This window comes from Pedobacter terrae (genome assembly GCF_036946585.1).
Lineage (GTDB): Bacteria > Bacteroidota > Bacteroidia > Sphingobacteriales > Sphingobacteriaceae > Pedobacter > Pedobacter terrae_C.
Genome location: NZ_JAQIIV010000005.1, coordinates 1 through 57,671 on the forward strand (window position 1 = coordinate 1; position 57,671 = coordinate 57,671).

Sequence of the window (57,671 nt, forward strand, 5' to 3'; positions counted from 1 at the left end):
CAATAAAAGGAATGCGGGTTAAGCCACCATAAGTTAAACTCCAGTTTGGAAGCGGTATTTTGGGGAAAGCATTCATTTTTGTTTTACTTGCATCTTTGCCCGAATAAGCTGCCATAAAAGCCGAAATAATAACATCCTGGCTCTCTTTACTATATCCATCTGCATAGCCTCCACTAATGCCAGTTGAATTGGGGTTTTCAGCACCCAGTCTTCTGGAGATAATCATCCTATTGGCCATAAACTGATTAAATAGTCCTGAGATAATTGTAGCGTTGCTTTCTTTAAATGCTGTACCCAAAGCAATGTATGATACACTGTAATCGCCGGTGGTAATTGCACTGAGATTCTCAAATGAGGCTACACTTGCCACATACCTGAAATTGGTACTGAAATTTCTGGTTTGTGCTTTGTTGGCTTTCAAAGTAATCCTTAAATCTTTAAAAGGTTCAACCAAACGGTAAACTGAAAATCTTCGCGCAGGGTATTCACATATAACTGGTTTTGTAAAGTATCAGTCGTTAACCAGCCATTGCCAAGTGCCATTTCCCGGATATCGCGCTGACTCCCAAAAACGAAACCCAGACCTGGTGCGCCAGTAGCCCTATCAAGGCCAAAAAACTGAGTGGTTGGCATATAACCTGGCAGAAAAATACCTTTTGTTTGCACAAAACTGGCATTAACGTTTTTCAAACTGGTTAAAATATTGATGAAGAAGTTCTTCGCTTTGTTGCCATCTTCACTACCGGCGCTCCTGATAAAGCCAAATTTGTTGTAGAGCGTAGTTAAATTTAATGTTGGGTTCACCTGAACAGTTCTGCTGTTCTGTACAGTGTTACCTAAATTTATATTCGGATCACGTAAGGTAGATAGCGGCTCCGTCTGCCAGTTAAAGTTGGTACCATAACGGGTTTTTACGGTCACCCAGTTTAGCCCTGGTATTTTATCAATAGGTAAATTATAGGTCACATTTAAATTGTGGTTATAATCTGTTGTACGCCCTAATCGTTTAAGGTTCTGCCAAACGGTATCACGTTTGATGCCGTCAATCCTGCCATCCGGTTCATCAATAATCGAATAATTTGTGGCATTAAAATCCAACTGTAACGAACGCGTAAGGTTCCATGCAATACCATAAATCCGGCTCATGGTAAAGTTTTTGTTAAAGGTGGTGCCGTAACCACTCTGGTAAAGCCCAATGGTATTATTCGGATCGTTGTTCCGCAAGGTATTTTCTGAATATAAACGGTCCACATCAATCCTGAAATTAATGGCACTTGGGAAAATGCTAAAGTTAAAATCCTTTAACAAAGCCAGCATGTTCGATTTTATAATCTTTTCAAAAGGCGCTATCGTTTTGGCTTCTCTGGCATAACTGTACTGTAGCGATGCCCTATAAGTATTCTGAATGCTGTTTTGATTAATAAAATCGCGATGATTATATTGGGTGTAAGCATAACTTGCAGCAAAATTTTCGATATCCAAAGTTGGGCAGGCTTACTGGTATTGGTACGTTCTTTTCTAACGTTGGTAAAGTTGATACCCCGTCTAATCGTATAATCCTGTGCGAAATTTAAAATAGAATCTTTTTGTTCTTTGGTAGATTGCGATAAAGCATTTTTGAGTTCAATATCTGGTGTCCTAGGATTGTATTGTGGCGTAGAAACCTGTTTAGAGTAATTCACAAACATAGGGATTTTTACACCCGATTTCTGCGGCAGGAATTTACCCAGTTCCACCGCCGAAGACACATCAAGCAATACATTGTCTGCACGGTTCCGCTCACTTACTTTAGAATCAATAGATCCAAAACCAATGGTCGATTTACTTCCGGAAATATTTACATCTGCAAAATCGGCCAATTTTAAATTCAGTCTTCCAGTGGCTGCCCAACCGCCTCTTTCATCGAATTCAGTTAACCTTAATTCATTAAACCAAACCAGTGCATTTTTATCTAGCCCGTCATCATTTTGTTCGTCGTTGGCGGCACGGAGCGGATTTTTAACACCCACCATATACACCCTAACCTTGCTCATGTCAGGCTGCCCTTTAACTACAATTGTTCTATTTCCGTCAGTATAGGTAAATGGAACATTGGTAGGCCATGGTTGTCCGTTAGCTTGTTTAGCAACGTTGCGCGCTAATTTTGCATTCTGGAAAAGCGTTAGGTTAATATCCATTCTATTGGCTTCAGGCCAAATGGCATCCGCATCTCTTGTACCTGGATTAGTAACCTTTAAAGGAATTACATACTCATAATAGTTATCTTGATTATCGGTACCAATTCGCAAGAATGCTGCAACATCGTTATCATTTAAAATTTGGTTATTAACCGCTTCAGCATGAATAAACATTTCTAAATGTTTATAAGATCTGAAATCGCTGTATGCTGTTTTAAATGCTGCTCTGCCGTAACCATCTCTTAACGATTTTACGGTAACCGATAAGGATTGCTCATTTAAACGCGTATCGCCACGATAGTTGCTATAATCGCGCTCGCGAAGAATACCTGGTGGTGTTACATATGGAATTGGTGACCGTTTTCCGTTTTCTTCGATGTTTACCGTCGAAACCTCAATGGTAGAATTATCAGGAGTAAGTGCGGGTAAAGAGGGATCTACTATCACTTGCGAAGCCTGGTTCGACGCATTAAACTCCCTCCATTCCCCACGGATCAATTGTAATTTCGCGAAACGCATTACGGCAGTATCTGCAAAATTGGTCATAAACATCCTGAAGAAACGAATAGATTTAAAATCCTGAATACCACCTACGCGATCTTGATACTGGCTGATCGGAATTCTGAATTGATACCACGAAACGGCTTGCGTATTTCCATTGGCCAACCTCACCTGCGAGGTTACTTTATCGGTAATGAAGTTCTGTCCTACATTTAAATCACCCGGGCGCATTGAAACTTTATACTGAAAATACTCGTCACTTTGCGTCATGTTATTATCGCGGTTGATGTCTTCACCATCGGGCAAAGAAGTGGAAGCCGAGTTTTCAAGTCCCAATTCTTCTTGTGATTGTTGCGAAGTTTTAGAGTTTCCTTCTGTTCCGTTATATTTTTCGTAGCGTTTAAGAATACCCGCATTAATCTGATCTAGTGCCGGCCCCCTGAAATAAGTGTAGTTATCTGATGATGGATCTGCGTCAAGTGCGGCAGAGGCTGTTGCATTCAGTTGCGATTTGATCTGAGTAATTGCCGCAGCGAACTTTACTTTTTCATCAGCATCTGATAATCCGTCCAAACCTACATCCTGGGCTCTACGCGAATTGGGATCGTTATCGAAAGCTTGTACAACTGGTTGGAGTTTTGGCACACGCCCCCAAACTGTTTCATCATATTTGCTCGGATCGTTTGTGGCAGGCAAACCATTTTCTAGTGATTTTCTTCCATCTTTAAGAATATCTTCCGAAATATTCCCCAGGTTGAAATATACATCACCACCGGCCGAGTTTGGTTTATAAATAAATGGATCCATTAGCCAAAACTCAATAAAGCCAACATTTAAGGCTTCAAAATCATTGGTCTCGATCTTACGCTGGAAGCCGCCCCAGTTGTTTCTGGGCTGCAGTAAACTTCCATCTGGCCTAAAATCAGTCGTCCGGAAATTATAAGGCCCCCTAACGGTAGGGTAATAAGCCACATCCAAAGTAGTAATGTTTAAAGCCTGCCCGGTTGCGGTTTCCTTGAATGGAAAAACCTCCTGCTCAATCACCTCTCTTACGTAATGATTAGACAGCTCTGTCCGGTTGCCCCGGATATTGGCAGGCGTAGTAGAAGCTGCCGAATTATAAAAAGTTGGATCAATGTTGTAAAAAGCAATCCTGGCCCGGTTATAACCATAAGATAGATCGTTGGATCTATTGAATTCAGGGAAAAGCTGTGGTGTACCAGATAGCTGCCAGGCAATAGCACTCTTTAAGTCGATTACCGATCGTGAAGCTTCGAAATCATCTAAATAACTTACCCCGTTTTTACTGCCTGCAAAATTCAGTGCTCTAGGGTGTCCGGGAATGAGTTGTGCAAATTCACCATAAAAGGTTACACTTGATGGTGCTTTGGTTGAAATGAACGGAAGCTTATCAACTAATTTTGTTAAAAACCGTGATGGTGAACTATAATTAATATCGGCACCCCAAATGGTATTCGAAATGGGCTCTTCTCCAATGTTTACCTTTTGGGTTAAAGGTTTCTCGGTCAGGTTCATGATTGTACCACCGAGGTTTAGTTTATTGTTCACTCGATAATCTAAACGGGTTCCGAAAAGTGACCTTTGCTGCAAACCAAAGGTTTCACTGTTTTCTGTAGTAATCCTGATCGGCTGGCCGGATACCAAAAGTGCCTGGTTGATGATGCTCACACGGCCACCCTGGTAATCAACGGTAAAATCAACGCCCTCGGTAAGCGGCATAGTTCCTGCAAAAACCTTTACAGATCCTTCCGGAACGTTGATGGCATTCAGGCTGAATTCAGAAGAAATATCAGATTGGTAATTTACCTTAATGGTATACCTGTTTTGGTTTTGAAAGAGCTGCCTGGCGATGGTTTGTGTTGAATCGTATAACGCGGTGAAAGTATACTTATTGATCAACGCCTGTTCGCTAGGCAAAAACTTTGCAGCCAGATCTTTACCAAAGGGTTCAATCACGGGAAAAATAATTCTTCCATTGGCCGGATCAATGGTGATATAACCTGAATTGGTATTGGTAACCAATGAGGTTTGCCCATTGCTGCCTACACCGAACATACTGGCCTGATTGGCATTGCTTGCTGTAGAATATGATCCAAAAGCATTGTTTGCTGCCACAAAATCGAAAACTCCATCAGGTCTCCGTTCATTCTGCTGATTGAGGCGATCAAATTCAGTTAGGGCAATCCACTGCTTGTTAGCGGTATTCTGACCTTCGGTCATCACCGGATTATCTACCCCTGTTTCATTATCAATACGGTAAATATCCAGTTTAAAATTTTGACTGCTGATCTGGTACCCACCGATAGAGTAAATATTTTTCATCATCAGATCCCAGGTTGGCAACTGGATCTTGGTGGTTTCGTTCTTTAATAATTTTGCATAAAGCATTTTAGGATTAGCCGCATCAAAAGGCACATCGGTAGAAAACTCACCTACCTGATATTCCACCCCATTGTAGGTATAGCGATAGGCCACAGCTAACACTTCATCGGCATTTAGCGGGTTATTTAACGATAAATAACCTAACTGTGGCTGAAAGGTGAATTCGCGATCTGTTAACTTTCTGGCATAAACCAATTTAGCAAAGTTATCGGTATTGCTGCTGTTGGCCAGCGTTGTTTGGAAGAAAGAAAGGACTGCATTAGAATTTGTTTGTCTTATCGCACCACCCTGATAAGCGTTTAATTGCGAGATCAGGTTGTTAGATTGTTGTGGGAAACCAGTAGCGGTAGTTCCTGCAGGTAACCCCGAAGTTCCCCCTGTAACTAAGATATTGTTAAAGGGAACATTTTCGCCCAAATCCATCAAAGCCAATACATCTCTGGAATCGTTTGTATTTCCTGCTTTATTGGTAATCCAAACTTCAATTTTAGTAATCTGGATGGGAGAGGTAATAATGGGTGCGTTAGCCAGGTTTCTATTATAGTTATTTCTAAAATATTGCGATAGGAAATAATGTTTATTGGCCTCATAGTTGTCAATACTTACTGTAGTGGTATTTTGCTGTGCACCATTGGTAATTTTAATCTCTCTCGATTGTGATTTTTGTTGTGTATAAACACTTGTCACATTTAAACGCCCGAATTTAAGTTGCGTTTTTATACCGAAAAGAGCCTGTGTTCCAGTAATTAATGAGGTATTTAAAGGTAAATTTACATTACCCGCTTCTATTTTTTGGATAATATCATCTACACCACCAGTATAATCCAACTTGATCTGATTTTCGAAATCAAACTGTGCTTCGGTATTGTAATTACTTTTAATTTTTAGCTTGGTACCGATATTTCCAACCAGATCCATCTGAATTCTCTGGTTAAAATCGAAATTGGTTTGTACCCTTTGCCTTTCGTTAAAAAGTGGATTTTCATTTTTATTTATCCTTCCTAAAAAAGTAAGTTCGGCCTCTCCTCGTGGCTGGATATCAATCGTCGTACCCCCGAAAAGTTTTTCAAAAGCTTTGCTATTCACCTGGATTTTAGGAATAACACCTGTGCTTCTATAATCGCTCACTTCAGCATTGGAAATGCTACGCCAATTACTTCTTTTTATCTCGCTGTTTACCAGGCGCTGGTACTCATCGATAGTTAAATATTGGGTATTGAGTACAAATTTTTCTCCTATCAGTTCCTTAATTATATAACGTCTATTTTTAGCATCGTATTCTACAACACGTCTTAAATTACTGGGAGATGGATAAAATGGATTAACCGCCGGACTAAGACCTAGTTGTTCTTTTTCACGTAAGCTAAAATTATTTTTAGGCTTAACAGTGTCCGCTTTGCTTGAAACAACTTGAGAATAAGTAGTTTGAGAAGCAATTAAAAAGAGAGAAATGAGAAAAAGAAATGTAAAAATTCTCTTCAAAGGCGTTAATTCTATAAAGTTTTCAAAGCTTGTTTAATTAGTTGCTCAACCGAAAGGCTTCCTTCTGTTACTTTTAATATCTGGTCTATAGCCTTTTCGGCGGTTTGTTTGGCAAATCCGAGCATTACCAATGCTGATAACGCTTCATCTTTAACCGTATTGTGTTGAGGCATAGAAATTAATGAATCTGCCCCCTCTTTTTTTAATTTATCCTGTAGCTCTAAAACCAGGCGTTGTGCGGTTTTTGCTCCTAAACCTTTAATTCGCTGTATTAGTGGCAAATCTGCCTTAACAATTGCAGTCTGAATCTCAATTGGAGTGATGGAGGATAAAATCATCCTTCCTGTATTCGGACCAATACCTGATACCGAAATTAAATGTAAAAATAAACGGCGTTCGCCCTCATCAGCGAAGCCGTATAATGTGTGTGCATCTTCTTTTACATGCAACCAGGTATATAATTTACACCTTTCAGCATCGCCCAAAGCGCTGTAAGTATTTAACGAGATATTTATATGATAGCCTATACCTCCGGCTTCAACCACAACATAAGCCGGGTTTTTAAAAGTCAATCTACCATCAATATAGGCGTACATGTAATATTACTTTTTAGTTGTTTTCCCAAATATACCTTTTCGTTTCGATGTTGCAATTTCTTCTTTTCCTTGCACATCTACAACAGCTATAGTAACCATATTAACGATTTCACGTACAGAACTGCCTAATTGAACAATATGAACAGGTTTATTCAGTCCTAAAAGGATTGGGCCAACTGCCTCAGCACCGCCAAGCTCTTGTAACAATTTGTATGCAATGTTTCCTGACTCCAGATTTGGGAACACCAAAGTGTTGGCCGGAGCATCTGCCAAAGTGCTAAAAGGAAAATTATCTTGCAACAATTCGTTATTGATGGCAAAGTTCCCCTGCATCTCTCCATCCACTACGATTTCAGGATGGTTTTGGTGAAGAAGCCTTACAGTCTCCCGAACTTTGTTCGGAGTTACCCCATCATTAGAACCAAAATTTGAATAAGATAACAAGGCAATACGTGGTTTGATGTTGAACTGTTTAACCGATTTATCGATAAGCAATGTAATATCTACCAACTCCTCTGCCGTTGGATCCACGTTCACAGTCGTATCACCAAAAAAAACAGGGCCTTTTTTGGTCATCATCATGTACATACCCGCAACGCGTTTAACGCCTGGTTCTACACCTATTACCTGAAGGGCTGGCTTGATAGTGGCACCATAATTTTTTGTTAAACCTGAAATCATCGCATCGGCCTCACCAAATTCAACCATCGAAGCACCATAATAGTTACGGTCTCTCAATAGCTTTGTCGCATCGCGCATAGAAGAAACACCTTTACGCTGGCGTTTTTTGAAAAGTGCTTCAGCATATTGTTTGGTTTTTTCAGGATTCTGCATCTGATCGATAATCTCTACTCCCCCAAGTTCTAAAGCATGCTCATCAATAATGGCCTGTATTTTCTCCTGATTACCCAATAGGATAGGAATGGCAATATTTTCATCTTTGACAATCTGTGCAGCTTTTAAAATTTTATAATTATCAGCCTCTGCAAATACCACCCGTTTAGGGTCCATTTTAGCTTTGGTTGTTACCGCTCTCATAATGGCGTCATCCAAACCTAAACGTTTCCTTAGTTCTTCATTATAGGCATCCCAATCGGTAATATTTTTTCTGGCTACACCGCTTTCAATTGCAGCTTTTGCCACAGCCGTTGATACTTCGGTAATCAATCTAAAGTCAACAGGTTTTGGAATAATGTAATCGCGTCCGAATTTTAAGTTACGTGCATTGTAGGCCAGGTTAACTGCCTCGGGAACTGATTTTTTCGCCAATTCAGCAATTGCCTTAACCGCAGCAATTTTCATGGCCTCATTAATGCTGGTTGCGCGAACATCAAGCGCCCCGCGGAAAATATAAGGGAAACCCAAAACGTTGTTCACCTGGTTCGGATAATCAGACCGGCCGGTAGCCATGATCAGATCTTTACGGGTTTTGATGGCCAGTTCATACGCAATTTCGGGATTTGGATTTGCCATTGCGAAAACAATCGGGTTTTTGGCCATTCCCATCAACATGTCCGGAGAAATAACGTTTGCTGCCGAAAGTCCGATAAAAACATCGGCCCCTTTCATGGCCTCTCCAATATTAGCGATATCTTTCCTGGTGGTAGCGAAGCTCATGCGGATATCATCCAAGTCGGTACGGTGAATGTCGATTAACCCGTTGATATCGAACATGACCAGGTTTTCCTTTTTAACCCCTAAGCTCAGGTACATTTTAGAGCAGGAAACTGCAGCAGCACCCGCGCCACTTACCACAACTTTGATTTTATCTATTTTCTTTTTCTGGATTTCGCAGGCATTCAGTAATGCCGCACCAGAAATAATCGCTGTTCCATGCTGATCATCGTGCATTACCGGGATATTCATCTCCTGTTTTAAACGCCGCTCGATCTCGAAACACTCCGGCGCTTTGATATCCTCCAGATTGATCCCTCCGAAGGTCGGCTCCAAAGCTTTAACGATTTTTACAAAATCATCTACATTTTCGGTGTCCAGCTCCAGATCGAACACATCGATATCAGAAAATATTTTAAATAAAAGGCCTTTGCCCTCCATTACCGGCTTACCTGCTTCAGGGCCGATATTGCCCAGCCCTAAAACGGCTGTTCCATTACTGATTACTGCAACTAAATTACCTTTAGCGGTATATTTATAAACATCTTCTGTATTGTTTGCGATCTTTAAACAAGGTTCTGCAACTCCTGGAGAGTATGCCAGGGTTAAATCCCTTTGTGATGTTGTTGGCTTAGTAGGTACTACTTGTATCTTTCCCGGACGGCCTTGCGAATGGTAATCCAACGCATCTTGCTTTCTATTCGTATTACTCATTAAGTAACTTATTAGTGACGGCGCAAAGGTACAATTCTTTTTATGAGGCTTAAAATAAAAAGCCGTCCAAAAAAGTTAAATGAGATGGAGTTAACAGATATCAACTTAATTAGTTATTAACGGATTAGGGTGCCACATTAGTAGATTGTCATTTCGATACTTGGCCCTACCGTTTGGTCAGGTCTTTTTTGTATAGTTTAGGCATTTGCTAACCAACTTCAATAAAGCACAAATTTAAACCAATGACGCTATCAATCCCAAGAGCTGGTGGAAATCAAAAAACAGTTGCAGTTAGGACATTAAATCGAGAGGGAAATCTTTGAATAAGTTTCAAAGATCCCTTTACTACATTTGAGATGAAATCATTTAGCTGATGCAGCAGGTTGAATATTTCAAATTACCCCTTGCTAATTTTCAGGATCATGCCAACTTGCAAACCTGCTTTTGATAAACGATTGTCCCTTCTGATACTTTGAACAGTTGCCCCATCAAATTTCTCTGCAATTTCTGATAAGGTATCGCCCATTTTCACTTTGTAGCTTAAAAATGAGGATGGTGCTTTTAATGGTGTACGGTTTTTGGCATAGATCTTTAATCTTTGTCCAGGCACCAGGATTTTGCTTTTTAAACCGTTCCAAACCCTTAAATCTTGTACTTCTACACCATATTTATCAGCAACGGTTGTTAAATTTTGACCGGAGGTAACTTTATGATAAACTACAGCTGATGTAGCTATACCTTTATCCTTTTGTTTTCTTAATTCCCGAATATCATCTGTGCTGGCAGCCACCACTTTCATGTCGACATCTATCTCATGGTTGTTCAGCACATCGTAAATACCTGCGTAATCAATATCTCTTAACTTAGGCATTACTATACGTTTCGGCTCTTCATCCGTGCCGTTAACAATTTTTTTCTTGTACGAGGGATTCAAAGCCATCATAGCCGACTCTTCTATATTAAGCGCTTTGGCCAGCATAGCTAAAGATACAAAACGGGTAGTTTGCACCGTGTCGGTCTTGAGGAACAGGTTCGAAGCCTGTGCCGTGATCTGGTGTTTGTGAGAATAGTTCATTACATAAACCGCAGCAATAAATGCCGGAACATAATTTCTGGTCTCCTTTGGTAAAAACTGTCTGATTACCCAAAAATCCCTCGATCCCGCTTTATCAATGGCACGGTTTACATTTCCCTTTCCGCAATTATACGCGGCAATGGCCAATAGCCAATCGCCAAGTTCTTCAAAAGCATCCCTAAAATAGGCTGCTGCAGCATAACTGGCCTGTATGGGATCTTTTCGTTCATCAACAAAGTTATCCATCTTTAAACCGTAAGCCTTGCCTGTTCCGAACATAAACTGCCAGATACCTGTAGCGCCTACTCTCGAAATAGCATGCGGATTCATCTGCGATTCTACAATAGTGAGATATTTTATTTCCTGAGGGATGTTATAATCCTTTAAGGCCTTATCAAAAATCGGGAAGTAATAGCTCGATAAGCCCATCATTTTACCGAACATATCTTTGCGCTTAGCGTAAATATCAATATACTGCTGAACGTATTCATTGTAAGGTAGGGGTACTGTTTTAGCAATAGAATCTAGTCTGAGTTTGTAGATAAAGTTTTGCCCCATGCTCAATGGGTTTTCAGAAACAACAGGTACGGCTACGGTATCAGTATTGATAAAGATATTATTACGAATCTTTGGCAGGCTATCCAGTTTGAGCGTTTGCTGCGCAGAAGAGGAAGAAACACATCCTAAACAAGCACAGATTGAAGCAAAAAGTAATTTTTTAATCATGGGCTATTGGTTCAATTTTTCATTAACCGTGCTTTGTATTCCTACAAAACTTTATACAGATCCCCTCATCTATCCACAAAAGGAATTAAGGGAAAACCGCGAACCTTCCAGACTATGTCCGGAAAACAGTTAATAAAATGTCATTGCCATACTTAATTATAATGCTTTTTGCATTAAAATTGTGCGTAATTTCAATGACGATAAAACGATGATAAAAATGCCTGAGAAAAAGCCAGAAGCTTATCTTCCTCAAAATGTTTGGCTGTAAATTGTATACTTAACGGCAAACCCGCCTCATTATTGCCTATTGGCAAAGCGATTGCCGGATTTCCGCTTAAAGATGGTAGTACAGTAAAAATATCGGCCATGTACATCACCAATGCGTCCTGGAGATGATCACCTATTTTAAAAGCTGCAGTTGGTGCCACAGGAGAAAGAACCAAGTCATAATCCTGGAATAAAAGATCCATTTTTTCTCTGATCAACCGACGCACCTGCTGTGCTTTTTGATAATAAGCGTCATAATAGCCTGCACTTAGAACAAAGGTTCCTAAAAGGATACGGCGTTTAACTTCTTCGCCAAAACCTTCGGCGCGGGATAATTTATAAAGTTCATTTAGGGATTTTGCGTCCATATTGCGGTGTCCGTAATGAACGCCATCATAACGCGAAAGATTTGAAGAGGCTTCGGCCGTTGTTAAGATATAATAAGCCGGAACCAGATAATCTAACAGATCAAAAGAAACATACTCCACAGTATGCCCTTCAGCTTTCAACTGCTCAATTGATTGTAAAATGGCAGATTTGATTTCGGAATCAAGGGCTTCGCTTTCAATGGTTTCTTCTAATACCGCTATCTTGTGTTTTTTTTGTTCATTTAACTGAACGGGATAATCAGGTACCGCAAGAGGAGAAACTGTTGAATCGTAATCGTCTACACCAGCTAAAACCTTTAAAAGCAAAGCTGCATCTTCTACTGAAGAGGTAATAGGACCAACCTGATCAAAAGACGAAGCATAAGCAATCACACCATACCTTGAAATACGACCATAAGTTGGCTTCAGACCAATCTGACCGCAAAATGCGGCTGGTTGTCTTACTGATCCACCGGTATCGGTACCGAGTGCAGATAAACACATATCAGCCTGCACAGCTACAGCTGAGCCGCCTGAAGAGCCACCTGGAACAAGCGCTGGATTTGCAGCATTTTTAACAGGCCCGAAATATGAGGTTTCGTTGGAACCGCCCATAGCAAATTCATCACAGTTTAAACGGCCGATAATAACGGCGTCTTCCTGTAACAAACGTTGCACAACTGTAGAAGAATATGGAGATACGAAGCCTTCGAGCATTTTTGATGATGCCGTAACAACATGGCCTTCATAACAGATATTATCTTTAATACCAATTACCATTCCTGCAAGTTTACCTGCAGTTCCATTTTCTATTTTTTGCTGTACCGCCTTCGCTTGAACTTCTGCCGATAAAAAAAACACCTCATTAAATGCATTGAGGTGTTCATTATTTTCAATTTGCTTAAAATAATAAGCCAATAAATCGGGTAAAGTTAATTGCTTTTGCGAAATGAGCGTTTGAATCTCCTTAAGAGAGCTGTATTTCTTCAAAACTAAAAATTATTGCAATTAAACAGTTTTATCACGGTTAGATGGATCTACCTGATCACCATCAACACCATCTTTACCATCTTTAAATTCTTTAACACCTTTACCTAAACCCCTCATCAGTTCAGGAATTTTTTTACCACCAAATAATAACAATACCACTACCGCAATAATGATAATTTCTGGTGTTCCAAGCATTGCTGCTATTGTTGTATTTAACATAACTTTTTGTTTAAACTTTTTCTTTGTCTGTTGTAATTTTTTCTTCAGCTGATTTAGTGGCTTCAGGATGCGTTGAACTAGACGTCACCTTTTCATCAACAGGCGATTCTTCTGTAGGATGATGGCGCTGGTTATGATTTTGTGCTGTTTCTTCTGCTTCTTCTTTATCCAGGTCCATCGCATTGATGTTTCTATGAATTTCACGCTTAACACCGTCAGAGGCGTCTTTAAACTCCCTGATCCCCTTCCCCAGTCCTCTTGCCAGTTCAGGTAATTTTTTACCACCAAACAACAGCAGAACCACCACCAAAATGAGCACGATCTCCGATCCACCCATGTTTAAAAACTCTAATAACGTGCCTTGATACATCACTAATATAATTTATACAAATATAGACATTTTAAAAACTATTATTTTATTTACTGATCCAGGCTTCCGGATTTAAGGCCGCTTGCCCCCTTCTGATCTGAAACTTTAAAACAGCATCATCACCGGTACTAGCAACCACTCCTATGGTTTGTTTGGTTTCAACAGAATTACCCACACTCACACTAACTGATTTTAGGTTTTGGTACACCGTAAAATATTCACCATGGTTGATCAGAACCACGGTTCTACCCATCACTACCTGAACAGCGGCAACTTTACCTGCAAATACTGCTCTAACTGGAGCACCATCTATTGTTGTAATATCCACACCATCATTGGTATAACTTGCCTGGTCTAATTTATGCAGGCCAAACCTCTCGGTTATTGTTCCTGTCGCTACCGGCCAAGGTAACCTTCCTCTGTTATTTTCAAATCCTGCCGATAGTCTTGCAGTCTCTGGAGTTGCCGTTAGCAATTCCCCGGTCGATTTGGCTTTAGCAGTTGGTGTAGCAGGGGTTGCTGGTGCAGGTTTATTTTCTGCCTTCGCTTTGGCTGCCGCAATTCTTGCTTCCTCTGCTGCTTTCCTTCTTGCCTCTTCTGCCGCCTTTCTTCGTGCCTCTTCAATTGCCCTTTGAATCGCAGCACTGATGGCCCGATCTATCTGTGCCTGCTGTTTTTTACGGCTACTAATATCTTGTCTAAACTGCTTCTCGTCTTTACTTAATTTATTTAACTCTACAGATTGTTTATTTTTATCTTTACTTAAACGTTCACGCTCTTTTTCCTGCTCCTTAAGGAGATCGCTTTTTTCTCTAAGCGTTTTGTCCAATACCTTAATCTTTCCGTTCAGATCTTGCTGTGTATTTTCAATATAACCAGCCTGTTTTTTACGGTATTGACTGAATTGCTGCAAATATTTGATCCTTTTATAAGCCTGATTAAAATCCTTTGCTGCAAAAATAAACATCATTTTATCATACGAATTTCTATTTCGCTGTGCAAAACGGATCATGCCCGCATACTCTTTCTTAAGATCACCTAACTGACCTTGTAATGTATGTACGGTATTTGTGTTCTGAGAGATTTGGTTATCCAGATTTTTTATTTCAGAGTTAATGGTTCCAATTTTATCCTGGCGCAACCTGATCTGGGCATTTATGGTATTAATCTGCTGTATGGTAAGCTTTTTACCATTGGCAGTTTTATTTAAATTCTTTTGGAGCTGTTCGATTTCACGTTGTATAGCTTCTTTTTTCCTTCTGAGCTGGCTTTCAGTTTGCGCAACAGCTGAAAGTGTTAACACGCTTAAAAAAAGGATAAATAGGAGTTTTTGTAGCTTCATTAAGCCAAAAGTATAAAATTTTTACAGTAAAAAACATTAAAATTGAGATACTAACGTCATAATTACTTATTACAGAACCCTCTTCACATAATCTTCATATAATACAAAGATTGCCAAATAACCTGTTGCAGACAGCAGATCTCCTGACAACCATGATATATTAACTATAATTATTGTTATTTTACAACCGTAAACCTCTTTGGTACATTAAACGGAAAATCGACCGGAACATTGCCATCAATTTTTACGTATTGTAGGTCTATATTTATGGTTTTCGCTTTAGATAGCGTGTTGATCTTTAGTGCACCAGGAAATAAAGATTCATTTAACTTTTGATAGTCGGTATAGGTTACTTTTAAAGCCTGACCGTTTTTGGCATCATTTAAATTGGTTTCAGATACCTTAAAAAGTGTATTAAACAGCAGTCTGTAATCTAACGCTGATTTGTTTCCGGAAACAACCCAAACGCCATTTTCTTGTTTAACATCCGATTCTCCAGTTAAAAACTCTCCCATAGCATTACCCGTTAAAATGGCCTGTAGCGTGTTAAAATTAACCTGGTTGTTGGTAAAATTGTAGATGTAACTGAATGGTTTTTTGAGGTATTCGTTCTTCATCCGGTTCATGATCTTGATGCTGTCAGGTGTAATTAACGCCCTTGCCACCTCTGCCATCCCACCCAATGCCGTAATGCTAACCCAGATGGTTTCCTTGTCTTTCATTTTGAAATTCATGGTTACATCATTCGAATTGCCAGCAATATCCAAAGTTGCTTTTGCTTTAAGCGAAAGGGTATTAAATTTAAGTTGTTTACTATTTAATAAGGCTAAGGCTTCTGCTTTGGAATTATCTGTTTTGGTTTCTGCTTTAGTTGGCGGAGCCACAACAATTTCTTTTTTAGGTTTACATGCTGAAACAAAAATTAACGCCCCTAAAAAGAATACACTATTTAAAATATTTTTTTTCATTTATCTTCTTAATTAATACTTCTGATCCGTTTCCGGCCTCTTTTGCCTTTAACCATTGGATTAATGCAGCATCTTTTTCGCCCTTCATAAACAGTATATCTCCATACCGCTCCAAGTAAACACCATTCTTGCTGCTATTGTTTTGTAAAGCCTTTTCAATCCATATTTTTGCCAGATCGTATTTTTGTTGTTTAAACAGAATGAAGGCATAGGTATCTAAAATTGAGGCATTGTTCGGCATGGCAAGCGCTGCTGTTTCCGAATATTTGGCCGCCTTTTTTAAGTCGTCATTTCTTAATGCCAAATAATAGGCATAATTATTCATGATGAGATAATTGTCAGGCTCTATTGCAATTGCTTTTTCAAAAGCCGTTTTGGCCTGAGCAAAATTATTCTGGTTGATATAAACATCACCTTGAAGTGCATAAATCTGCGTCTGCAGGCTTTTGTTGTCTACATCTAATTGTGAAGAGATTTTTAAATTGCTTTGGGCAGCCTCATATTTACCGGTTTTAAACTGGGCATAAGCCATATAATAATATAAACTGGCCTGATTGGGATAAATGCTTAAAGCTTCATCGCCAACTTTTATGGCTTCATCGTAGTGTCCGAGCAATGTTTGGATATTAATCACTTGTTCCCATACAATGTAAACCTGTTCATTAAGTTTCAATGCAGCCTGATATTGAACCAATGCTTCTTTTAATTTATTCTGCTGATAAAGTACATCGCCATAAAGTGCCAATGCTTTGGCTTCAGTTGGGTTTTTCTCCGCAACCAGTCTGCTTAGTTCGGTTACGTTTTTAGCAACAACAGGCTGGTTCAGTTTAGAGAAAAGTGCTGCAATGATCTTCACCTTTTCCGTAAGTGGCATTTCATTGCTTTGGAAAGCCAGTTTTAAGGAAGAAAATGCGGATTCATCATTTTTTTGTTTGCGGTAAATATCGGCCAAAGCCAAATTTACCTCAAAATTGTTTGGTTCAAGTTGCTGCGCTTTGGTTAAAACCTTTAATGCTTCAGGATCGTTCCCCTTTTGTAAAAGTAAACCTGCAGCATATAAATAGTTCTTTACATCGGCCTGGTTGCCTTCCAACAACTTTACAATATCACTTTCAATTGCAGCATTGCCATTAGATTGCAACCGCTTTCTGGCATTTACCAGCTCCCTCGAATCGCCAAATTTACCCTGAATTTCATCATAGGTCTTCTTGGCCGCATCCGGCTGATTGGCTAAAAACTCTGCATTGGCCTTATCAAAATAATAGGCATCATTTTCAGGGTCAAGACGGATCAGTTGGTTAAATACCCCGATCAGTTCGGGCATATTATTACTGCGTTTATAAACTTCCCCAAGTAAACGCCAATACCATAAATTTCCGGCGTTTATTTTTATAGCCTGTTTAATGTGCTGTTCAGCTTCCAAAAGCTTATCTAAGCGTAAGTTTGCATTGGCCAGTTCGAAATAGGCAGCATCGTTATTCGGATCTAATCCAACAATTTTATTAAAATTGGTAGCTGCTACAACATAATTTTCAGACATTTTCTCCCGCAAGCCAGCAAAAAATAATTGCTTTACCATATTGCTATCGCGATTGGTATTTGGCGCAACCATTCCCTGCCCTAAAGCCTGGATGCTCACCAAAGTAGCTCCGATAAGAAAATGCATTTTGTACCTCATATCTAAAAATTGCTGCAAACTGTCAACTCCAAACTGAAAACTATTTCCCCGTGTGTCCGTAACCGCCTTCTCCGCGCGCCGTTTCGCCCAGTACTGTAACTGGCTGCCAGCTTACTGTTTCATGTTTGGCCACTACCATTTGGGCAATTCTATCACCATTAATAATCTTAAAGTCTGTATCTGATAAATTTACCAATAAAACTTTTATTTCTCCACGGTAATCTGCATCAATTGTGCCGGGTGAATTTACAATGCTGATGCCATGTTTATAAGCCAGGCCACTTCTGGGTCTGATCTGTGCTTCGTAGCCAACAGGCAGCTCGATAAAAAGGCCTGTAGGCACCAATAGGCGCTGTAAAGGTTTAAGTATAATCTCCTCTTTGATGGCTGCCCTTAAATCCATTCCTGCCGCATGTGCAGTTTCATATTGTGGTAGCGGATGTTCTGATGTATTGATGATTTTTATTTCCATTTTACTAGATATGAGATTGGAGATGTGAGATTTTAAATTCGGGATGTGAGATCAGAAAAAATTGCCAATCTTAATCATTTACCTTTTAAGTATTTTCATTAAATCTTCCTTTTCGAAATAAGCAATGCCTATAACAAAGGCAATTAACATGGCATTACCAATGTAAATGTTTTTATTAAATACAAAAAATGAAGAGAATACAATAATAGTTGAAATTATTAAATACGATAAAATCTTTTTAAGGTTATAAGGTATAGGATAATATTTCTGGCCGAGCACATAAGATAAAACCATCATTACAAAGTAAGCCAACATACTTACCCATGCAGAGCCCATGTAACTAAAACGTGGTATTAAAATGATATTTAGGACGATCGTAATTACTGCCCCTGCCACAGAAATATATAGTCCAAAACGGGTTTGATCGGATAGGCGGTACCAGATAGACAGATTCATATAAATACCCAGGCACACATAACCCAATAACAAATAAGGAACTGCCGGTAAACCAACCCAATATTCTTGTTTACGGATGAAAAATTTCAGCAATTCGATATTGGCAATAATGGCAATAAAAAGAACAGATAAGGCAATTACAAAATATTTTAAAATTGTGGCATAGGTATCTCGCGCATTTTTCTCTTTTGCATGACTGAAGAAAAATGGTTCGGCACCCAACCTGAAAGCGGTAATAAAAATACTTAAGAAAATCGCTATTTTACACACAGCACCATAAATTCCAACCTCTCCATCAGCTATTTCAGGTGGCAATAGTTTTTGAAGCACTATTTTATCCAGATTCTCATTTACGATAAATGAGAGGTTCGCTACTAAAATTGGCCAGCTGTAAGAAAACATATTGCTAAAAAGCTTACTGTCGAAACGCAGTTGCAATTTCATAAATTCGGGCAGCAAATAAATGAGGGTAATAACAGAGGCAATAAGGTTGGCTACAAAAACATAACCGATCCATTGGTACCTGTACCATGAAGCAAACCATTCAGCACCTATCCAATTGTGTTTTATATTGGCTGGAATGAAGTAAATGAATATAAGGTTGAAACCAACAAAACAACCGATATTTAAAAATTTAGCTACACTATATTTAAATGGCCGACCATCGGCTCTCAATTTGGCAAAAGGAATTACACAAATAGCATCAACAAACAGTATCCATAAAAAGAAACTAACGTACTGTCTATAATCTGCAATATCGGATGCCTTCGTTGCCAAATAACCCGCAATTGAAGAGGAAAAAGTTAATCCCGTAATTAAAAAAAGTGATGAAATGAAAGCAATGCATAGAAATGAATTGTTATACACCTGCTGCTTTTTATCTTCAAACTTATTTAAATACCTAAAGTAGGTACTTTCCATACCAAAGGCTAAAACCGCATTAATTAATGAGGCATTGGCATACATATTTGTGAAAATGCCATAAACACCTTTTTGATAAACACCGGTGTAAATGGGTGTAAGGATAAAATTGAACAACCTGGAAAAAACGGTACTGATACCATAAACCATGGTTTGCCCAAGAAACTTTTTATATACAGACATTTAGTATCGAGATAAAAGTATCAGATATCAAGATATACACAGATAGCGATCTTGCTACTTGATACAAAATACTTGTTACTTTTTAAAGATTTCAAAATTACGATAGTTTTTTACTTCGCCATTGCTTACCGCCACATTTTCCACGCGAGAGCGGTCAGGCCCTTCATGGCACCAGTTCACAAATTCTTCCAAAAAAATCTCTTCGCCTTCAGCTTCTATATAAACCGATCCGTCTTTTTCGTTCCTTACAAATCCATTTACCATCATCTGGTTGGCAATAATTTTAGTGGTTTCTCTAAAACCAACGCCCTGCACTTTACCAGTTATTGTTATATTAAGGTGTTTCATCTATTGTTGTAAAGTTGAATATCGCTGTAAAGGTAAATGAATTATCACAATTCTTTAGCACATGCTAATGAGTGCACCTAACCAATTAATGATCATCGTCAGGCTGAATTATTCCGAAACGTACTATTGTTTTTAAACTGCCGGTTTGTAACATGAAATTTAAAACCAATAGTCATACTTATTGTATGAACGTTAATATTCAGAATTTACATCAAAAACCGATCATTATACTATAATTAGACTGGTTATCATTAACACTAATTTTTCCGGAATAGATTAACATTTAAGTAATTTGAGTTTTAAAACGGAGACGATAATGAGTGTACATATAGGATTGATGATCTGGAAGGAAATGAAGACCAAAGAGATTCCCATTTCCATATTTGCAAAAAAAATGGGCATTAGCAAAATCAAGGCACAGGAAATCATTAACAGCCCAACCTTAGATGTTTCTTTACTTGCCAATGTGAGTGAGGTACTTGGCTACAATTTTTTTAGTTATTACGAAAAAGGTAAGGCGTTTTCCGAGTTTAGTAAAAAGGAAACACAGGCATCGGCAGAAGAAATTAAAAGGCTAAAAAGCCTGCTGAGTGAGAAGAACAAAACAATTGAACTGAAAGATAAAATGATCCAAAACCTTTCACATACCGTTTCCTTGCTAGAAAAAGTCCAGTACCGTTAATTTGAGCGTTAGTTTAACTTTCCATCAATTTAGCTTTTATACCTCCTAAAGCCTACATTACCTAAAATTCTATAAATTTGAGGAGTCTGAAAACGGACTTTGTCAATGAAGATTTATTTCAACCGAAAGCACCTATACAAAAAAATCGATTATCCAGATCGTTTCCTCAAGAAAAATCTTCTTAAAACCGTTTCCACTATTTTTGGCATTATCCTTGGATTTTTAATTCTCCTGAAGCCTTTTGAAGTGAACACATCGCAACAGAAATTTAATTATATTAACATATGTTGCCTCCATGCCTTATTACCAGCAGTAATCATCTATTTTTACTTTACTACATTAAATTATTTACGGGCAAAGTATCCCGAAAACAGAAACTGCTCTCTGACATCGGAATACGTGCATATAAGCATTTCACTTATTTTAACAGGAATCGTTAGCTTCCTGATCCGCGATCTGATTTACTTCAATCCAAATAATGAAAATGGAAAGGCTTTTGAAAATGACTGTGATGCTAACAATTTTTAATACTGATCATTATTATACCCCAGCAATAAAAGCTTATAAACCTTAAGTTAGATTAAGCTTCGAATTGCAAAACAGGTTGATCTAGCTATCCCATTCGTTTTGCAACTGTGTAAGCTGTGCCATATTGATTTTAAATTCCTGCCATATTTCTTCCAGGATAACCCTCGCAGGTTTGATTTCTTTCAACATTGCCGAAACCTGACCGATTTCGAGTTCACCGTTTTCTATATCACCTTCAAACATCCCCAATTTTGCTCTTGCATGGCCCAAAAGTTCTGACAGCTCATTACGGCTTGCACCTTCAGCTTCAGCATTGGCAATAGCACCGGCAAATTCATTTTTCAATAACCTAACCGGAACCAGCTTTTTCATTGCTAATTTAGTATCGCCTTCAGCAGCAGCAATAATTTTATGTTTGAATGCTTCGTGAGCAGATGATTCTTCGGCTACTGCGAAAGCCGAACCGATTTGGACCGCATCTGCACCCAAGGCAAATGCAGCTAGCATGGCTCTTCCACTCCCAATACCGCCAGCTGCGATTACCGGAACTTTAACCTTCTCTTTAATCAGCGGGATTAAACACATCGTTGTAGTTTCTTCTCTCCCATTATGTCCACCCGCCTCAAAACCTTCGGCAACAATCGCATCAACACCAGCTTCCTGCGCTTTTATGGCAAATTTTGTATTCGCAATTACATGGACTACGGTTATACTCCGTTCTTTTAAAAAACTGGTCCATGTTGCCGGATTACCGGCAGAAGAAAATACAATTTTTACCTGCTCTTCAATTACCACATCTATAATTTCCTGAATATTGGGATATAGCAATGGGATATTAACACCAAACGGCTTGGAAGTTGCTAATTTGCATTTTTGAATATGTGATCTTAAAACTTCAGGATACATGGAACCTGCTCCAATAATGCCCAGGCCTCCTGCATTCGAAACCGCTGAAGCCAATTTCCAGCCACTGCACCAGACCATTCCGGCTTGTATAATCGGATATTTTATATTGAAAAGTTTACAGATGGGGTTCATAAGGAAATTATCGTAATTTATTTTAAAGCTATTTTTAGCTTAGCTAATGGGTAGAATAAAATGATCATTGGTAATCAATTCCAAGTCTTCAATTCTATTCCTTTTCTTTAAAACTTTCTAACTCTCTGTTTATTTATTCTAACAATTGCTCTTCAGTTGGCAAATAAAGTTCGTATTGGCTTGCTATAATCTGTTTCTGATTTTCGGGTAATGTAAATTTCACTACTGCATCGTTTTTATCGGCACAAAGCAAAATGCCTATAGTTTGATTTTCATGCGGAAGTTTTTCAATCCGATCATAGTAATTCACATACATCTGCAGCTGTCCAATATCCTGATGTGTTAGCTTGTTTGTTTTTATTTCAATAATTACGAAAGATTGTAATAAACGATTGTAAAAAACCAAATCTACATAAAACTCATCACCCTCAATATGTATTCGCTTTTGCTGGCAACAAAAGAAAAACCATTTCCCAATTCCAACAAGAATTCCTGTAAGTGTGTTATAATTGCATTTTCTAAATCTCTCTCGTAATATGATGTCTCTCGTTTTAATCCAAGAAATTCCAAAACCATTGGATCTTTGATTATCTCTTTGGCATCAGACGGTTGCTTTTCATTTTTGGCAATGGCCAACACGCTTTCTTTATCATTACTTAACAATAAACGTTCGTACAAACTACTATAAATCTGTCTTTCTAATTGGCGTACCGTCCAATTATTCTTTATTGTTTCAGCAATATAAAATTCTCTTTTATTTTGATTATCAATAGTCAATAATAGTTTGTATTGACTCCAACTTAATTGTGCATACAGCGTGTGCACATTTTCAAATGTGCGATAAAACTGACGGTAAAGATTAATTTGTCTAACGGAAAAACCACTTCCGAATTGAGGCTGTAGCTGTTCTGAAAGGTATTTAATCAAGAAAGTACCATAGTCTGCACGATTTTTCCCCTCTTGTTCCTCTTCAAAAATACGTTTACCAATATGCCAATACATTAGTGTTCTTTGATGATCAACAGCCCTTATAGCATCATCTTTTGATTGATCTATAATAGCTCTTATACTAGCTACAACAGATTGGTTTATAAGCATATTACACATCTAAATTTGATAAAGATAATATATAGCGATTTCTAACTTCTATTTATGTTGAGGACAAGTTATTCATTAATTAAATCAACCGTATCACCAGATCACTTTCAATTTCAAAATTTTCCCCTAACTGAATACGGTTTAAACCAGGGCTTTTGCCAACTTCTATCGTTCCCAATTTTTGATCAAGCTCCAAAAACGCTGCTCCGTTTATGGTTGCCCAGCTTAACAGTTTTTCAAAAGGAACCTGCTTATATTTCTGTAAAGTAAGCATTTCTGATAAGATATTAAGTTGGTGATTGCTGGCCAAACTATCTGTTCCCAAGGTGATGTTTACCTTTTCATCCATTAAGAGGTCAACATCAGGTAAAGCATTCTCGATATACAAGTTGGCTTGCGGACAAAGGCACCAATATAAATTGGCGTCGCTTTGTTTAGCAAATTCAATATCTGCTTTATTGGTAACCGTATTATGTACGAGTAAGGTTTTTTGTTTTTTAATATAAGGCAGCCAGGTTTTTAACGATGTTTTGTTCGTTGGATCAAAAAAAGCAATATCCATACCCAAAAACTCATAAAGCTTTAGAAAACCGCCAGTTTTACTTTCAAAAAAAACATTTTCATCAATAGTTTCCTGATTGTGCACACTGATAAAAGCATTTGTTTTTTCAGCTTCTTGCCTGATTAATTCGAAGAGTTGAGGTGAAACAGTGTATGGTGCATGTGGAACTATCGTTGCAGGCAGGGGTTTGAAATCTTGTTTGATTTCCTTCAAATGTTCTAATATCGTATCCGCACGTTCAGGGTTAAAGCCTAAGGCTTCTATAAAGGTGTGATAATAAACCTTACTTTTTTCTTTTACTTTTTTAGAAGTAATCTGGTTGGAAATATCGCCAACAGCAACAATGCCATTATCGATCATTTGTTGATCGGCTTTTTGCATCGCCAGATCTATCAGGCTGGCATCGCCATTTCTGCTTTTAATAATATGCTGTACAAATTCTACCAAACCCGTTTGCTCGGGAATTTGACCCAACATGTGCGATAATTCTAAATGGCAATGGGTATTAATAAAGCCTGGGACGATTGCACCTTGATACTTAATGATCTCCAAATCAAGATTTAAATAATCTTCTTCAGCTAAGACTTCTTTTATTTCGCCATTAGGGGCAACTGCTACCACACCGTTTTTAATTGGAGGGGAGGATACAGGAAATACCCAATCAGCTGAAAAGTATTTTAACATATGCAAATTAATGGAATAATCGGGGCAAATAAAATATTTTCCTGAACTGCTTTATTTTAATAATGAAGTCAATTTTGAAATTACCAGTCGAAGAACAGCAGGAATGAGAAAAAAAGAGCCTCCTATCGGAATCGAACCAATGACCTACTGATTACAAGTCAGTTGCTCTACCAGCTGAGCTAAGGAGGCTTTAATCGGGCTGCAATGATAGAAAAAAATCTTCATTTTTAAAAATTGAAAATTATTTTTTTACGCGCTCAATCGATGTGCTTGTAGATATTGCCGTCTCACAGCTAAAAAAACTCTGGAATGTAGTTCCTATAGTTATAATTCTACTATAAAGATTTTAAAATCTGGAAAGTGGTAACATCCCATGGCAGAAAGGCATCTTAAACTATTGGTGTAAAATAACAAATGACTGCAAAACTTGTAGTGCTTCACCACAGAGTGTAGACAAACTCCACAGCCTCCAAACTTTGGCACAAAAACAAATAACTGAAAATCAACATCTTAATTAAAATAATTCATTTGGCATCATTATGAAACATTAGCAAGTATTGTTACACAAATTAAATTTTAAAATATATACTATGAAAAAGTTCGTTTTAGCAGCTACAGTATTAGCATTAGCAGGATTCTCAACAGTAAAAGCAAGTGAAGTAAATGATTTTAAAACTACTGCAATTGTCGCAGTTCAAGATAGCGCAGTGAAAACTCCAGTTAAATTGGAAGAATTACCTGAGCCGGTAACTACCGCATTAAAATCTGATGCTTACAAAGGCTGGACTGCTACTGAAGCCTGGTCGGTTAAAGAAGGTACTAAAGAGTATTATTTAATCAACGTAAAAAAAGAAGCAGAAACCGGATCCGTTAAAATCGATAAAGACGGTAAGCCAGTTCAATAAATAAAATCAGTTAGCGCTCTATAATTAACAAGTATTTACGTAACGATAGTTACAAACCATATTAAAACCATCATATCATGAAAAAGATCATTTTAGCCGCTACTTTAGCATTCGCAGGATTCACAGCAGTACAAGCAAGTGAAGTAAATACAATCAAAAATGCTGCAATCGTTGCAGTTCAGGATAGCGCAGCAAAAACTCCGGTTAAATTGGAAGAATTACCAGAGCCGGTAACTACCGCATTAAAATCTGATGCCTATAAAGGATGGACCGCTACTGAAGCCTGGTCGGTTAAAGAAGGTACCAAGGAGTATTATTTAATCAATGTGAAAAAAGAAGCAGAAACCGGATCTGTTAAAATCGATAAAGACGGTAAACCAGTTCAATAAATAAAATCAGTCAGCGCTCTATAATTAACCAGTACTAATGTAACGATGGTTACTAAACATATTTAAAACATCATATCATGAAAAAGATCATTTTAGCCGCTACTTTAGCATTCGCAGGATTCACAGCAGTACAAGCAAGTGAAATAAATACAATCAAAAACGCTGCAATTGTTGCAGTTCAGGATAGTGCAGTAAAAACTCCGGTTAAGTTGGAAGAATTACCTGAACCAGTAACCACCGCATTAAAATCTGATGCCTACAAAGGATGGACCGCTACTGAAGCCTGGTCGGTAAAAGAAGGTACAAAGGAATATTATTTAATCAATGTTAAAAAAGAAGCCGAAACTGGCTCTGTTAAAATTGATAAAGACGGTAAGCCCGTACAGTAAAACCCAAATAATTACATCTACCTATGATAAGAAAGCCAGATTATGTCTGGCTTTTCTTATTTTTGTTACATGGCGAGAATCCTGATTTTAGAAGACGATACTACATTTGCTCAAATACTTGATGGTTTTTTAACCAAAAACGGTCATGAGATTACACTTGTAACACAAGTAAAGCAATCATTTAAGCAAGTTGAAACCAATACATTTGATTTACTTTTAATCGATTACCGCCTGCCGGATGGAACCGGATTTGAAGTGCTTACCCACCTTCGCGATTTGGGTCTTTCTATCCCGGTAATTATCATGACCAGCTTTAACGATGTTCGTACAGCGGTCAAATCTATTCAATTGGGTGCATTTGATTATATTACCAAGCCTGTAAATCCAGATGAGCTATTAATGGTGATCAAAAATTCTTTAACTAAAAAGGATTTAAAGAGCGTTGAACCAAAAGAAATAGACAGCGATTTTATAAGGGGCAAAAGTGCCATTGCCGATAAACTGTATGAGCATATTAATTTGGTGGCCCCTACAGACATGTCGGTAATTATACAAGGCGAAAGCGGCACAGGGAAAGAATTTGCTGCCAGAACCCTCCACCAGCAGAGCAAACGTGCCAATCAACCTTTCGTTGCTATAGATTGTGGTGCATTATCGAAAGATTTAGCTGCCAGCGAGTTATTCGGACATGTTAAAGGCGCATTTACAGGAGCATTAAATGATAAAAAAGGCCAATTTGAAGCAGCTAATGAAGGAACTTTGTTTTTAGATGAAGTGGGTAACCTAAGTTATGAAGTTCAGATTAAACTCCTCAGAGCCTTGCAGGAAAGGGTGATCCAGCCTTTGGGCAGCACCAAACAGATCCCCGTTAATGTCCGGATCATCACGGCTACCAATGATGATCTGGCCAATAGCATGCAACAGGGAGAATTCCGAGAAGATTTATATCATCGTTTAAATGAATTTAAAATCCAGCTTCCACCATTGCGGGAAAGAGGTGGAGACTTAGAATTGTTTATCAACCATTTTATACAATTGTCTAATCGCGATTTAGACCGTAACGTTAAAAGTATTTCTACCGAAGCGAAAGCACTATTGTTGAGTTATGACTGGCCAGGCAACCTCCGCGAGCTCAGCAATGTAATTAAACGAATGGTTTTATTGACGCAGGGCGAAGTTGCCCAGATTAATGCATTACCTGATGAAATGATGATTTCTGTCCATCAGCAATCGGCCCCAGGCAATTCATCCGATCTGAAAGCTGTTAATGAACAGAATGAAAAAGCATTGATTACTGAAACGCTGATCAAAGTAAGATATAACAAATCAAAAGCTGCAAAAATCTTAAATATCGATCGCAAAACGTTGTACGCTAAAATGGAACGCTACGGGATAGCGTAATTATTCGGCGTTAGCATAATCGATTTTTTCTATAAAGGCAATTAAATTATCCAATGCTTTCATCTGTAATAACACTTCAGATTTAATATTTGCTGTTAATCCTTTTTCGTCTATTTCCATTTCCAGGATTCTAAAAGCATTTGCTAATGTTTTAGCGCCCATCTGCGCTACACGCCCGGCAAGGCGATGAACCAATAACCTGCTTTTATCCTGATTGTTTTCATCCAGGTATTTTTTAAGCTCGGACGCATCGTCGATCGAATCTCGTTTAAAACGGTTAAGGATTTTTTCCAAAAGCTCCTGATCGCCAAAAGTCATCTTTTCGATAGAAGAAAAATCAAATTCAGGCTGACGATTTGTTAAGATTTCTGTTTTATCAAAAATAGAGAGAATATCAACCGCCCTAAACGGTTTCATAATTAATCCATCAAAGCCCTCGCTCAAAACCATTTCGCGCTCTTCAGGCAAAACCTGGGCAGTAATGGCATAAAATTTAACATCTTGAGGCAGCTTCTTTTTTAATAAGTGACAAAGTTCAAAGCCTGTCATTTCAGGCATACGCATATCAATCAAAACATTCTTCAAATCAGGAGCGGGTTCAGTATGAAGAATATCTGCCACCTGTGTAAAACTCCTGTAAGGAACTTTATTTTTTTGAAAAATCATTCCGCATAAATCCAGGATCAGCTTATCATCATCAATTACCCATACGGTACCGGGGTTTACTATGGCATAATGCGTTAAGTCTAAAGCATCGTTAACACGCTCATTGGTATTTTCATATTTGATGTAAATATTAAATGTAGTGCCAATGCCTGGCTTACTTTTCACATAAATCCTTCCTCCCTGTGCTTCAATCAAAGATTTAACGATGGGCAGGCCCAAACCGGTACCAGCCGGATTAATCACATACTTTTCAGGAGATTCTATCTGCTCAAATTCATTAAATATCTTAGGAATATCTTTTTCCTCAAAACCAATTCCAGTATCCTTTACGGTAAAATGAAAGTGAAGATCATTTCCTTGCCTTTTGTAAGATACCGCAAGTTTGATTTCCCCTTTCAAAGTAAATTTTACCGCATTACCCAGTAAGTTAAATAAAATCTGCTTTAGTCTAAAAGCATCGCCCTTTACAAATTGAAGATCGGCAAGATCAAATGCTGTATTCAACTGGATTAACTTCTGCTCTGCCAATGGCCGCATTACCGAAACCACTTCATCCAAAGCTTTTTGGATATTAAATACCTGATTGTTGAAGCTAAACTCTCCTGAAGTAATCCGGTTATAATCCAATACCTCATTTACAATCTGAAGTAAATGAATGGATGATTGATAAATGGCATCCACATCTTTTTTATTCGGTACGTCCTGTTGAGTAATCAGCTCGGCATAACCTAAAATAGACTGTAAGGGAGTTCGGATCTCATGGCTCATATTTGATAAAAATCGCTGCTTTGCTTTACCATGGTATTCAGCCTCATCTTTAGCCAGTTCCAATTCTTTTCGATATCGGTTACTTTTTGTGATGTCGGCCATAATCAAATACAGCAGAATAACGGTTAACAGAAAGAAGATGATAATAATGGTTGTAATCTGGGTAATTCCATCATTAACCACTTCCTTAGCCTGAATGCCATTTAAATCTACCTGCGCTACAGCTTGTCCTTCAACTTCTCTTAAAATCTGTAATATTTTGGCAGTTAAAGCATTGCTTGCACTCGATAAATCGGCTTCCCGCTTTAAAAATTTCTGGCTTTTCTGACGTTGTTCCAATTCGATATTTTTTAACGAACCCGTCATACTTTTCATGATACTATCTTCAGCCTTTGCATTTAAGGTGTCGCGCTTAACTTTAAATTCTTCGTTAATAATTTTATAAACATCCGATTTTTTCTTGCCAAAAAGTTTACTCAGGAAGCCTCTCGATTTTTGTTCTTCCTCAGGTGCAACCGTAGTCGTTGATGTGGTCGTTTCGGTGGTTAATACTGCACTATCTGCTTGCCTGCTGCGGGTAGCCACCAGCTCATTCAATTTTCGAACCTCATCGGAGAAAGATTTGGTGTTCACCAGTGTTTCCCTCACTTTAAGATAGTTCACAAATTGTTTATCACGTTCGGACAGTAAACTTTTGATCGATTTTATCCTTGCCAGTTGCGCAGAATCACCTTTGTATAATTTACGCAGCGTATCTAAGCTAGATCTTAACCTCCGCGATTCTTTGAGAAAGCTATAATTACCCTGTTTGTTAAAAGCCTCATCGCGTTGCAATTGATCTAACCTGGCTATCTTATGCGAGAGGTCGTTAACGATCCTCAAGCGATCGTTTGGTGCGGAAATTTCTTCAACGGTATCCAACATCCGAGTAAAAGCAAACTTACTGATACCCCATGCCAAAAGCAGCGCAAAACAGGCGAACAAAAAACCGATGATCACTTTACTTTTGATTGCCCGGAAAAATCTCTTCTGAATAACAGCCGCCATTGATTTAGATTGTATAGGTTATCCATTATCATAACGGTTTAACCTAAAGAATTGGTATGCATTTATCTTTTACAAATAACGTACCACAAGAAAAATTGATTAAAAAACTTTAATTTTATTCGCCTCAAAAAACAAACCATGAACCGCATCGACCGCCTTTTCGGAATTCTAACCCTGCTTCAATCCAGAAAATACATTACTGCTGAAAAATTGCAGAAAGGTTTGATATAAGCGTGCGTACTGTTTATCGCGATATTAAAGCATTAGGTGAGCAAGGAATACCGGTGAGTTTTGAGCAACATAAAGGCTATTATCTGGTACAGGGTTATTTCTTACCCCCGGTTTCCTTTAATATGGACGAGGCTAATGCACTGTTATTAGTCGAAAGTTTAGTCAATGGATTTGCCGATAATTTTATCCGATCGCATTATTCTAAAGTGCTGACAAAAATAAAGGCGGTATTAAAAACCGGCCAGAAGGAAAAGCTCGAAACTTTACATCAACATATTAAATTACAGATTCCGCATAGGTTGAATTTTAATTTCGAATACCTGTCGATTATTCAAAACGCCATTACCGAAAAACACCTGATTGAACTGAACTATAAAATAATAAGGAAGAAATGAGCCAACGGGAAGTTGAACCAATAGGCCTGATTTTTTATGCTTTTAGCTGGCATTTAATTGCCTGGTGCCACCATCGGAATGAATATCGGGATTTTAACCTTATCAGGATTATCTGCCTTAAAAACTTAGGTGTACCTTTCAAAAACGCACAACACATGCCACTAAGTGACTATATGCATCTGCTTCCTCTAAATTATTAAAAACATTTTTTCCAGACTGCCATAGGGTTGTCAGTAGGCAGCATTTTCTTTGTGTAAACAAAAATTAAAGTCATGAGCATCGCTGATTTATTACTGATGGAATTATACACTGCAGAAAAAACGAGACAGAAAAATATGGATATTATTAATTTATTATTGAAAGAATTAGAGGCTGAAATTAACATTACAAAAAAATTCCTGGTAATTGTCCCCGTAGAAAAATTCGATTGGGCTCCACACGAAAAAAGTATGAAATTGAAATCTCTTGTGGTCCATATCGCCGATTTACCAAGTTGGATTTCACTAGCTTTAACAACTTACGAGCTTGATTTTGAAACAGCACCATATACCGAACCATTGGCAGAAAGTGCAGATGACTTGCTTAAAATCCTGGAAAAAAATCACGTACTGGGAAAAGGTGAATTAGAAAAAGCAACTGAAACAGATTTAAATGGCCGTTGGGTTTTAAGGATGGGGAAACGGGTTTTGGCAGATTATTCTAAATATGAAACGATCCGTCACACCATTAGTCAAATTATTCACCACAGGGCACAATTAGGTGTTTATTTAAGATTATTGGATATTCCGATTCCAGGAAGTTATGGCCCAAGTGCCGATAATCCAAACTTTTAAATTTTAAGCATTGCAGAATAGACCATTAGAACCAGCTACGTTTTGATGGCCTATTCTTTCACTCTTTTATCGACAATATGGAGAATGAATAACACAATTTATTTCCGTAAAATTGCAGTATGAACAATCATGCTGCAACCCGTTTAAATAAATTTATTAGTGAAAGTGGTTTATGTTCACGCCGCGAAGCAGACCGATATATTGAAAAAGGAACGGTTTTTATCAACGGAAAAAGAGCTAAAGTAGGCGATCAGGTTTTTGCAGGAGATAAGGTGATGGTTAACGGCCATCATATCGAACCAAAAGAAGAAAGTAATTTTATTTTGCTGGCTTTTAACAAGCCTGTTGGGATTACCAGCACAACTGAAGGCAGCGTACGCGATAATATTGTTGATTATGTTAATTACAGTGAAAGAATATTTCCCATTGGCCGGTTGGACAAAGATTCTTCAGGTCTGATCTTCTTAACCAACAATGGCGATATCGTTAACAAAATTTTAAGGGCAGGGAATAAACATGAAAAGGAATACTTAGTTACGGTTAATAAGCCAATTACCGAAGATTTTATCTTTGAAATGAGTAATGGTGTTCCCATTTTGGGCGTAAATACCCGCAAATGTAAAGTACGCCAGATCAGCACTTTTGTTTTCAATATCATCTTAATTCAAGGTTTAAATAGGCAAATTAGACGGATGTGCGAGCATTTTGGTTATGAAGTAACCAAACTTGAGCGTACACGCATCATGAACATCAGCCTTAAAGGTATCCCTACAGGAGAATTTAGGGAACTCACCGAAGAAGAGATGAGCGCGATTACCAAAAGTGTCGAAAATTCGTCTTCAGAAGCTAAAGCTAAAACAAAAAGCGCTGCCAGGAAAAAAACCAATGCCTGGGAGGAAATCCCAGAACTTAGAGAAGAGCAGCCCAAAAAAGCGTTCAAACCGAAACCCGGTCCTCAAAAATCTACAGGCAAAAAAGCAGCTGGTCATTCAGGGGCAAAATCTACCGGCAAAAGTAACAGCGGGAACAGAAATTCGAAATCAGCAAAAGGTAAACCTTCAAATAAGTCAAACATAAGGGGGAGAGGAAGATAAAGCTAAAAATTTGTAAAATTCAGGCTGATCGATCTACCTTATACCTTCCACCTTTTTAGCTTCTACCTTTTTTAACTACCTTTGCAGCAAATGGTAACAGCAAAAAAAAACCGATATTCGTGCGTTAGATCTCCCACAATTGCAACAACACCTTGTAGCAATGCAACAGCCTGCTTTTAGGGCCAAGCAAATTTACCAGTGGCTTTGGGAGAAATCGGCAACGAGTTTTGAGCAAATGAGCAACCTCTCTAAAGATCTCCGCAAGATATTGGACGAGACTTTTGCCATTAATGCTGTTCAGGTCAACAACTCTCAGTTCAGTAACGACCATACCATTAAAAATACGTTTCGGTTAGCCGATGGCAATATTGTAGAAGGTGTTTTAATCCCTTTAGAAGACCGCATGACTGCTTGTGTGAGTTCGCAAGTTGGATGCAGTTTAACCTGTAAGTTTTGTGCCACGGGTTATATGGACCGTAAGCGTAATCTAAATGCTGACGAGATTTATGACCAGGTGGTATTGATTGATCAACAAGCGAAGCAGAATTATAACAATCCCCTCACTAATATTGTGTATATGGGTATGGGAGAACCGCTTTTGAACTATGCCAATGTATTAAAGTCTATCGAACGCATTACTGCACCTGATGGCTTAAATATGAGCTACAAGCGGATTACGGTTTCTACTGCCGGTATTGCAAAAATGATCAAGAAATTAGGCGATGATGGTGCAAAATTTAATCTTGCATTATCGCTACATGCCGCTGATGATAAAAAACGTAATGAGATCATGCCCATTAACGAGGCCAACTCATTAAAAGCACTGGCCGAGGCTTTAAAATACTATTTTGCCAAAACCAAAAATCCGGTAACCTACGAATATATCGTTTTTAACCATTTTAACGATGAAATTTCTGATGCGATGGATTTGGCCAAATTCTGTAAACACATTCCATGTAAAGTCAACCTGATTGAATATAACCCCATTTCTTTTGCTGATTTTACCAATGCAGAAGGAGATAAGATTGATGCTTTTTCTAATTATTTAAAAAGCCAGGGCATTAATACCAACATCCGCCGTAGCCGTGGTAAAGATATCGATGCCGCTTGTGGGCAACTGGCAGTCAAAGAAGAAGCGAATGCTTAAGCCGTCTATTAAAATATTCTTGATATAATCTTTTTCATTCTTGCGCGCAGTTTTCTGTGCATTTAGGTTGGGTACGGTCCTGCTGTACGCTTTATCGGAATGTAAGATGGAAAAGGGACAATGGAACATACTCTGCGGAGATCAGCGTGATCTGCGGGACAAACCTTAACCTTTCTAATTCCTGGATAATTCAAAAAGCCTCTGGTTTTTTCGGAGCGCAGTTTTCTATGCGTTTAGGCTGGGTCCCGTCCTGCTGTTCGCTTTATCCTTTCTGGGAAACTTATCTGTTAAACAATTTTTCTTAGCCAAAAGGGATGCCACTACCATCAGGGGCTATTCTGCAAGGATGGAAAATGGAAATTATGTAAGATGGATAATGGAATGGCTTCTGCGATAATCAGCGCTTTCTGTGGGAACAAACACTTAAGACCATAATGATGGAAACCTTCCTATGCTCCTGGCTCTCTGCCCCTAGCTGATGTAAGATGGAAAATGGGTGATGGAATGGTCTCTGCGCAGTTTAGCATTTCTGCAGAAACAAGCATTTAAGCTGCCTTGAGTCCTTAACGTTGGGAAACTGCTCCATGCCCCATGCTCTCTGCTCCGTCTAAACGAAGAAAGCCCTTCAACATTTCTGCTGAAGGGCTTCTCTTTAAGATCTGGCACCGACCTACTCTCCCACGTGTTACCGCAGTACCATCGGCTCTGGTGGGCTTAACTTCTCTGTTCGGAATGGGAAGAGGTGGACACCACCGATATAGGCACCTGAATATTTTTATTTAAGGTTGAGGGTTGAAAGGTGTGGGGTATAAGGTATCAACCTTACGCCTTAAGCCTTTTGCCTTAAGCCTCAAATGACATATTATTGAAAGAAGTTATTTTGAAGAACAAACAACGAATGTTGTTGCTTTGAAAGCTTCGGATGATTAGTACTACTCGACTGTGCTGTCACCAGCTTTACATCTGTAGCCTATCAACGTAGTAGTCTGCTACGGTCCTATATGGAATTCTCATCTCGTGGCTAGTTTCGCACTTAGATGCTTTCAGCGCTTATCTATTCCCAGCGTAGCTACTCTGCAATGCCCCTGGCGGAACAACAGATTCACTAGAGGCTGGTCCAACCCGGTCCTCTCGTACTAAGGTCAGCCCCACTCAAAATTCCTACGCCCACAACAGATAGGGACCGAACTGTCTCGCGACGTTCTGAACCCAGCTCGCGTGCCACTTTAATCGGCGAACAGCCGAACCCTTGGGACCTTCTCCAGCCCCAGGATGTGACGAGCCGACATCGAGGTGCCAAACCTCCCCGTCGATATGAGCTCTTGGGGGAGATCAGCCTGTTATCCCCAGCGTACCTTTTATCCTTTGAGCGATGGCCCTTCCATGCAGAACCACCGGATCACTATATCCGTCTTTCGACCCTGATCGACCTGTATGTCTCACAGTCAAGCAAGCTTATGCTATTGCACTCCGCGTACGGTTACCAAGCGTACTGAGCTTACCTTTGAAAGCCTCCGTTACCTTTTTGGAGGCGACCACCCCAGTCAAACTACCCATCAAACAATGTCTCCCAAATTTTGGGATTAGACACCGAATACAGAAAGGGTGGTATTTCAACGTTGGCTCCACGATGCCTGGCGACACCGCTTCAAAGCCTCCCACCTATCCTACACATCCTGTACCCAATGTCAATGTTAAATTGTAGTGAAGGTGCATGGGGTCTTTCCGTCCCGTTGCGGGTACCCGGCGTCTTCACCGGGACCACAATTTCACCGAGCTCATGGCTGAGACAGCGCCCAGATCGTTACACCATTCGTGCAGGTCGGAACTTACCCGACAAGGAATTTCGCTACCTTAGGACCGTTATAGTTACGGCCGCCGTTTACTGGGGCTTCGATTCAATGCTTCTCTTGCGATGACATCCCCTCTTAACCTTCCAGCACCGGGCAGGTGTCAGGCCTTATACCTCATCTTTCGATTTTGCAAAGCCATGTGTTTTTGTTAAACAGTCGCCTGGGCCTTTTCACTGCGGCTGACATTGCTGACAGCGCCCCTTCTCCCGAAGTTACAGGGCCATTTTGCCGAGTTCCTTAGCCATGATTCACTCGAGCACCTTAGAATCCTCTTCCCGGATACCTGTGTCGGTTTGCGGTACGGGTTTTTATAACCTGGAGCTTAGCGGTTTTTCTTGGAAGTCTGATTACCTGCACTATCCAATCGCCCGAAGGTCCTTGGTACTATCAGCTCTCAGCATCGATCACGGATTTGCCTATGTTCGATATACCTACAGCCTTCAACGATCTATTCCGTCAGATCGCGGCAGTGTCACTACTCCGTCCCCACATCGCAGTTATAAAAAGTACGGTAATATTAAACCGTTGTCCATCGAATTTCCCCTTCGGGTTCTCCTTAGGTCCCGACTGACCCTGATCCGATTAGCGTTGATCAGGAAACCTTATCCTTTCGGTGGGCGGGTTTCTCGCCCGCCTTATCGTTACTTATGCCTACATTTGCTTTTCTATACCCTCCAGCACCCATTACCAGATACCTTCACCGCATATAGAATGCTCCCCTACCGATATATTTCAATCCCATAGCTTCGGTGTACAGTTTAATGCCCGTTTATTATCCATGCCCGATCGCTCGACTAGTGAGCTGTTACGCACTCTTTAAATGAATGGCTGCTTCCAAGCCAACATCCTAGCTGTCTGTGCAATCGGACCTCGTTAGTTCAACTTAACCGTAACTTGGGGACCTTAGCTGATGGTCTGGGTTCTTTCCCTCTCGGCGCGTGACCTTAGCACCCCGCGCCTCACTGCCGGCCATATTACATAGCATTCGGAGTTTGTCTGGATTTGGTAGGATTTGACTCCCCCGCACCCAATCAGTAGCTCTACCTCTATGTAACTCGATGCCGACGCTGTTCCTAAAAACATTTCGGGGAGTACGAGCTATTTCCCAGTTTGATTAGCCTTTCACCCCTACCCACAGATCATCCGGAAACTTTTCAACGTTTATCGGTTCGGTCCTCCAGTACGTGTTACCGCACCTTCAACCTGTCCATGGGTAGATCACAAGGTTTCGCGTCTACCTCCTCTGACTATACGCCCTGTTCAGACTCGCTTTCGCTTCGGATCCGTGCCTGAAGCACTTAACCTTGCCAGAGAAGAGTAACTCGTAGGCTCATTATGCAAAAGGCACGCCGTCACTGGACCTGCCAGCTCCGACCGCTTGTAAGTACACGGTTTCAGGTTCTATTTCACTCCCCTGTTCGGGGTTCTTTTCACCTTTCCCTCACGGTACTGGTTCACTATCGGTCTCTCAGGAGTATTTAGCCTTACCGGATGGTGCCGGCTGGTTCCCACAAGGCGTCTCCGACCTCGCGGTACTCAGGATACTGCTAGGCTAGCATTCTATACGTGTACTGGGCTATCACCATGTACCGCCGGGCTTCCCATCCCGTTCCACTTCTGTCTGCTAATGCCACGTTGCAGTCCTACAACCCCCACTTTGCCGTAACAAGGTAGGTTTGGGCTCTTTCCCTTTCGCTCGCCACTACTTAGGAAATCATTGTTATTTTCTCTTCCTCTGCTTACTTAGATGTTTCAGTTCGGCAGGTTTGCTCATTATATGTGACATGTCTTCAACATGCCGGGTTGCCCCATTCGGAAATCTCCGGATCTAGTTCCTATTTGCAGATCCCCGGAGCTTATCGCAGCTTATCACGTCCTTCATCGCCTCTGAGAGCCAAGGCATCCCCCGTGTACTCTTTCTTACTTTCTTCTACTCATGCGCCTTTTGCGCCGCATGGTATGCTTTTTTGCTCTTGTTATGATGTCTCATTACTTATCGGTTTCTTACGATCCCTTTAAGTGAGCACAAACAAAACAGTCGCCTATTGTTGTTTGCTCTTCTTTTTTAACTTCTTCCAATATGTCAAAGAACTTTATTAAGCTTTCAGCTCAAAGTCTAAAGCTTAAAGCTTTCTTTTCAGATGCCTTAACCTTTCAGCTTTTCGCTTTCAGCTTATTAGTAAAAAACTGCGGTCTCGAACCGTTTCATCTTTCGTATACAGTACCTGGTATCAGGTAGCTAAAACTTTAGAAGTGCCCCGTGGCGTTTCTTCTTTTCTCAATCTTTATGTCAATGTACATTACCGATCCCGGCAATTGTTTTTTTCTGTTGTGGTGTTTTCAGTTCTAAGCCCTGGGTCTAACCCTAAACCTTCTACCTTACAGCCCTCAACCTTTAATGGTGGAGAATAACGGAGTCGAACCGTTGACCTCCTGCGTGCAAGGCAGGCGCTCTAGCCAGCTGAGCTAATCCCCCAGATTTTAGTTTTGAGTCTCTAGTCTGGAGTTTCGAGCTTTAACTCCCATCTCCCAACTCTTTCCTCCAAACTTAAACGTGTAGTCCCGTCCAGATTTGAACTGGAGACCCCTACATTATCAGTGTAGTGCTCTAACCAGGCTGAGCTACGGGACTGTTTGATTTTAAGGTAAGCTTTAGTATGCAGTATATAGTATCTTACCGCTACTGCTTCCCTTTTTGGCTTACCCTTCATGTCTCCGTTAAGCTATACCCTTATAGTATGCCCACCGTTGTCTTCTGGGTGTTTCTTTTTGTTTATCTTTTTTTGGTATAAAGTATCGGGTATCAGGACCTTAAGCCTTCTACCTCTTTGCCTTCTACCTTATCGAAATATCATGTTGCGTGGCGAGTAGGTGTGTCTACTCCAGAAAGGAGGTATTCCAGCCGCACCTTCCGGTACGGCTACCTTGTTACGACTTAGCCCCAGTTACCGGTTTTACCCTAGGACGCTCCTTGCGGTTACATACTTTAGGTACCCCCAGCTTCCATGGCTTGACGGGCGGTGTGTACAAGGCCCGGGAACGTATTCACCGCGTCATTGCTGATACGCGATTACTAGCGAATCCAACTTCATGGGGTCGAGTTGCAGACCCCAATCCGAACTGTGAACGGCTTTGTGAGATTCGCATCATATTGCTATGTAGCTGCCCTCTGTACCGTCCATTGTAGCACGTGTGTAGCCCCGGACGTAAGGGCCATGATGACTTGACGTCGTCCCCTCCTTCCTCTCTGTTTGCACAGGCAGTCTGTTTAGAGTCCCCACCATAACATGCTGGCAACTAAACATAGGGGTTGCGCTCGTTGCGGGACTTAACCCAACACCTCACGGCACGAGCTGACGACAGCCATGCAGCACCTAGTTTCGTGTCCTTGCGGACTGATCTATCTCTAGATCATTCACTAACTTTCAAGCCCGGGTAAGGTTCCTCGCGTATCATCGAATTAAACCACATGCTCCTCCGCTTGTGCGGGCCCCCGTCAATTCCTTTGAGTTTCACCCTTGCGGGCGTACTCCCCAGGTGGAACACTTAACGCTTTCGCTTAGCCGCTGACTGTGTATCGCCAACAGCGAGTGTTCATCGTTTAGGGCGTGGACTACCAGGGTATCTAATCCTGTTTGATCCCCACGCTTTCGTGCCTCAGCGTCAATAAGACCATAGTAAGCTGCCTTCGCAATCGGTGTTCTGAGACATATCTATGCATTTCACCGCTACTTGTCTCATTCCGCCTACCTCTAGTCCATTCAAGCCCGTCAGTATCAAGGGCACTGCGATAGTTGAGCTACCGTCTTTCACCCCTGACTTAACAGGCCGCCTACGCACCCTTTAAACCCAATAAATCCGGATAACGCTTGGATCCTCCGTATTACCGCGGCTGCTGGCACGGAGTTAGCCGATCCTTATTCTTCCGGTACATTCAGCTCATTACACGTAATGAGGTTTATTCCCGGATAAAAGCAGTTTACAACCCATAGGGCAGTCTTCCTGCACGCGGCATGGCTGGTTCAGAGTTCCCTCCATTGACCAATATTCCTTACTGCTGCCTCCCGTAGGAGTCTGGTCCGTGTCTCAGTACCAGTGTGGGGGGCCATCCTCTCAGATCCCCTAGTCATCGTCGCCTTGGTGGGCCGTTACCCCGCCAACTAGCTAATGACACGCATGCCCATCTTTATCCCATAAATGTTTGATCATTGGATAATACCATCCTGTGATTTTATGCGGTATTAATCCGGATTTCTCCGGGCTATCCCCCTGATAAAGGTAGGTTGCATACGCGTTACGCACCCGTGCGCCACTTTCTCTTCCAGCAAGCTGGAAAATATCGTTCGACTTGCATGTATTAGGCCTGCCGCTAGCGTTCATCCTGAGCCAGGATCAAACTCTCCATTGTAAAATGTGTTGTTCAATGCTGACCAGTTTTAACTATTGTTAAAAATAGTCTTCTTTTGTTATGTTGTCTGTCAGACAGACACCTTTAAAATAAAGCTACGTAATCATGTACTTTGACCGTACTCCATTACCTCGCTACGCTACATTGACATCTCTTTTAAGAACTTATCGATCATTGACCTCACGGCCGATCTTTATATATCTTCAGACTTCAGTTAGGCCAGGTCTTGTTCGTCCTGCCAGGTTTCCGCCTGTTTCAATCTTTTCTGTTTCTCTTTCCGGCATCCGCCGTTCCGATCTTTTGTTTCCCCTTCGTTTCCGTTGGGGTTGCAAAGGTAAGCATCTTTTTTGTAAATCACAAATAAAATAAATTTTATTTTTCAATCTTCTTTTTCCGCATCCCCTTTTTCAATATGCTGTTTTTCCAGCTTCCCGTTCCTCCCGAACCGGGCTGCAAAGGTAGCAATCTTTTCCTATCCCGCAATATTTATTTTAAAATAAATCTCGCTTTTCTAATCGCCCTTCCACCTTTTCAGTCTGTTGCCCTCTCCTCCGGAGCGGGATGCAAAAGTAGAAAAAATATCTTCAACCGCAAAGGTTTTTAAGCGTTTAACGCAGACTTTGGCATAACTCAATGGTTTTCAACAGGAAAAAATATCTATAGGGTTAAAACTTTTTGGAAGATTACTTGTTTGGGACAGATTTATAAATCCTGCATGGTATAAAAACTAATGGATCCAGTGCAGTAAAAAGATCCTGAAACAAAGGCCGGGCGGAAGTTCAGGATGACGGCAGCACCCAGGATTTTGCCGCAATTCCTAATTTTGCAAGCCTTTCTCCGGCATCCAGCACCTTGAAACTCCGGAAGCCCGTGCCACCTAACCCCCTGCCTGCAGCAGCAGGCGATAGCAGCGGAAAACCCGGAGCAAGGAACGAGCCGAGGATTTGGAATGAATAGCGGGAACATAACTATATAGAAGCACTCAACCTGCTTTGCTGAAAACGAATAAAGTTTACTATGCACCGCAACCCAATAATTAATCACACCTTATCACCCGACAATTAACGAGAAACCCCGATAACGAGGAACGGACCGGTATTGCGGTAACACATGGCGGAACATTCCTAAAATTAGTTACACAATGACTATATATTACCGCAGCCTTAAAATCCTATTATTTCATCATATTTTTTTTATAAATTAGTTTATGCTGCAGGTTAAACAATGGTGCAATGATTTAATTGGTTTGCTATTTCCAAACCTCTGCAATGCCTGTGGTGTCGCGTTATACCATAGCGAACGTTTAATTTGTACAAAATGCCTGTACGATCTCCCCTTTACCGACTATCATCAATATGCAGACAATAGAGTTGCTAAGCAGTTATGGGGCCGCTCACCAATTCATGCAGCGATGGCCATGTTATATTTTAGAAAAGGCACTAAAGTTCAAAACTTAATCCATAATTTAAAATATAACGGCAGAACTGATGTTGGCATACTACTTGGCAATATGCTAGGTGAAAGATTGAAAACAGCAATGCTTTACCAGGATATTGATTTGATTATTCCGGTTCCTTTACACCGCAAAAAATATAAGGCGCGGGGCTACAACCAAAGTACCTTTATTGCTCAAGGAATTGCAGTGCAAATGGGAGTCGAGGTTAGCGAGGATCACCTTATCCGAAATACTTCGACCGAGAGCCAAACCAAAAAAAGCAGGTATAACCGCTATGAAAATATGAAAGATGTGTTCCAGGTAAATTTTCCGGAAAATATCATGGGCAAACATATTTTATTGGTTGACGATGTCATGACCACTGGCGCAACGCTTGAAGCCTGCGCCAATGCACTTTTTGCTGCTGGGGCGACAAAAGTGAGTATAGCAGCACTTGCCTTCGCGGATAATTAATGTAATATGGTGTGAAGTACTATTGGATTAGCTAAACATTTTTTAAGTTTGATTTATGCGTTTAAATATTGGCATAGTGCTATTCATTTTTTTTATTGTTTCGGCTTGCCGCAAGGGAGAAAATATTACCACAGATCAACATGCCAAACTTAGCATTTCGAGTAAAGCAATATTATTCGATACCATTTTTACTTCGGTAGGCTCAACAACGAGAAGAATAAAGATCTTTAATCACAATAATGATGCGGTTAAAGTGTCGGAAATCAAACTCTCTGGTGGCACCACCTCTGCTTTTAGTATTAATATTAACGGAGAGCAAACAACTTATAAAAATGATCTTATTATCAATGGCCGGGATTCCGTAAACCTCTTTGTTAAGGTTTTAATCGATCCCAATGCTACTAACTTGCCCTTTCTGGTGCAAGATTCGGTCATCCTAAATACAAATGGGAATAAACAGGTGATTCAACTTTTAGCTTATGGGCAAAATGCTGTATTTATGAATGATTCCTCTATTGGTAAAAACACCATCTGGACCAAAACTTTGCCCTATATTATTAACGGATCATTAACCCTAAAAAAAGGTGCTGCTTTAACCATCCAGCCAGGAACTAAAATCTACTTCCATAAGGATGCCGATTTGAGCATCGAGGGTAACCTAATCGTTAATGGCAGTATAAGCGAACCTGTAGTCTTTTGTAGCGATCGGCTTGAAAGCATCTATAGTGATGAGCCAGGGCAATGGAAAGGAATATTCTTAAAACGCACCGGATACGGACTGATTAAAAACGCGAGTATTAAAAATGCAGCTGTAGGTATTACCTCCGATTCTTTATCGGTTGATAATAGCCCCAAATTAATTTTGAGCAATAGCATAATCAAAAATATGCAGGTAGCAGCCTATATTGGTTATCATTCAGAGCTGTTGGCCTTCAATAATGTCATGTATAATTGCGGCAATTATCTGGTATACGCTGTTGGAGGTGGGAATTATAACCTGAAACAGAATACTTTTGCGGGTTATAATTCAAACTTTCCCCGTAAAACTGCCGCATTGAGCTTTTCAGATTATTTATCGGCAAGTGCTTACAACAAACTTCAGCTCGATTTAACCAATAATATCATTTGGGGAAGTTTAACTAATGAATTAGACATACAAAATAAAACTTCTGCAACTTTGCTGCTCAATTTATCACATAATCTAATCAGATCTACCAATAATGCTTATAATGCGAATGGCAACATGTTGAACATTGATCCATCCTTTATCAATCAGGAAAAGAAAAACTTTGAACTTTCGGCAAATAGTTTAGCCAGGAAGAAAGGCGCTGATTTAAGCGCGGATCTTTATTTTGATGCCTATCTAAGCAGAGACATCATGGAAAACAAAAGATTTTATCCCTCAACCTTAGGCAGTTACGAAAAATAACATATATTTTTATATTTTCTCAAAACCAAATTGCATGAAGTTGCGTTTATATATTCGAGAGCGTTAATTTAGATGGTAAGGGTCGATTTCTTCTGAAGAATATCGGCCCTTTACTTTTTACCAAGATTTTAGGATTAAAATAAGCTGATTCTCAATGAATATCTCATTCTAAATAGCTATTTCTTTTGCTCTTTCTACGTTTAATCGTCGTGCTGATCCGATAGCTATCGGATTTATTTCAGCATCTTTTCTTTACAGACCCTGAAATGAATTCAGGTTGACGGCTAGAAAATAAAACCTTTATAAAAGATCTGCAGCAATTATTAACCGCAATCAGGTTGATCATGAAAAGAACTTGATCCAAAACGGCATCCGTACAATCGGGCTTATTCAACAAAGTCAGTATTCAGATACCTATAACCAAAAAAGCAGCCACACATTCATGAAACTGCTTTTTCTATTTGTTGTATGTAATTATTCTACAGTAACCGATTTGGCCAGGTTTCTAGGCTGATCTACATTACAGCCACGCATTACGGCAATATGATACGACAATAACTGAAGCGGTATCGTTGCCAAAAGCGGTAAGAAAGCTTCATTGGCATCAGGAATTTCAATGCAGTAATCGGCCATTTTTTTCACCTCGGTATCTCCTTCAGTCACAATGGCAATCACTTTACCTTTTCTGGCTTTTACCTCCTGAATATTACTGATTACTTTCTCGTAAGATGAGTTTTGTGTTGCGATAAACACCACAGGCATTTCTTCATCAATCAAAGCAATCGGACCATGTTTCATCTCCGCAGCAGGATAGCCCTCTGCATGGATATAGGAAATTTCCTTCAGTTTTAAGGCACCTTCCAGTGCCACAGGAAAGCCACTTCCTCTACCTAAAAACAAACAGTTGGTAGAATCTTTAATCTTTTCTGCAACTTCTTTAATCAGGTCGTTAGACTCCAAAGCAACCTGAATCTTTTCAGGAATATGGTCAAGCTCGGTTAAAAGTTCAATCAGTTTGGAAGTGGTGATGCTTCCTTTTTGCTGCGCCATGTAAAAAGCCATCAAAGTTAAAACGGTTACCTGGGCAGTAAATGCTTTTGTAGAAGCCACACCAATTTCAGGTCCGGCATGGGTATAAACACCCGCATGTGTTAAACGCGGAATGGATGCACCCGCAACATTACAAATACCAAAGATAGTTGCGCCACGTTCTTTGGCCATCTCAATGGCCGCCATGGTATCTGCCGTTTCTCCGGATTGTGAAATGGCAATTACCACATCTTTTTCGGTAATGATCGGATTTCTATACCTGAATTCTGATGCGTATTCAACTTCTACAGGAATGCGGGCATATTCTTCGATCAGGTATTCACCAACTAAACCGGCATGCCATGATGTTCCGCAGGCTACAATGATGATACGATCTATATTTTTTAATTTATCGGCAAACTCTTTAATCCCACCAAGCTGCACCTTACCCTCTTCCGGATAAATACGGCCGCGCATACAATCTTTAATGGAACGAGGTTGCTCATAAATCTCTTTCAGCATGAAGTGATCGAAACCACCTTTCTCCAGCATTTCCAACTTTAACTGCAACTCCTGGATTAACGGCGTTTGCACCACATTATCCAATCGTTTAACCAAAAGATCATCCCTGGTAATCAGTGCTATTTCATTATCATTAAGATAGATTACATTTTTAGTGTATTCAACAATCGGGGTGGCATCAGAAGCAATAAAGTATTCTCCCTGGCCCACTCCAATAACCATTGGGCTGCCTTTCCTTGCAGCAATTAACTGATCAGGATGGTCCTGATCCATTATTACGATGGCGTATGCACCATTAACTTCATGCAAAGCTAAACGAACTGCCTCTAAAAGATCGATTTTTTCGATCTCCTGAATCTCTTCAATCAAGTGAATTAATACCTCTGTATCCGTATCACTTTTAAATTCATGTCCCCGGCTAACCAGCTCTTCCTTTAGTGTGGCATAATTTTCGATAATTCCATTGTGAATAATGGAAAGCCTGCCGCTATTTGAAGTATGTGGATGGGAGTTGCGGTCAGAAGGAACACCATGGGTAGCCCAACGGGTGTGGCCCATAGCAATCGTCCCAGACTTATCCTGATCTTGGGCAAACGCTTCCAAAACAGCTACTTTACCGGCCTTTTTATAAATATGCTCCCCGCTTTCGTTCATTACTGCGATACCAGCACTATCATAACCGCGGTACTCTAATCTTTTAAGGCCTTTAAGTACAACTGGCCAAGCTTCTCTATAGCCAATATAGCCTACTATTCCACACATAAACTTTTTATTATATTAATTGCCAAATATATAAAACAAACGTTTGTTTTAAGTATTAAGCACTAAAGATGTTTTTTTTAAATCAAAAAAGCAGCTACAAATCATGCAGCTGCTTTTTTAATCTATTTACTAAATCGAATTAGTTACATCTATTTATAAAGCGGGAATGCACTCACCAATTTAATGACCTCAGCTTTTACGGCATTTAGGTTCGCTTCATCTTCCGGATTAGTTAAAACGCGATCGATTAATTCCACAATCTGTTCCATTTCTGCTTCTTTTAAACCTCGTGTTGTCACAGCGGCCGTACCTACCCGGATACCTGAAGTTACAAATGGCGATTTATCATCAAAAGGAACCATGTTTTTGTTCACCGTAATTTCTGCTTTTTCCAAAGCATTTTCAGCTACCTTACCGGTAATGTTTTTGTTGCGCAGGTCGATTAACATTAAGTGGTTATCGGTACCACCAGAAATAATGCCGTATCCTTTCGCTACAAATGCTTTAGCCATGGCCTGCGCATTGGCGGCTACTTGTTTGATGTATGTTCCATACTCCTCGCTTAAAGCTTCGCCAAAAGCAATTGCTTTAGCGGCAATAATATGCTCTAACGGACCGCCCTGAGTACCCGGGAAAACTGCCATATCAAGCAAATTGCTCATTAAACGGGTCTCGCCTTTTGGTGTTTTTAATCCCCATGGGTTTTCAAAATCCTGTCCCATCATAATCATACCGCCACGTGGTCCGCGTAAAGTTTTGTGGGTAGTAGTGGTTACAATATGGCAATGAGGAAGTGGGTTGGCCAATAATCCCTTTGCAATTAAACCTGCCGGGTGAGAAATATCAGCTAAAACCAAAGCGCCGATTTTATCGGCTACTGAACGGATAAAAGCATAATCCCATTCACGTGAATAAGCAGATGCACCGCAGATAATCAATTTTGGTTTTTCAGCTAAAGCAACTTCTTCTAATTTTTTATAATCAATTAGTCCGGTTTCTTTTTCCACACCATAAAATAAAGGCTGATATAATTTGCCAGAGAAGTTGACAGGCGAACCATGGGTTAAGTGCCCACCATGAGAAAGATCAAATCCTAATATTTTATCACCTGGTTGCAAAATAGCAAGCATTACCGCAGCATTAGCCTGTGCGCCTGAATGTGGTTGAACGTTTACCCACGCGGCTCCAAACAATTCTTTCGCCCTATCGATCGCAATTTGCTCTACCACATCAACCACCTGGCAACCGCCATAGTAACGTTTTCCCGGTAAGCCTTCCGCATATTTGTTGGTCAATACCGATCCGGCAGCTTCCATTACTTGCTTGCTTACAAAGTTTTCTGATGCAATAAGCTCTAAACCATGCTCCTGGCGGTTTAATTCTTTATCGATAAGTTCGAAAATTTGGTTGTCGCGTGTCATTGTATATTCAGGTTTGTATTTTTTTGGCAAAAGTAAGGATTTCAAATTTAATTCAGGCCTGTTTAAGACAATGCTTTCACATTAAAGTTGTTAAAGCCGCTCCCGATGGTGATCTCTACGATTTGTTGTTGCAACATTTCTAAAATGGCCAGGAAATTATAAACGAAATGCACTTTATTTTCCGAATTCTTTAGCACCAGGGCAAAATCAACCTGTTTATTGATATCAAGCAAATTGGCGATAAAGTGTTTTTGCTGTTCAATGGTGTAGGGATATTGTACCACCGTATGTTTAACTTCTTCACTGCGCAACTCATATTTTTGCATGGTGCGGTGATAAACGGTTAAAAGTTTATACAGATCCAGGGATAAAAGTTCATCCTGATTTATAGAAGATGCCGCAGCAAGGGCGAGATCGTATGCAATATTACCCCTGTGGTTTTGTTTCAATCGCTCTTCTTCATACAGCTTCATCTCTTCTGCTGCAGATTTAAACTGTTTATAGGCAATCAGCCTGGCAATCAGGTCCTGCTCGGAGTTGATTTCGTTGCCGGTTTCCTCTACCTCAATCCTTGGCAACAACATTTTAGATTTAATCCGCATCAGCGTAGCCGCAACCAGAATAAATTCGCTTGCCACTTCTACATTCAGGGCCAGGAGTTGGTGGATATAGGCCAAAAAGTCGTTCGTAATTTTTGAGATCTCCACATCCTGTATATTTAATTCATCACGTTCAATAAAGAACAGCAATAAATCGAAGGGACCTTCAAATACCGGAAGCTTTATTTCAAAATTCTCTGCCTGCATGTGTAACCACAAACATAATCAAAAAATTTAGTCCATCAACCGCTAAACCCCTACCGCTCACCGCCAAACCTGAACATCCATTAAAACACTAAACGCCAACGGCTTAACTTACGCTAATAAACCGTCAATTTTCTCTTCTATATTAGAACAAATTTACCTTACTTTGTATCTTGTTTTTCACCATAAATTTCGAATGCAAGTAAAAGCTGGCCCCCTATTATCTAAAATCAACTATCCTGCTGACCTAAAGCAATATAGTGAATCTGACTTGGAACAAATAAGCCAGGAATTACGACAGTATATTATTGATGTAGTAAGCGTAAATGGTGGCCATTTTGGTGCCAGTTTAGGTGTTGTTGAATTAACCGTGGCCTTACATTACGCGCTAAATACCCCTTACGATAAATTGGTTTGGGACGTAGGCCATCAGGCATATGGACATAAAATATTAACTGGCCGCAGAGATTTATTCCACACCAACCGGGTGTACGGTGGCATCAGCGGTTTCCCAAAGATTTCAGAAAGTGAATATGATACCTTTGGTGTAGGCCATTCTTCTACCTCTATCTCGGCGGCTTTGGGTATGGCAGTGGCTTCGCAATTAAAAGGAGAAACCGACAGACAACACGTAGCCGTAATTGGCGATGGTGCCATGACAGCGGGTTTAGCTTTTGAAGGATTAAACCATGCCGGCATTGAAAACAGCAATGTACTGGTGATCCTGAATGACAACTGCATGTCTATCGATCCGAATGTGGGGGCACTGAAAGAATATTTAACCAGCATCACCATCTCTAAATCGTACAACCGTTTCCGTGATGATATTTCTCATGTACTCACCGGGCTATCTAAACTCGGTCCGAATGCGCATAAGTATGTGAAGAAAATAGAGAAAAGCATTAAAGGCACCTTACTTAAACAAAGTAATTTATTTGAAGCTTTAAACTTCAGGTATTTCGGTCCTGTTGATGGGCATGATGTAAAACGCCTGGCGCAGGTGATCAAAGACCTTTCTGCCATACCAGGTCCAAAATTGTTGCACTGCGTTACCGTTAAGGGCAAAGGTTTTGCCCTGGCAGAAAAAGACCAAACCAAATGGCATGCACCGGGCCTTTTTGATAAAATTACGGGCGAAATTAAAAAAAGCGTTCCAGATAAACCACAACCTCCAAAATACCAGGATGTTTTTGGGCATACCATGGTAGAACTGGCAGAGGCTAATGATAAAATTGTGGGTATAACACCCGCTATGCCATCAGGCTCATCATTAAACATTATGATGAAAGCGATGCCAAAACGTGCGTTTGATGTGGGCATTGCCGAACAACATGCCGTCACCTTCTCGGCTGGCCTGGCAGCACAAGGCCTTGTCCCTTTCTGTAATATCTATTCAAGCTTTATGCAAAGGGCTTACGATCAGGTGATTCACGATGTGGCCATTCAAAAACTCAATGTGGTATTTTGCCTGGATAGGGCAGGACTTGCCGGAGCTGATGGTGCTACACACCATGGTGCCTATGATATTGCCTATATGCGCTGCATTCCAAATTTAATCATTTCTTCTCCTATGAATGAAGAAGAACTGCGAAACTTAATGTTTACCGGGCAACAGGAAAATATGGGCCCATTTGTCATCCGTTATCCACGTGGTAACGGAGTAATGCCCGATTGGAAGCGACCTTTCAAAGCATTGGAAATTGGTAAAGGGCGTAAAATCTGCGATGGAGAGGATGTAGCCTTATTAACCATTGGCCATGTAGGTAATTTTGCAGTTGAAGCCTGTATAGAATTAAATAGTGAAGGTTTTTATCCCGCGCATTACGATTTACGTTTCGTGAAGCCTTTAGATGAAGCTTTATTACACGAAGTATTCTCCAAATACAAACACATCATCACAGTTGAAGATGGCTCGTTACCAGGGGGTGTAGGATCGGCAGTAGTTGAGTTTATGACAGACAATAATTATCATGCCCAGGTAGTTCGACTTGGGATTCCGGATAAGTTTATTGATCACGGAGAACAACCTGAACTTTGGGCAGAATGCGGCTATGATCAAGACGCTATCGTTAAAGCCGTAAAAAATGTTGCGGTTAAACGTGTTACAGATAAAATGGCAGGATAAGCCCAAATATTTTAATTGGACATGGCTACTGTAATCTTTTCAAGTTAATGATTCGGATTTAACCAATAATAGGTCAAAATATTGAGGTGCTGAATCAGGCCATTAAACTGGTACTGCCTAAAGATATGCACAATTCTTTAGCTAAACCGTCCCGGCATGATTAGCTAGATGGATCTTGATTCATTCTTTTTAATTCAATTTGAAGACTTTCAATTACCTGATTAATGACACGACCAACCTGGTCTATTAAAGGAATGAGCACTGAAACCTGGGCATTTTCATCACTTAAGGTTTCGATATCCCTTATCACACGTTGAATCGAGACAATACCCAGGTGATCAATGGTTGATTTAAGCTTATGCGCCAGTTTTGATACCGCTGGAAGATCGGTATTTGCTAAAGCCTGGTTGAGATCAGCAACAGCAGTAGGCATCTGATCACAGAACATCTGAATCATCTTCGCAACAAAATCTTCCCTCCCCTTGCTGATCACATACAGGCCATCAAGGTTATAAAGCGGGATCTCAACATCTGGCGGAGCAGTTTCAACTGACTTTTTCGCCATCCATTTATCAATTACGGTAATAAAGAGCTCTTCTTTTATCGGCTTTGTAATGTAATCATCCATTCCAACGGCTATACATTTTTCCCTTTCACCCATTATCGCCGAGGCGGTGAGTGCAATAATAGGACCGTTGAAGCCTTTTTTTCTTAGTAACCGGGTTGCATCATAACCATTTAGAACAGGCATTTGAATATCCATCAGAATCAGATCAAAATCCTCCTTATCAACCATATCAATAGCCATCTGACCGTTTTCAGCAATCATGATCTGACAACCATAGTTCAATAATACGGTAGAAGCAACAAGCCTGTTCATTTCGTTGTCATCAACGATGAGAATTTTTTTACCTGAAAAAAGATCTTCACTCAGTGTCAATTTTTCCTCTACCGGAAGATCGGCACCTACGCCTTTCATCAGCTGGATCACAAACGAAATGTCAGAGCCCTTACCTTTTTCACTTTTAATATTAAAATGCCCACCCATCTCAGCAACGAGCTTTTTGGATATACTCATGCCTAATCCGGTTCCGCCATATTGACGTGATACAGACTCATACTCCTGGCTGAAATTATCAAAAAGACGTTTGATAAATTCAGGCTCCATTCCTATTCCCGTATCCTTCACCATGATCTCAATTTCCTGGGAATCACCAAAATCTTTCAAGAGACTCAATGTCAGGGACACAGATCCTCTATCCGTAAATTTTACTGCATTGCTAAGTAGGTTCAAAACTACCTGACTAATCCTGTAAGGGTCTCCTATCAATACAGGTGCAATATCATCAAGATGGGGTTGAAAATAATTGAAAATCAAGCCTTTTTTTTCGGCTTTATGCGTAATCACCCGAATCACATCCACCAGCACTTTTGAGATATTGAGCCCAATAGATTCAAGATTAACTTTTCCGGCCTCAATTTTAGAAAGGTCTAAAATATCATTTATAATGACCAATAGATTCTTTGATGCCGTCTGTATGGTTTGGATACAATAATCCTGCTCAGCCGTAGGATTGGTTTTGGAAAGCTGGTTGGCCATAGAGATAATGGCATTCATGGGGGTTCTTATCTCATGACTCATATTCGCCAAAAACATATCCTTGCTATTAGCAGCCTTTTCAGCTTCTAATTTTGCAGCCATCAGCTCAAGTTCCTGCCCTTTGTTACGCGTGATCTCGAAATTAACCAGCAGAGAGCCGATTTGTTCTTGTTTATGATTAAAATTGATGCTTTTACATACCAACCACCATTTCTTCTCCCCGTTTCCATCTAAAAACTGAATTTCCCTCACCTCTGATGTGATGCTATTGTAAGCTATGGAATCACCATTTTCTGTAAATATTTTATCAGTCCACAATTCTGATATTGATTTGCCCTTAATATCGACAAAATTATAACCCGAAATTTCGCAAAAACTCCGGTTTGCATAAACAATCTGCCCTGCCATGTCGAGTTCCGCCAAACCAATTTTCATATTTTCGATCACATGACGATAACTGTATTCATTAACCGAAAATGTCTGGTTTCCTGTATCGTTATGCTGATCGGCATCAGCGTTTATACCTGGTTTAAGGGACTGATTTTGATTAAGGGACCATTGCGAGTATCCAGCGAAAAAAAACTGGTTTTGGCCAGCTATCTTTTCCCATTTACCAGATAGCCTTACCGGCTGCTGTTTCATGGTTATCCAGCTGTTTTCGAAATTAGTACGTTGAATATCTTCATCAATATGTAAATCCGTAAAATAATCGAAGATCGATTCGCCAAGCCTGTCACCACAAATTTCTTTTAGGCTATCCCCCAGTTCAATAATGGTCATAGCTGCATCAATAATGATGAAAAATGGAAATAGCCTATTAAGCTGTTTACTGTCTAAGGACAAAAGGGCTCTGCTCATCATTTTATACTACAATAGTTAATTGGGGTCATATCGCTCATCAGTACCTGATATTAAAGTTACAAGTTAACATTTGAGAAACAATAATAAGAGATCAAAGTTCTGCCTAAGGATATAATTAAGTAAGATAGCTACCCGTTTATCTTGAGAATTTTATACTCCTAAAAAGAATAATAAAAGAGTTAACTTTTTTTTTTGCTATAATTGTACTAAAATGTCACCGTGTCTAAATTAGATTATTATTACTAAAATTTAAATTATTTCGAATTTATTAACCGGATGCACAAACGCACTAACTATTAAAAATCAATTTGTACAATCAAATGCCTGGCAGCTACTTTCATATAGGGATTGTACAAAAAAATCACATTGAAGTACTCCTATCAACGCTTCTTCACCAATGAATCAACAGAATAATCCCAAAATACATATCCTGCTTGTTGAAGATGATGAATTTATGCAAGCAATACTTAAAGAAATATTGCAGCCTAAATACCGCATCGATATTAGGCCAGACGGAATCACTGCGCTCACTTTTTTACAGGACGGAAACATCCCGGATCTGATTATTTCTGATTTAAATACGCCCAACATGAGCGGTCTTGAGTTAATCGAGCAGCTAAAGGCAAGCGACTTTTTTAGTTCCTTACCGATTATGATTCTTTCCGGCGAAGAAAGTTCTGATAAACGCATCAGATGCCTGGAAGCTGGCGCTGATGATTTTATGGTTAAACCTTTCAATCCAGCCGAATTAGAAGCCAGAATAAAGATGGTGTTAAGACGCGCTGGAAAAAGCAACTTTTAATGGTAGAGAAACTGGTCAGCAACCCTATTGAGCCCGGCATTATTGCCATGGTCGGCTTCGAAAATTCTACAGAACGTACCTTTTTTGAAAACTGTAGTCTTGAGGATATGCAGCTTGCCTATTTTGACAATGGTTTAAAACTGGCACAGGCATGGGCGGAACAAGATCTTAACATCGTGGCCATCATATCCAACAGCGAAATTTTATCCAACGGAGGCCTTACGCTGATCGAAACACTCAAAAATATACAGATGCCAAGCGTGCCTTTCTTTTTGGTTGTAAAATACTTCAATCCGAATTTAAGGATACTGGCCCTTACCGCTGGCATATCAGATGTATTCAGGCTGCCCATGCAACAGGACCGGGTAGAGAAACGTATTATTTTTTTTATTAAAAACTGGACGGCGTTAACCAAAAGCCTTTCCGTTAGACCCAATGTAATACGTCCTATCGGATTGGCCAAAAGAATGTTTGACATTTTCTTCGCCAGTTGTGCATTAATTGTACTATTTCCACTGCTTTTGATCATTGCCCTTTCCATATGGCTGGAATCTAAAGGTCCTGTTTTTTACTATTCATTGCGTGCGGGAACCGGGTTTAAAGTATTTAAGTTTTATAAATTCCGTTCTATGTATGTAGATGCGGATAAAAAAATTAAGGATCTGATCCATCTAAATCAGTACGATATAGACAAGAAGGAACAAAAAACAGCAACACCTGACTCCGTTCTTTGTCAGGAGTGCTTATCGACAGGAAAATGCCAATACCCGCTTTATGGAGATGGTGTTCAGTGGTGTGAAAAAGATGGCGGTTATTTTGCCACTAACAGCGGGGCTGCTTTTTTCAAGATCGCCAATGACCCAAGAATTACCAAGATCGGCAACTTCATCAGAAATACGAGTATTGATGAACTACCACAGTTATGGAATGTAATTAAAGGTGACATGAGTATTGTGGGTAACCGGCCATTGCCCATTTATGAAGCTGAAAAGCTGACTACTGATCGATATGTGTTGCGGTTTGCTGCACCAGCCGGAATAACTGGTTTATGGCAAGTGGAAAAACGGGGGAAAGGCGAAATGAGTGAGGAAGAGCGCCTGCTCCTTGATAATGAATACGCTAAGAACCAAAGTTTCACCAACGATATCAAGCTTATTTTAAAAACCATACCTGCCCTGTTCCAGAAAGAAAGCGTTTAACTTGTCTTCGCCCCGCTAATTTATGGAACAATAAAAATTCATTTATCATTGTTCACGTAACGATCAGGCGGACAAGGCTTACCGTTTCAAAAATCCTTACCAGCGTAGAATACAGGGGATAAAAACGCCGAATAAACCACATTTCTCAAATTTTGTTTTTGATATTCATCAACTAATCGTAATATTAAGTAATAACAAAACCATTAGGTAATTTAACTCGAAGGTAGATAAACTAAAAATTAGGCTTTTAAATCATTTGTTTATTTCTGCTTATATTAAGTAATTAACAATGCGCTGCCTCACAAAAAGTTCGAAATGCAAGAAAATGAAAATGCTCGTCTGGAAGCACTTTATAATTATGAAATCTTAAACTCTGGCAAAGAAAGGGGATTTGACAGACTCACTGAAATCGCATCATTGATCTGCGAATGTGAAATATCATTAATTTCTTTCGCAGAAAAGGATAAGCTATGGTACAAATCAGCTACTGGCCTTCTTATTGAAGAGGTGCCCCGGGGCTTTGCCATATGTGAGTATGCCCTACTGGGCAAGGAGGCGTTTATTGTAGAAGATACACTGGAAGATGAACGTTTCAGGCACCATGCACTATCTGAGGAAGGCGTGAAAGTGAGGTTTTATGCCGGATATCCATTGATAGACCCTAATGGATTTACACTAGGCTCTATCTGCGTAGCAGACCTGGCCCCAAAAAAATTGACAGATACACAGCTGCGGATTCTTTCTTTGCTCGCTGAAGAGGCGATATCATTGATCATAGAACGCCGTAAAAAAGAAGAATATAAAAATTTCAGCACGCTATTTAATGATTCAGAAGACCTGATCTGTATTCTGGCACCAGATGGAAAATTTAAAAAGGTAAATCCTGGCTTTAATAAACAGCTGGGATACGATGAAGCGGAGTTGAAGCAAAAAACAATCTTCGACTTTATTCCTCCACAAAGCTTGAAAGCGGTTCGGGAAATTTGGGGCAATTTAAAAAATGGTCAGCCATCCGGTGCGCTTACACACGCCGTCATCACCAAAGATGGGCAATACAAAACTATTCAATGGACCGCCACAGCTGAAAAAGCAAACGGAAACTTTTTTGCCATTGGACGTGATGTAACTGCTGAATTTGAAAGGAACAGGGCTTTGAAGATTAGCGAACAGAAGTTCAAAGCTTTCTTTGAAAGTTCTCAGGGATTAATGTGCACCCATGATCTGGAAGGAAATTTTCTATCCATTAACTCCGCCGGCGCAAAAATACTCGGTTACAAAAAATCGGAGTTAAAGAATAAGAGCCTTTTTGATATTGTACCTGTAGAAAGGCATGATCATTTGCGTAAATATTTGTCAGATATTACGGAAAATGGATATGCAAAAGGCCACATGCTGGTGAGAAAGAAGTCTGGAGAACATGGAATCTGGTTGTATTCTAATATCATGCAAACAGATCTTGATAACAAGGCTTATATTGTTGGCAATGCTGTTGATATCACCGATCAGAAAAAACTTGAGAACGAATTAATCCACACGCGAAACCTTTTGGAGGAAACCAGTAGACTGGCCAAAATAGGTGGATGGGAACTTAACCTGAACGATGGAAAAGTGACCTGGACAAGTACTACCCGGGAAATACATGCTGTGCCAAAAGATTTTGTCCCCACATTAGAGAACGGACTTAATTTTTACAAAGAGGGGGAAAGCCGGGAGAAAATACAACATGCCATTGAGGAATGCCTGCAGACTGGAAAAGGATGGGATCTGGAGTTTGAGATCACGGATTTTAACGGCAGGGAACTTTGGGTTAGGGCCAAGGGGAACGCCGAATCTCCAGAGGCTGCCAAGCATCGCATCTACGGAACATTTCAGGATATTGATGAACAGAAGCGGGCCCAACTGGCACTGATAGAATCTAAAAAATTACTTGATGATGTATTGTCAGCGTCCACAGCGGTGAGTATCATCGCTACTGATACCAATGGCATCATTACTGTTTTCAACCGGGCTTCAGAACTATTGCTGGAGTACACTGCCGAGGAAATGATCGGCAAGCAAACACCAGAAATCCTTCATGACCAAACAGAAGTAGAAGAACTTTGTACAAGTGTATCCTCTACACTGGGTTATGATGTTAAAGGCTTTGATGTTTTTAAACAATGTGCAGACAGCCCACAAACCGAGCGCCCCTTTACCTTCATCACAAAGTCTGGGAAACGTTTAAGGGTTTCACTATCCATTACTTCGATAAGAGACTCGGAGGATAAAATTATTGGCTACCTTGGCATATCTACAGATATTACGCAAAAAGAGGAAACCGAAAAGGCACTTGCCCGGGAGAAAGCCGTTTTACTGGCCTTTATAGAAAACGCACCTGCCTCCATAGCCATGCTTGACAAAGACATGCGGTTTCTCGCAGCCAGCAGAAAATGGATAGAAAACTATACACAGATCACAACCAATATAGAAGGACTGTGGTATTATGATGTATTTCCTAACCTATCAGAAGAACGTATAATTAATCATAAAAAAGTACTGAGTGGCGAGGTGCTGAAAAAGGAAGAAGATGTTTATATTGATGTCCGGAACAATATGCCACATCACATTTCGTGGGAAATGCGGCCTTGGTATCACCTGGATAATGCGATAGGTGGCATCATGATCTGCACACAGGATATATCAGCTTCGGTAAAACACCGGCAGGAAATCACGGTGGCCCGGTTACGTGCAGATCATGCCAATTCGGCTAAGTCTGAATTTCTTGCCAATATGAGCCACGAGATCAGAACGCCACTCAATGGGGTGATCGGTTTTACCGATCTGGTATTAAAAACTCAGTTAAGCGATACCCAAAAGCAATACTTGACCATCGTAAATCAATCTGCAAATGCGTTGTTGAGTATCATTAACGATATCCTCGATTTCTCAAAAATTGAAGCAGGTAAGTTTGAACTGGATATCGAAAAATGTGACCTCTATGATATTGCCTGGCAGGCTAGTGACATCACTACTTACCAGATCCAGTCCAGAAGCCTGGAGATGCTGTTAAACCTCCCGCCTGATCTGCCAAGATTTGTATGGACAGATGCGCTGCGTTTAAAACAGGTTTTAATAAACTTATTAGGAAATGCAGCCAAGTTTACTACCAAAGGTGAAATAGAACTTAGAATAGAGCAGCTGGGCAAAGAAGGAGGTCAGTGTAGGTTTCGGTTTAGCGTAAG

General features: G+C 40.0%; 36 protein-coding genes, 3 tRNA genes, 3 rRNA genes and 3 pseudogenes (1 of these 45 running past the window's edge). 16 read left to right on the forward strand and 29 right to left on the reverse strand.

Annotated features, from left to right (window positions below; all coding sequences use genetic code 11):
- The 14 genes and pseudogenes from PGN18_RS09055 to PGN18_RS09125 all read right to left on the reverse strand — a co-directional run.
- Positions 1-421 (reverse strand): hypothetical protein (locus PGN18_RS09055; RefSeq protein WP_335319139.1); only part of this gene is annotated, 421 nt, incomplete at its 3' end.
- A gap of 8 nt (positions 422-429) precedes the next feature.
- A pseudogene (gene sov / locus PGN18_RS09065) lies at positions 430-6,563 on the reverse strand (T9SS outer membrane translocon Sov/SprA).
- Positions 6,564-6,574: 11 nt separating this feature from the next.
- The gene (ruvA, locus tag PGN18_RS09070) at positions 6,575-7,159 is read right to left on the reverse strand and encodes a Holliday junction branch migration protein RuvA (RefSeq protein WP_335319141.1); all 585 of its coding nucleotides are present in this window, start codon (positions 7,157-7,159) and stop codon (positions 6,575-6,577) included.
- 6 nt (positions 7,160-7,165) lie between these two features.
- Positions 7,166-9,487, reverse strand: coding sequence for an NADP-dependent malic enzyme (locus PGN18_RS09075; protein WP_335319142.1), 2,322 nt, complete (start codon positions 9,485-9,487; stop codon positions 7,166-7,168).
- A 397-nt stretch (positions 9,488-9,884) separates the two neighbouring features.
- The gene (locus PGN18_RS09080; RefSeq protein WP_335319143.1) at positions 9,885-11,288 is read right to left on the reverse strand and encodes a lytic transglycosylase domain-containing protein; all 1,404 of its coding nucleotides are present in this window, start codon (positions 11,286-11,288) and stop codon (positions 9,885-9,887) included.
- A gap of 191 nt (positions 11,289-11,479) precedes the next feature.
- A complete protein-coding gene (gene gatA, locus PGN18_RS09085; RefSeq protein ID WP_335319144.1) occupies positions 11,480-12,913 on the reverse strand; it encodes an Asp-tRNA(Asn)/Glu-tRNA(Gln) amidotransferase subunit GatA in 1,434 nt (477 codons plus the stop codon).
- An 18-nt stretch (positions 12,914-12,931) separates the two neighbouring features.
- Positions 12,932-13,132, reverse strand: a complete 201-nt coding sequence (locus PGN18_RS09090; RefSeq protein ID WP_029986031.1) for a Sec-independent protein translocase subunit TatA/TatB — start codon at positions 13,130-13,132, stop codon at positions 12,932-12,934.
- Positions 13,133-13,142: 10 nt separating this feature from the next.
- Positions 13,143-13,502, reverse strand: coding sequence for a Sec-independent protein translocase subunit TatA/TatB (locus tag PGN18_RS09095; RefSeq protein ID WP_335319147.1), 360 nt, complete (start codon positions 13,500-13,502; stop codon positions 13,143-13,145).
- A gap of 46 nt (positions 13,503-13,548) precedes the next feature.
- Positions 13,549-14,844: a murein hydrolase activator EnvC family protein gene (locus tag PGN18_RS09100; protein WP_335319148.1), complete on the reverse strand. Its 1,296-nt coding sequence runs from the start codon at positions 14,842-14,844 to the stop codon at positions 13,549-13,551.
- A gap of 176 nt (positions 14,845-15,020) precedes the next feature.
- Positions 15,021-15,812 carry a DUF4292 domain-containing protein gene (locus PGN18_RS09105; RefSeq protein WP_335319149.1) on the reverse strand — a complete coding sequence of 264 codons (792 nt, stop codon included), beginning with the start codon at positions 15,810-15,812 and terminating at the stop codon, positions 15,021-15,023.
- Positions 15,790-17,478: a tetratricopeptide repeat protein gene (locus PGN18_RS09110; protein ID WP_335319151.1), complete on the reverse strand. Its 1,689-nt coding sequence runs from the start codon at positions 17,476-17,478 to the stop codon at positions 15,790-15,792. Before PGN18_RS09110 ends, PGN18_RS09105 begins: the two co-directional genes overlap by 23 nt.
- A 52-nt stretch (positions 17,479-17,530) precedes the next feature.
- Entirely contained in the window at positions 17,531-17,962 is a 432-nt protein-coding gene (gene dut, locus PGN18_RS09115) for a dUTP diphosphatase (RefSeq protein WP_335319152.1), read from the reverse strand.
- Between the two features lie 78 nt (positions 17,963-18,040).
- Positions 18,041-19,522, reverse strand: a complete 1,482-nt coding sequence (locus PGN18_RS09120) for a lipopolysaccharide biosynthesis protein (protein WP_335319153.1) — start codon at positions 19,520-19,522, stop codon at positions 18,041-18,043.
- A gap of 75 nt (positions 19,523-19,597) precedes the next feature.
- Positions 19,598-19,870, reverse strand: coding sequence for an acylphosphatase (locus tag PGN18_RS09125; protein ID WP_335319154.1), 273 nt, complete (start codon positions 19,868-19,870; stop codon positions 19,598-19,600).
- Positions 19,871-20,186: 316 nt separating this feature from the next.
- Here PGN18_RS09125 and PGN18_RS09130 point away from each other — a divergent pair, with 316 nt between their 5' ends.
- Positions 20,187-20,552 (forward strand): hypothetical protein, encoded by a 366-nt coding sequence (locus PGN18_RS09130; protein WP_335319155.1) that lies wholly within the window; start codon positions 20,187-20,189, stop codon positions 20,550-20,552.
- A gap of 609 nt (positions 20,553-21,161) precedes the next feature.
- Here the strand turns inward: PGN18_RS09130 and PGN18_RS09135 are convergent.
- The 4 genes and pseudogenes from PGN18_RS09135 to PGN18_RS09155 form a co-directional block, all read right to left on the reverse strand.
- Positions 21,162-22,118, reverse strand: coding sequence for an NAD(P)H-dependent flavin oxidoreductase (locus tag PGN18_RS09135; RefSeq protein ID WP_335319156.1), 957 nt, complete (start codon positions 22,116-22,118; stop codon positions 21,162-21,164).
- Between the two features lie 133 nt (positions 22,119-22,251).
- A pseudogene (locus tag PGN18_RS09145) lies at positions 22,252-23,225 on the reverse strand (PDDEXK nuclease domain-containing protein).
- Positions 23,226-23,295: 70 nt separating this feature from the next.
- Positions 23,296-24,462 carry an amidohydrolase family protein gene (locus PGN18_RS09150; RefSeq protein WP_335319158.1) on the reverse strand — a complete coding sequence of 389 codons (1,167 nt, stop codon included), beginning with the start codon at positions 24,460-24,462 and terminating at the stop codon, positions 23,296-23,298.
- A 116-nt stretch (positions 24,463-24,578) separates the two neighbouring features.
- Positions 24,579-24,651, reverse strand: a tRNA-Thr gene (locus tag PGN18_RS09155).
- A gap of 401 nt (positions 24,652-25,052) precedes the next feature.
- On the opposite strand from PGN18_RS09155, the gene PGN18_RS09160 reads away from it, so the two are divergent.
- The 4 genes from PGN18_RS09160 to PGN18_RS09175 all read left to right on the forward strand — a co-directional run bounded on the left by PGN18_RS09160 (position 25,053) and on the right by PGN18_RS09175 (position 27,546).
- A complete protein-coding gene (locus PGN18_RS09160) occupies positions 25,053-25,367 on the forward strand; it encodes a hypothetical protein (protein WP_335319159.1) in 315 nt (104 codons plus the stop codon).
- Positions 25,368-25,444: 77 nt separating this feature from the next.
- A complete protein-coding gene (locus PGN18_RS09165; protein WP_335319160.1) occupies positions 25,445-25,756 on the forward strand; it encodes a hypothetical protein in 312 nt (103 codons plus the stop codon).
- Positions 25,757-25,833: 77 nt separating this feature from the next.
- The gene (locus PGN18_RS09170) at positions 25,834-26,145 is read left to right on the forward strand and encodes a hypothetical protein (RefSeq protein ID WP_335319161.1); all 312 of its coding nucleotides are present in this window, start codon (positions 25,834-25,836) and stop codon (positions 26,143-26,145) included.
- A gap of 69 nt (positions 26,146-26,214) precedes the next feature.
- Positions 26,215-27,546, forward strand: a complete 1,332-nt coding sequence (locus PGN18_RS09175) for a sigma-54-dependent transcriptional regulator (protein ID WP_335319162.1) — start codon at positions 26,215-26,217, stop codon at positions 27,544-27,546.
- Here PGN18_RS09175 and PGN18_RS09180 read toward each other — a convergent pair whose 3' ends face one another.
- A complete protein-coding gene (locus tag PGN18_RS09180) occupies positions 27,547-30,027 on the reverse strand; it encodes an ATP-binding protein (protein WP_335319164.1) in 2,481 nt (826 codons plus the stop codon).
- A 233-nt stretch (positions 30,028-30,260) separates the two neighbouring features.
- Between PGN18_RS09180 and PGN18_RS09185 the strand changes: the two genes are divergently transcribed.
- From PGN18_RS09185 to rlmN, 5 genes and pseudogenes are all read left to right on the forward strand, one after another.
- Positions 30,261-30,653 carry a helix-turn-helix transcriptional regulator gene (locus PGN18_RS09185; RefSeq protein WP_335319165.1) on the forward strand — a complete coding sequence of 131 codons (393 nt, stop codon included), beginning with the start codon at positions 30,261-30,263 and terminating at the stop codon, positions 30,651-30,653.
- The gene (locus tag PGN18_RS09190) at positions 30,650-30,853 is read left to right on the forward strand and encodes a helix-turn-helix transcriptional regulator (RefSeq protein WP_335319166.1); all 204 of its coding nucleotides are present in this window, start codon (positions 30,650-30,652) and stop codon (positions 30,851-30,853) included. Before PGN18_RS09185 ends, PGN18_RS09190 begins: the two co-directional genes overlap by 4 nt.
- A 72-nt stretch (positions 30,854-30,925) precedes the next feature.
- Positions 30,926-31,486: a DinB family protein gene (locus tag PGN18_RS09195; protein WP_335319167.1), complete on the forward strand. Its 561-nt coding sequence runs from the start codon at positions 30,926-30,928 to the stop codon at positions 31,484-31,486.
- A gap of 119 nt (positions 31,487-31,605) precedes the next feature.
- Positions 31,606-32,580: a 23S rRNA pseudouridine(2604) synthase RluF gene (rluF, locus tag PGN18_RS09200; protein WP_335319168.1), complete on the forward strand. Its 975-nt coding sequence runs from the start codon at positions 31,606-31,608 to the stop codon at positions 32,578-32,580.
- A 103-nt stretch (positions 32,581-32,683) separates the two neighbouring features.
- A pseudogene (gene rlmN / locus PGN18_RS09205) lies at positions 32,684-33,727 on the forward strand (23S rRNA (adenine(2503)-C(2))-methyltransferase RlmN); the annotation flags it as partial.
- A gap of 657 nt (positions 33,728-34,384) precedes the next feature.
- Here the strand turns inward: rlmN and rrf are convergent.
- The 6 genes from rrf to PGN18_RS09235 form a co-directional block, all read right to left on the reverse strand.
- Positions 34,385-34,496, reverse strand: a 5S ribosomal RNA gene (gene rrf, locus PGN18_RS09210).
- A gap of 138 nt (positions 34,497-34,634) precedes the next feature.
- Positions 34,635-37,510: ribosomal RNA gene (locus PGN18_RS09215) — 23S ribosomal RNA — on the reverse strand.
- A gap of 469 nt (positions 37,511-37,979) precedes the next feature.
- Positions 37,980-38,056 (reverse strand) — tRNA-Ala (locus PGN18_RS09220).
- A gap of 81 nt (positions 38,057-38,137) precedes the next feature.
- Positions 38,138-38,212 (reverse strand) — tRNA-Ile (locus PGN18_RS09225).
- A 254-nt stretch (positions 38,213-38,466) separates the two neighbouring features.
- Positions 38,467-39,988: ribosomal RNA gene (locus PGN18_RS09230) — 16S ribosomal RNA — on the reverse strand.
- The 16S, 23S and 5S rRNA genes sit together here with 2 tRNA genes alongside, the layout of an rRNA operon.
- A gap of 214 nt (positions 39,989-40,202) precedes the next feature.
- On the reverse strand, positions 40,203-40,346 hold the full coding sequence (locus tag PGN18_RS09235) for a hypothetical protein (protein ID WP_335318697.1): 144 nt from the start codon (positions 40,344-40,346) through the stop codon (positions 40,203-40,205).
- An 849-nt stretch (positions 40,347-41,195) separates the two neighbouring features.
- Here PGN18_RS09235 and PGN18_RS09240 point away from each other — a divergent pair.
- Together PGN18_RS09240 and PGN18_RS09245 are read left to right on the forward strand one after the other, a co-directional pair.
- On the forward strand, positions 41,196-41,897 hold the full coding sequence (locus PGN18_RS09240; protein ID WP_335319169.1) for a ComF family protein: 702 nt from the start codon (positions 41,196-41,198) through the stop codon (positions 41,895-41,897).
- A 55-nt stretch (positions 41,898-41,952) separates the two neighbouring features.
- A complete protein-coding gene (locus PGN18_RS09245) occupies positions 41,953-43,326 on the forward strand; it encodes a hypothetical protein (RefSeq protein ID WP_335319170.1) in 1,374 nt (457 codons plus the stop codon).
- A gap of 474 nt (positions 43,327-43,800) precedes the next feature.
- Here the strand turns inward: PGN18_RS09245 and glmS are convergent, their stop codons facing one another.
- From glmS to PGN18_RS09260, 3 genes are all read right to left on the reverse strand, one after another.
- Positions 43,801-45,639 carry a glutamine--fructose-6-phosphate transaminase (isomerizing) gene (gene glmS, locus PGN18_RS09250; RefSeq protein ID WP_335319171.1) on the reverse strand — a complete coding sequence of 613 codons (1,839 nt, stop codon included), beginning with the start codon at positions 45,637-45,639 and terminating at the stop codon, positions 43,801-43,803.
- Between the two features lie 149 nt (positions 45,640-45,788).
- Positions 45,789-47,060 carry a serine hydroxymethyltransferase gene (glyA, locus tag PGN18_RS09255; protein ID WP_335319172.1) on the reverse strand — a complete coding sequence of 424 codons (1,272 nt, stop codon included), beginning with the start codon at positions 47,058-47,060 and terminating at the stop codon, positions 45,789-45,791.
- A 62-nt stretch (positions 47,061-47,122) separates the two neighbouring features.
- Complete coding sequence (locus tag PGN18_RS09260; protein ID WP_335319173.1) at positions 47,123-47,866, reverse strand: segregation and condensation protein A; 744 nt, start codon at positions 47,864-47,866, stop codon at positions 47,123-47,125.
- Between the two features lie 193 nt (positions 47,867-48,059).
- On the opposite strand from PGN18_RS09260, the gene dxs reads away from it, so the two are divergent.
- Positions 48,060-49,988: a 1-deoxy-D-xylulose-5-phosphate synthase gene (gene dxs, locus PGN18_RS09265; RefSeq protein ID WP_335319174.1), complete on the forward strand. Its 1,929-nt coding sequence runs from the start codon at positions 48,060-48,062 to the stop codon at positions 49,986-49,988.
- Positions 49,989-50,148: 160 nt separating this feature from the next.
- On the opposite strand, the gene PGN18_RS09270 is transcribed toward dxs, so the two are convergent.
- Positions 50,149-52,449: an ATP-binding protein gene (locus tag PGN18_RS09270; protein ID WP_335319175.1), complete on the reverse strand. Its 2,301-nt coding sequence runs from the start codon at positions 52,447-52,449 to the stop codon at positions 50,149-50,151.
- A gap of 397 nt (positions 52,450-52,846) precedes the next feature.
- On the opposite strand from PGN18_RS09270, the gene PGN18_RS09275 reads away from it, so the two are divergent.
- The 3 genes from PGN18_RS09275 to PGN18_RS09285 form a co-directional block, all read left to right on the forward strand.
- Positions 52,847-53,251, forward strand: a complete 405-nt coding sequence (locus PGN18_RS09275) for a response regulator (protein ID WP_335319177.1) — start codon at positions 52,847-52,849, stop codon at positions 53,249-53,251.
- Positions 53,251-54,450 (forward strand): sugar transferase, encoded by a 1,200-nt coding sequence (locus PGN18_RS09280; RefSeq protein ID WP_335319178.1) that lies wholly within the window; start codon positions 53,251-53,253, stop codon positions 54,448-54,450. Before PGN18_RS09275 ends, PGN18_RS09280 begins: the two co-directional genes overlap by 1 nt.
- 315 nt (positions 54,451-54,765) lie before the next feature.
- On the forward strand, positions 54,766-57,671 hold the 5' portion of the coding sequence (locus PGN18_RS09285; RefSeq protein WP_335319179.1) for a PAS domain S-box protein. 1,426 nt of this gene lie beyond the right edge of the window; 2,906 of the gene's 4,332 nt are visible here — the first part of the coding sequence; its start codon is at positions 54,766-54,768; the stop codon falls past the right edge of the window.

What these genes read in the sequence shown, in the direction of transcription:
- ruvA (WP_335319141.1), bottom strand. Translation starts at nt 7,159, where the DNA reads ATGTACGCCTATATTGATGGTAGATTGACTTTTAAAAACCCGGCTTAT.
- PGN18_RS09075 (WP_335319142.1), bottom strand. Translation starts at nt 9,487, where the DNA reads ATGAGTAATACGAATAGAAAGCAAGATGCGTTGGATTACCATTCGCAA.
- PGN18_RS09080 (WP_335319143.1), bottom strand. Translation starts at nt 11,288, where the DNA reads ATGATTAAAAAATTACTTTTTGCTTCAATCTGTGCTTGTTTAGGATGT.
- PGN18_RS09090 (WP_029986031.1), bottom strand. Translation starts at nt 13,132, where the DNA reads ATGTTAAATACAACAATAGCAGCAATGCTTGGAACACCAGAAATTATC.
- PGN18_RS09095 (WP_335319147.1), bottom strand. Translation starts at nt 13,502, where the DNA reads ATGTATCAAGGCACGTTATTAGAGTTTTTAAACATGGGTGGATCGGAG.
- PGN18_RS09100 (WP_335319148.1), bottom strand. Translation starts at nt 14,844, where the DNA reads ATGAAGCTACAAAAACTCCTATTTATCCTTTTTTTAAGCGTGTTAACA.
- PGN18_RS09105 (WP_335319149.1), bottom strand. Translation starts at nt 15,812, where the DNA reads ATGAAAAAAAATATTTTAAATAGTGTATTCTTTTTAGGGGCGTTAATT.
- PGN18_RS09110 (WP_335319151.1), bottom strand. Translation starts at nt 17,478, where the DNA reads ATGCATTTTCTTATCGGAGCTACTTTGGTGAGCATCCAGGCTTTAGGG.
- dut (WP_335319152.1), bottom strand. Translation starts at nt 17,962, where the DNA reads ATGGAAATAAAAATCATCAATACATCAGAACATCCGCTACCACAATAT.
- PGN18_RS09120 (WP_335319153.1), bottom strand. Translation starts at nt 19,522, where the DNA reads ATGTCTGTATATAAAAAGTTTCTTGGGCAAACCATGGTTTATGGTATC.
- PGN18_RS09125 (WP_335319154.1), bottom strand. Translation starts at nt 19,870, where the DNA reads ATGAAACACCTTAATATAACAATAACTGGTAAAGTGCAGGGCGTTGGT.
- PGN18_RS09130 (WP_335319155.1), top strand. Translation starts at nt 20,187, where the DNA reads ATGAGTGTACATATAGGATTGATGATCTGGAAGGAAATGAAGACCAAA.
- PGN18_RS09135 (WP_335319156.1), bottom strand. Translation starts at nt 22,118, where the DNA reads ATGAACCCCATCTGTAAACTTTTCAATATAAAATATCCGATTATACAA.
- PGN18_RS09150 (WP_335319158.1), bottom strand. Translation starts at nt 24,462, where the DNA reads ATGTTAAAATACTTTTCAGCTGATTGGGTATTTCCTGTATCCTCCCCT.
- PGN18_RS09160 (WP_335319159.1), top strand. Translation starts at nt 25,053, where the DNA reads ATGAAAAAGTTCGTTTTAGCAGCTACAGTATTAGCATTAGCAGGATTC.
- PGN18_RS09165 (WP_335319160.1), top strand. Translation starts at nt 25,445, where the DNA reads ATGAAAAAGATCATTTTAGCCGCTACTTTAGCATTCGCAGGATTCACA.
- PGN18_RS09170 (WP_335319161.1), top strand. Translation starts at nt 25,834, where the DNA reads ATGAAAAAGATCATTTTAGCCGCTACTTTAGCATTCGCAGGATTCACA.
- PGN18_RS09175 (WP_335319162.1), top strand. Translation starts at nt 26,215, where the DNA reads ATGGCGAGAATCCTGATTTTAGAAGACGATACTACATTTGCTCAAATA.
- PGN18_RS09180 (WP_335319164.1), bottom strand. Translation starts at nt 30,027, where the DNA reads ATGGCGGCTGTTATTCAGAAGAGATTTTTCCGGGCAATCAAAAGTAAA.
- PGN18_RS09190 (WP_335319166.1), top strand. Translation starts at nt 30,650, where the DNA reads ATGAGCCAACGGGAAGTTGAACCAATAGGCCTGATTTTTTATGCTTTT.
- PGN18_RS09195 (WP_335319167.1), top strand. Translation starts at nt 30,926, where the DNA reads ATGAGCATCGCTGATTTATTACTGATGGAATTATACACTGCAGAAAAA.
- rluF (WP_335319168.1), top strand. Translation starts at nt 31,606, where the DNA reads ATGAACAATCATGCTGCAACCCGTTTAAATAAATTTATTAGTGAAAGT.
- PGN18_RS09240 (WP_335319169.1), top strand. Translation starts at nt 41,196, where the DNA reads ATGCTGCAGGTTAAACAATGGTGCAATGATTTAATTGGTTTGCTATTT.
- PGN18_RS09245 (WP_335319170.1), top strand. Translation starts at nt 41,953, where the DNA reads ATGCGTTTAAATATTGGCATAGTGCTATTCATTTTTTTTATTGTTTCG.
- glmS (WP_335319171.1), bottom strand. Translation starts at nt 45,639, where the DNA reads ATGTGTGGAATAGTAGGCTATATTGGCTATAGAGAAGCTTGGCCAGTT.
- glyA (WP_335319172.1), bottom strand. Translation starts at nt 47,060, where the DNA reads ATGACACGCGACAACCAAATTTTCGAACTTATCGATAAAGAATTAAAC.
- PGN18_RS09260 (WP_335319173.1), bottom strand. Translation starts at nt 47,866, where the DNA reads ATGCAGGCAGAGAATTTTGAAATAAAGCTTCCGGTATTTGAAGGTCCC.
- dxs (WP_335319174.1), top strand. Translation starts at nt 48,060, where the DNA reads ATGCAAGTAAAAGCTGGCCCCCTATTATCTAAAATCAACTATCCTGCT.
- PGN18_RS09270 (WP_335319175.1), bottom strand. Translation starts at nt 52,449, where the DNA reads ATGATGAGCAGAGCCCTTTTGTCCTTAGACAGTAAACAGCTTAATAGG.
- PGN18_RS09275 (WP_335319177.1), top strand. Translation starts at nt 52,847, where the DNA reads ATGAATCAACAGAATAATCCCAAAATACATATCCTGCTTGTTGAAGAT.
- PGN18_RS09280 (WP_335319178.1), top strand. Translation starts at nt 53,251, where the DNA reads ATGGTAGAGAAACTGGTCAGCAACCCTATTGAGCCCGGCATTATTGCC.